The organism is Burkholderia sp. MSMB2157WGS (assembly GCF_001532755.1).
Lineage (GTDB): Bacteria > Pseudomonadota > Gammaproteobacteria > Burkholderiales > Burkholderiaceae > Burkholderia.
This window is the reverse complement of record NZ_LPJG01000030.1, coordinates 460,186-516,128: the sequence shown is the minus strand read 5'-3', so window position 1 is coordinate 516,128 and position 55,943 is coordinate 460,186. Positions and strand designations below refer to the sequence as shown.

The window sequence follows — 55,943 nt, the reverse complement described above, 5'->3', positions numbered from 1 at the left end:
CCGGCCGGCCTCGACTACGTGTTCTTCACGGGCTCGGGCTCGGAAGCGGCCGACACGTCGCTGAAGCTGGCCCGCGCGTACTGGCGCGCGAAGGGCAAGGGCACGAAAACACGCCTGATCGGCCGCGAGAAGGGTTACCACGGCGTGAATTTCGGCGGCATCTCGGTCGGCGGGATCGGGCCGAACCGCAAGCTGTTCGGTCAGGGCATCGACGCCGATTTCCTGCCGCACACGCAACTGGCCGAGAACAAGTTCTCGCGCGGCATGCCCGAACACGGCGCCGAGCTGGCCGACCGACTGCTCGAGCTGATCGCGCTGCACGACGCATCGAACATCGCGGCCGTGATCGTCGAGCCGTTCTCGGGTTCGGCGGGCGTGGTCGTGCCGCCGAAGGGCTATCTGAAGCGCCTGCGCGAGATCTGTACCGCGCACGACATCCTGCTGATCTTCGACGAGGTCATCACGGGCTTCGGCCGCGCCGGCGCGATGACGGGCGCCGACGCATTCGGCGTGGTGCCGGACATCATGAATTTCGCGAAGCAGGTGACGAACGGCGTGCAGCCGCTCGGCGGCGTGATCGCGACGAAGGAGATCTACGACACGTTCATGGCCGCGGGCGGCCCCGAGTACATGCTCGAGTTCCCGCACGGCTACACGTATTCGGCGCATCCGGTCGCCTGCGCGGCCGGCGTCGCGGCGCTCGACCTGCTGGTGAAGGAAGACGCGGTGGCGCGCGTGCGCGATCTCGCGCCACATTTCGAGGCGGCCGTGCACGGGCTGAAGGGGCAGCGCCACGTCGCGGACATCCGCAACTACGGGCTGGCCGCCGGCCTGACGATCGCCGCGCTGCCGGGCGAGCCGGCGCGGCGTCCGTACGAGATCGCGATGCGCTGCTGGGCGAAGGGCTTCTACGTGCGCTACGGCGGCGACACGATCCAGCTCGCGCCGCCGTTCATCGCCGAGAAGCGCGAGATCGACAACCTGGTCAACGCGCTGTCCGACGCACTGAACGAAGTGGACTGAGCTCGCGCGCGTTCCAAGCGACAACCGAATTCACGAAAGAGCCTGAACGATGAAACACGACAGCAATGTGACCTCCACCGTCGGCCACCTGATCGACGGCAAGCGCGTCGACGGCGGCAGCCGCGTCCAGCCGGTGTTCGACCCGGCGACCGGCGAATCGCACAAGAGCGTCGCGCTCGCCGACAAGCTGACCGTCGAAGCCGCGATCGCGTCCGCGCAGGCCGCGTTCCCGGCATGGCGCAACACGCCGCCGCTGAAGCGCGCCCGCGTGATGAGCCGCTTCAAGACGCTGCTCGAGGAGCACGCGGAAGAACTCTGCGCGCTGATCACGGCCGAGCACGGCAAGGTGCTCGCCGACGCGATGGGCGAGCTGCAGCGCGGGATCGAGAACGTCGAATACGCGACCTACGTGCCCGAACTGCTGAAGGGCGAGCATAGCAAGAACGTCGGCCCCGCGATCGATTCGTGGAGCGAGTTCCAGGCGCTCGGCGTCGCGGCCGGCATCACGCCGTTCAACTTCCCGGTGATGGTGCCGCTGTGGATGTGGCCGATGGCCGTCGCGTGCGGCAACACGTTCGTGCTGAAGCCGTCCGAGCGTACGCCGTCGTCGACGCTGCGCATGGCCGAACTCGCGCTCGAAGCCGGCCTGCCGCCGGGCGTGCTGAACGTCGTGAACGGCGACAAGGAAGCGGTCGACACGATCCTGGCCGATCCGCGCGTGAAGGCCGTGAGCTTCGTCGGCTCGACGCCGATCGCCGAATACATCTATTCGACCGGTTGCGCGCACGGCAAGCGCGTGCAGGCGCTCGGCGGCGCGAAGAATTTCGCGGTCGTGATGCCGGATGCCGACATCGGCAACGCGGTAAACGCGCTGATGGGCGCCGCGTACGGCTCGTGCGGCGAGCGCTGCATGGCGATTCCGCTGGTCGTCGCGATCGGCGACGAAACGGGCGACCAGGTCGTCGCGGGGCTGAAGGCCGAGATCGAGAAGATGAAGGTCGGGCCGGGCAACGGCGCGGGCGTCGACATGGGGCCGCTCGTCACGCAGCAGCATTTCGAGAAGGTGACGGGCTTCGTCGAAGCGGGCGTGGCGGCGGGCGCGACGCTCGTCGTCGACGGTCGCGGCGTGAAGGTCGACGGCCATGACGGCGGCTACTACCTCGGCCCGTGCCTGTTCGACGACGTGAAGCCCGGCATGCCGATCTACCAGCACGAGATCTTCGGGCCGGTGCTCGGCGTGATCCGGCTGAAGTCGCTCGACGAGGCCATGGCGCTGATCGACGCGCACGAATACGGCAACGGCACGTGCCTGTTCACGCGCGACGGCGAAGCGGCGCGCTACTTCAGCGACAACATCCAGATCGGCATGGTCGGCATCAACGTGCCGCTGCCGGTGCCGGTCGCGTACCACTCGTTCGGCGGCTGGAAGCGTTCGCTGTTCGGCGACCTGCATGCGTACGGCCCCGATGCCGTGCGGTTCTACACGAAGCGCAAGACGATCACGCAGCGCTGGCCGTCGGCCGGCGTGCGCGAAGGGACGGTGTTCAGCTTCCCGTCGAATCGCTGACGCGACGCGCGCCCGGTTGCATGCAGCCGGTGCGGCGTGCGAGGCCGCCGAGGCCCGCCTCGATCGACGATCGGGGCGGGCTTTTTCACGTCCGGGCGATATGCGCGGAACGCGGCGCAAGAAGGCTTACGGCGCGACCACGTGCCATACGTTCTTGAAGTTGTCGCCGTTGCGCTCGCCCTGTTTCATGTCCTTCGAGAAGAAGTACAGCGGCTTGCCCTTGTACGCCCATTGCGGGCTGCCGTCGTCGCGCTTGACGATCGTGTAGGGCCCGACCGGCACGTCGGTCGCGCTGGCCTTGTACGGCGGCCAGAGGGTTTCGCATGGGCCCGTGCAGGCGCTGGTGCCGGCGTTGGGCTTGTCCTTGTCGAACGTGTAGACGGTCATCCCGTTCGCGGCGACGAGCGCGCCGTTTTCTTCCTTCGTGATGGATCCCTGGGCCGTGGCCGAAGCTGACGCAATGGCGAGCAGGGCGGAGCTGACGAGCAGCGCGGCTTTCATGAGTGCCTCCTGATGGTCCGGTGGGCGGCCGCGATCGCGCACGGGCGAGCGTGCGCCGGAATCGCGATGAATGGTGCCGGAGCACGGCGCCGTCGCCGACCGCCCGTCCGCGCGAGCGATGCCGGGGGCGAATGGCGACAAACGGGGCGCCTTATTCACGATAGGCGGTTTTTGGCGGCGCTGCGAGAAGATCGGGGGGCATATCGGCGGCGTGCAGGCGTTGCGCAACGGCGCGACGATCGCCGATGTGCCCGGGTATTCGGCATCCGTCCCCGAGCCCCGAGCCCGCGCCGCGCGTGCGTTGCGGGGGCAACGACCGCGATACGGGTTTGCGTGGATGACATCGCGCGCGTTCCGCCGGAATATCTTCGTCGGCGCGAGCCGGGCGCGCGCCGAGCCTTCCGGGAGGTGACGACGATGCTTCAGGACCCAGGCGATGTTGCGCGCGCCAGCTATCGCGCGTATGTCGACAAGGACCGCGACGCGATCGAAGCGCTGATCGCGCCGGATTTCCATTTCACGAGCCCGCTCGACAACCGGCTCGACCGCGATGCGTATCTCGCACGGTGCTGGCCGAACAGCGCGATGCTCGCCGGTTTCGAATTCGTCGACGTCGCCGTGCACGGCGAATACGTGTTCGTCGTGTACGAAGCCGTCACGACTGTTGGACGGCGGTTTCGCAATGCCGAACGGCTGCGTATTCGCGATGGCCGGATCGTCGAGGCCGAAGTGTATTTCGGCTGGTACGTGCCGCATCCGGCGCCGGGTGGCGGGTTCATCGAATCGGGCAGGTGAACGCAGTCGCGCGGCGCCCGCGAAGGGCCGCCCGCCGGGGTGTGTCAACCGCGGCCATCCCGTTGCCGTTGTCGTGTCATCCGACCACGCAGGAGCGACCGATGCGCAAGTTGCTGACGGCGATGTTACTGGGGTGTGCCTCCGCGATCGCCGGTGCGCAGACCGTCGTCCACTTCCCGTCGACCGACAGCTCGACGACGATGCTCGACGGCTATCTGTTTCCTGCGCCCGGCGCCGGCCGCCATCCGGCGCTCGTGTTTCTGCACGGCTGCGGCGGGATGTTCGCCAAGTCCGGCAAGCTCTACGCGCGCGATCGCGACTGGGCCGAACGCTTCAACGCGGCTGGCGTCACCGTGCTCGAAGTCGACAGCTTCACGCCGCGCGGTCACGGCGAGATGTGCGCGCCCGCGCATTTCGTCGGCGACATCTATCGGGCACGGCCGTTCGACGCGTATGGCGCGCTGCGGTATCTGCAGACGCTCGATACCGTGCAACCCGACCGGATCGGCGTACTCGGCTGGTCGCAGGGCGGCGGCACGGTGCTGAACGCGATCCGGGCGTCCAGCCCGGCCCGGCCGGCATCGCTGCCGGACGGCGACTTCCGCGCGGCCGTCGCGTTCTATCCGGCCAGCTGCAACACGAACGCGCAGGGGCCCGCCTGGCAGAGCCCCGTGCCCCTGCTCGTGCTGATCGGCGAGGCCGACGTGTGGACGCCGTACGCCGCCTGCAAGACGCTGTTCGATTCGGTCGCGCCGGGCACGGACGCGACTTTCCACGCGTATCCGGGTGCGTATCACGATTTCGACTGGCCGAACATGCCGGTGCACGCGATCGCGTCGTTCACGACGCGCGCTGGCGTCGTGCCGATTACGGGCACGGAGCCGGCAGCACGCGCGGACGCACAGCAGCGCGTGGCCGATTTCGTCGGCGCCAAGCTGCTCGGCCACTAGGCCGTCGGCGGCGACGCAGGGCGTGTGCCGGCGTGCGTTCCGCTCAACCGGCTGCGTCGTCCTCGCCCAACGCCTGGATGAACCGCGAAAACAGTTCCGGCTGCGACGCGATCCCGAGCTTCGCGTAAAGGTGCCGCCGATGCACCTTCACCGTTTCGGGCGAAATCGCGAGCCGCTCGGCGATCGCCTTCGACGAATTGCCGCGCAGCACCATGCGTGCGATCGCCATCTCGCGATCGGTCAGCACGCCCGCGCCGAAGCGCGCGAGCGCCTGCTCGACGCGCGCGCCGAGGCCCGCGTCGGGCGTCGCGCGTGCGGCGTCGCCCACCAGCCGCCAATGCTGCCGGATCGTCGCGATCACCCACGGCATCGCGGCCGTCAGCTTGCCGAGCGGCTCGACGTCGAAGCGCGTCGATGCGCCGAGCGACAGCGACAGCAGCGTGTCGGCGTTCGGCCGCACGAGAATCTGGATCTCGTCGTCGCCGACCGCATCGCGGAAATAGCTCAGGAAATACTCGCTCTGCCGGAACAGGTCGGGTGCGACTTCCTCGAGCCGGTAGCAGCCGTCGGCGAGCCCGTCGTGCGCGGCCTGCAGGAACGGATCGAGCAGGTATAACCCATTCAGGTAAAGCGGCACCGGCGAAGCGGCGTCGGTGCCGCCCGTGTCGTATTCGTCGAGCACGAGCGGCACGCCGTCGCGGCCGATCGCGGTCGCGAGCGCGTTGTCGAACGGCGTCATTTCGTTGAGCAGCAGCACGAGGAACCGCCAGAAGCGCGGCTGGCCGAGATGATCGATTGCGCGGCCAAGCGCCTGGTGCATCGCGATTTCGGAAAAGAGACGATCCATACCACCACCGGAAGGGCGTAACACGAAGGGGGAATAGCGGTCCTGAAATTGGCTTCCTAGACTGCCACGCAATCAATCGGGCCCGAGTATGGGTGTTCAAAAATACGCAGGATAGGAGCGACAGGAGAACGAAATGGCGATGATGTCGGAATCGACGGGCAGCCTGCAAGCGGCGCCTGCAATGGAAGACGCGCCGCGCGCGTTGTCGCAGACGCTCAGCGTGCGCGATGCGGTGATGATCACCGTGTCGGGCGTGACGCCGGCCAGCTCGATCTTCGTGATCGCGCCGTTCGCGATCCAGCAGGCCGGCAGCGGCGCCGTGCTGTCGTTCGTGCTCGGCGGCGTGCTCGCGCTCGCGTTCGCGCTCTGCTATGCGGAACTCAGCGCCGCGCACCGAAGCGCGGGCGGCGAATATGTGATGGCCAAGCGCGTGTTCGGCACGCTGCCCGGCTACCTGACCTTCATCACGGTGCTGTCCGTCAGCGTGTTCATCCCGGCCGTGCTCGCGAGCGGCGCCGCGCCGTACCTGAACAACGCGCTCGGCACGCACTTCGGCAACCAGTCGGTCGCGCTGACGATCGTGCTGCTCAGCTATCTGCTCGGCATGCTGAACATCAAGACGAACGCATGGATCACCGGTGCGTTCCTGGTCGTCGAAATCGGCGTGCTGATGCTGATCGCGGGGCTCGGGTTCGGGTCGCCGCACCGCGGCGCCGACGTGCTGATCGCACCGGTCGTCGCGAGCGGCAATGCGCTCGTGCCGGCGACGCTCGCGGCCATCGTGCCCGCGATCGGCACCGCGATCTTCTGCTACAACGGCTTCGGCTCGGCAGCCTATCTCGCGGAAGACCTGCGCGGCGGCAATCGCAACGTCGCGAAGGCGGTGATTTATTCGCTGCTCGTGATCCTCGTCGTCGAACTGGTTCCGCTCACCGCGATCGTGCTGGGTGCGCCGTCGCTGAGCGACCTGACGAAGAGTGCCGATCCGATCGGCTACGTCGTGCGCTCGCTGAGCAATCCGGCCGTGTCGCGCGTGGTCAGCGGCGGGATCTTCCTGTCGGTGTTCAACGCGATCATCGCGATCGTGATCACGATGGGCCGCCTGCTGTACAGCAGCGGCCGGCATGCGCTCTGGTCGCGCACCTGCAACCGCGCGTTCTCGACGATTCATCCGCGCCTCGAATCGCCGTGGCTCGCGACGCTCGCGCTCGCGATACCGTCGGCCGGGCTCGTGTTCGTGTCGAGCCTCGACGAATTGACCGCGTTCACGGTCGACCTGTTGCTGCTGATCTATCTCGTCGTCGGGCTGGCCGCACTCGCGAGCCGGTTCGTGCGCCGCGACGTCGAGCATCACTACCGGATGCCGCTGTGGCCCGCGACGCCGCTCGTCGCGGTGGCGGGCGCCGCGTATACGCTGGTCACGACGTTGGCGACGGCGACGAAGTCGACCGACCTGATCATCATCGCGGGGCTGCTGGTCGCGGCACTCGTGATGTACGTGGCCTGGGCGCGCCACAGCGACGCGTTCCGCGCGCTCTGAGCACCGGGTCGACACCTTGTACCATCGACACACCGAACCATTGAAAGACGGGAGGAATCGCATCATGCGCACGAGGGGTCTCGGTATCCGTATCGGACTCGGCACGCCGGGCCGCTTCAACGCGATCACGGACGTGCCGGGCGTGCGGGTCGGACATTGCACGCTGAGCGTCGAGAACGGCGACGCGTCGGTCCGCACCGGCGTCACCGTCGTCGAGCCGCGCGCGGGCGCCGCGCACGATTCGCCGTGCTTCGCGGGCGTGCACGTGCTGAACGGCAACGGCGACGCGACCGGGCTCGAATGGATTCGCGAAGCCGGCCTGCTGACGACGCCGATCGCCTATACGAACACGCACAGCGTCGGCGCGGTGCGCGACGCGCTCGTCGCGAACGAACGCGAAGCGGCGGCCGGCCGCGTGTACTGGTGCATGCCGGTCGTGATGGAAACCTACGACGGACTGCTGAACGACATCTGGGGGCAGCACGTGAACGCCGCGCACGTCCGGCGCGCACTGGCTGCCGCCCAGTCGGGGCCGGTTGCCGAAGGCGGCGTGGGCGGCGGCACGGGCATGATTTGCCACGAGTTCAAGGGCGGCATCGGCACCGCGTCGCGCGTGCTGGCGAGCGACGCGGGCGGCTGGACCGTCGGCGCGCTCGTGCAGGCGAATTACGGCGTGCGCGAGATGCTGCGCGTGGCCGGCTACCCGGTCGGCGAAGTGCTGCGGCACGTGCATTCGCCGTTCCACGACGCAGAGGCGAAAGGCGAAGCCGGCATGGGCTCGATCGTCGTCACGATCGCGACCGACGCGCCGTTGCTGCCGCATCAATGCACGCGTCTCGCGCAGCGCGCGAGCGTCGGGCTCGCCCGCGTGGGCGGCGGCACCGAGGATTCGAGCGGCGACATCTTCGTTGCGTTCGCAACCGGTAACGACGGCTTGCCGGCAGCGAACTACGGCAACAAGGGCACGCCGACCGCCGACGTGCGGATGGTCAACAACGACCATATTTCCGCGCTGTTCGTCGCGGCGGCGGAAGCGGTGGAGGAGGCGATCGTGAATGCGCTGGTCGCGGGCGGCGACGTCGAGTCGCGCGGGGTGCGGGTCGAAGGGCTCGGGCAGGCGCGCTTGCTGGATGCGCTGCGCGAAGTAGGCTGGCGGCCGGGGCGCGGCGCCTGAAACGGCAAGCGCCGCTTCAATCGAAGCGGCGAGGAGCGGGACGGCGATGCGGCGATCGGCCGGGCCGCCGTCCGCCCGCGCACGTCATGCGTGCGGTGCGGGCGATGCGGGCCTGGCCGTGACGACGCGGCGTCATGCTCAGCTGCCGAAGTAGATGTTGCAGAAGCTGACGGGGCCGACGCAGGCGTTCGGGTCTTCCTGCTTCGATTGCGCGCGATCGACGCGGCCGGCGGCCTTGATCGCCTCGGCGCGGTTCGCCTGTTGCGGTGCGGCGTCTGCCGGCGCCGGCTGCGCGTGGGCGACGGCAGCGGTGAGCGACAGGGCAACGAGGGCGAGGTGCAGCGGCTTCATTTTGTTTCTCCTGGGTGAGTGCCAGTCTCGCTGGCAGTGAGGAAACTATAGGCTCGCACTGCTTGAAGATTAATCGCCGCGGGTGGAGAGCTTATTTCCATCCGGAACAACGATCCCGTTGTGCATGCACCCATTCATCAATGACGATGCCGATTGAACGGCGCATCCTTGTCGAGCAGCGCGCTGCGCATGAAGTGCAGGCAACCGACGATTCGCTGCATGTTGCGACGCGCGTCGGGCACCGCGTACCACGCCTGCAGCGCGTGCTGCGCCGCGCGGATCGCGAGATTCACGGATTTCAGCGTGCGCGCATGGCGAACGGGCGTCGGATCGTCGAAGAAGCGCGGCAGTTCGAGCAGCACCGCATCGATCGAACCGGTCCAGCGCAGCGTCTGCGGCGGTTTCGATGCACGAAATGCGTGCAGCTCGTCGCGCAGGTCGATGACCGCGTGGCCGACTTCGAGTGTCGACAGCATCCAGCGCAGCGCATCGCGATGCTGCCGCGTGCGGCGCACCAGCAGCGTCCGCAGTTGCGCCATCAGGTCGTGCGTGCTCGACTGGAAGCGCTGCGCGAGGCCGTCCGGCGCGCCTTCGCACGCCAGCGTGACCTGGCGGCGCAAGTCGTGCGCGATCCGGCCGGTGAGCCAGCGCATGTGCGTCGGGAACACGACGGCGAACACGAGCGCGCAAGCGAGCATCGCGACGACGATCGCCAGCCCATTGTTGATCAGCACTTCAGGCGTATACGCGATCGCGTTGTCGGGGCCTGCGAGCAGGCAGAAGAACACCGCGAAGCCGATTCCGTAGCCGGACAGCCCGGGCCGCATCGCGAGAAACGCGCCGAGGCCGAGCACCGGCGCAAGCGCCGCGCACAGCAGCGGAAAGCCGTCGATGTTCGGATAGACGTAGCACAGGAACAGGTAGCCGACCGCGGTCGCGCACGCTGCACCGACGCCCATCTGCGCGACGAACTTCGGCGCGCGCGGAGAGGTCGAGCTGAGCGCGCATGCGATCGCGGTGGCGATCACCGCGAGCGAGCCGCTCGGCCATTCGGACGCGATCCAGAACGCGCTCATCGCACCGACGGCGACCACCGTGCGCAGGAACGCGAAACCGACGAAGAACGCGTTGGTTTTCACCGCGTAATGGGTGACCGAGCGCTCGAACGCGTGATCGTCCTGGTCGAGCGACGCGTACGTGTCGACGTAGCCGAGATATTCGGCGATGAACCGGTACAGCAGCTCGATCGCGGTATCGAAGTCGAGCAGGCCGCCCGCCGCATGGTCCTCGATCGCCCGCCGCGACGCGCGCGCGGCCTTCGGCAACGCACCGTGAAAGCGGCGCAGTTCGAGCAGCGCGCCGGTCGCCGGTGCGAGGCCGCGCCGGCATTCGTCGCGCAACGCGGCGAAGCGCAATGCGAGCGCGTCGACGTGCGGCGCCAGCGCGTCGAGCACCGCGTCCGAGCGATTCGCGCGCAGCCGTTTGACGAGCTGGTGCAGCGCATGCAGCCGCGTGCAGGCGTTCATGAACTCGCTGTTCAGTCGCGCAAGCCGGCGGCTGCGCGCGCGAATGTGCGGATCCTCGAACGACGCGAACGCGCGGTTGGCTTCGAAGCCGACGATGTCGTCGACGAAATCGGCGAAACGTCGCTCGAAATCGCCGCGCGCGACGTCGCCCGACAGCGCACCGGCGGCGAACGCGGCAAACGTCGCGTGGCGCGCGCTCAACGAACGCATCAGCGCCTTCGCGGAACTCAGCGGCAGGATCAGCGCGCTGACCGCGCCCGAGCACGCGATGCCGAGCGCGACTTCCGCGGCGCGCGTGAGCGCGGACTGGAACAGCGTCTGCGGCGTCATCACGGCCGGCAGGCCGATCAGCGCGGCCGTGTAGCCGGCGAGCACGAAGCCGTACCAGCGGAAATGGCGGTTGCGCACCGCGAGTGCGATGCAGCCGCCGATCCACAGCGTGATGCCGGCCATGTACAACTCGGGCTGCTGTGCGAACAGCCCGCCGAGCGCGAGCGCGCCGACGAGGCCGGCCGCCGTGCCGAGCACGCGATAGAAACTCTTCGCGAACACCATGCCCGACAGCGGCTGCATCAGCACGAACACGGTGGTCATCGCGGTGCGCGGCTGCGACATCTCCAGACGCATCGCGATGCCCATCGCGAGCAGCGCCGCGAGCACGGTTTTCGCGAGGTGCAGCCAGATCAGCCCGTCGGTCGCGGCCCAGTCGCGCGCCGCGTTGCCGAGCGGGTCGAGCCAGGCGCTCCATCGTGCCGGTTCGATGGAAGGTCGCTCGATCGCAGGTGGTGGCTTCATGAAAAGAGGGGGCCGGCGCGGTGCCGCGGCGCGTCCGAACGGCCCGTTCGACTGGTGAGGCGCCGATTGTAGGAGCGCGGCGCACGTGCATTAACGCCGTTGCGGGGAAACGATAGTTGCAGCCGCAGCAACAATCTGTCGCATCCCGTGGAGGAAAATGGCGGCTCCGCTACAGGTCGTTCACAGGAATGGATACCCTACAAAACATGCGGGTGTTTTCGCGCGTCGTCGAGACGGGCAGCTTCACCGCCGCCGCGCAATCGCTGAATTCGACGACGGGCGCGATGTCGCGCGCGGTGTCGGAGCTCGAGGCGCGCCTGCGCACCCGTCTGATGAATCGCTCGACGCGCCGTCTCGCGCTCACGTCGGCCGGCGAAAGCTATCTGCGGCGCTGCCGCCAGATCCTCGCCGACGTGGACCGCGCGGAAGAAGAGGCGAGCTGCGCGCACGAACGCCCGGCCGGCGTGCTGCGCATGCACAGCTTCGCGAGCGTCGGTCACCACTACGTATTGCCGGCGCTCACGCGCTATCACGCGCAATTCCCGGACGTATCGATCGAGCTGTCGCTGTCGCAGCGCATGCCCGATCTGTTCGACGGCACGAGCGACATGGCCGTCGTCACCGCGTCGTCGCTGCCCGATTCGGAACTCGTGTCGCACCTGCTCGGCTCGACGTTCAGCATTCTGTGTGCATCGCCCGATTACGTGAAACGGCACGGCGTGCCGGCGCGCCCGCAGGATCTCGCCGCGCACGCGTGCCTGACGCTGTGCACGCCGGCATTCCCGACGCACGAATGGGTGCTCGAAGGCCCCGATGGCGTCGAGCAGATTCGCGTCGCCGGCCCGGTGCAGACCAATACCGCCGAATCGCTCGCACTCGCGATCCGCGACGGCATCGGCATCGGCATGCTGCCGCTGTATTCGGCGATCGATGCACTGCGGGACGGCACGCTCGTCCGTGTGCTGCCCGCGCATATCCTGCAGAAGATGAACGTGCATGCGCTGTACCCGTCGCGCCGCTTCGTCGATGCGAAGGTGCGGACCTGGGTCGAGATGCTGCGCGCCCAGGTGCCGGCGATGATCGCGCGCGACGTCGAGATGCTGAACGCGATCGACCGCGAACCGCAGGCCGCCTGAACGCCGTGCGCATCGGCGCGCGGCGGGTCGTTTCATTTCCATGCCGAATACGCGTCGCTCGCCATGCATGCGCGATGCGAGCGACGCGCGCCGTCACGGCGCGGGCCTGACCGCTGCGCCCGATTCGGTTGCCGGCTCGCCGGCCGGGCCGTACGCGGCCTGCGCCGCTTTGCGCTCGGCGAGACGCTTCGCCTGCAGTCGTTCCTGCGCCGCGAGGATGTCGTCCGGATAGTTGCCGACTTCGCCGCGCGCCGGGTTGTAGCCGACCGATTCGAGATCGATCAACTCCTGCAGCACCTGCGCGCGCGTGACCGGCGACGTCGCCTGCTGGGCGAACGACAGGGCCGGTGCGGCAAGCAGGACGGCGGCGGCCGCGGTAACGACGAGCGATTTCACGTGGTTCTCCTGAATACGGGGTGGGTGGCCAGATCGACACGCCGCACGCGATGCGGGGCTCCGACCTTCGACGTCAGTCTACGCAGCGCTTCCACGCGAAAACACCCCGATTCCAGGAGGGCTGCGTTCCAGAAGGAACAACATTGGCGGCGTCGCCCGCGGCGACCGAACCTGTGTGCGAACACGGGCGCCGTGTATACGGGCGCCGTGTACACGGACGCCGCGCAGAGGGCGGCGTCGCGCGACGCCGATCAGAACCGCGTGCGCATGCCGATCGTGCCGACCACCTGGTTCGCCGTGCCCGATGCGCCGCCCGACGTGTTGATGAACGCCTGATAGCCGCGGCCCGACGCATGCTGGAACATCGCTTCCGCGTACAGGTCGGTGCGGCGCGACAGCTTGTACACGGCCTGCAGGTCGACCTGATGCCATTTCGGGGCGGTCCCATGCTTGCTGTCGGGATTCGACACGCTGGCGTCCGTATAGACATAGGCTGCGCCGACGCTGACGGCCGGCGTGACCGCATAGCGCACGTTCACGTCGTAGTTGTTGAACGCGATCTGGCCGCTGGAGCCGAACGCGCCCGTGTTGTCGTACTGCGAGCGCGTGTAGACGAAGCCGGCGGTCACCGGGCCGAACACGTAGTCGACACCGCCGCCGTAGGTGCGCATGCGGTCCGAGCCGATCGACCAGCCGCCCTGGTTCAAGCTCTTCGCTTCGGCCGAATCGGTCGCGCCGGGGCTCGCGCTCGTCGAGCCCTTCGTGCCGTTCATTTGCAGGTACGCGCCGGCCAGCTTCAGCGGGCCGTTCGTGTAGCTCGCGGCCACGCTGTATGCGCGGTTCGCGCCGAAGTTCGCCGAGTTGGAGAACGCGTACAGCGCGCCGACCTTGAAGCCCGCGATCGTGTCGCTCGTGTACTTGACCGCGTTGTTGATGCGCAGCGAGTGGTTCAGGTTGTCGTTGTCGAACGGATGCGCGAAGCCCGTATCGCCGAAATCGCCCGACGTCGCGGACAACGGCGCGACGAAGTCGACCATCGTGTCGTACTGGCGGCCGAGCGTCAGCGTGCCGTAGCCGGCGCGGCTCAGGCCGACATACGCGTGCCGGCCGAACAGCTTGCCGTCCTGGCCGAGCCCGCCGTTGTTCGCGTTGAAGCCGTTTTCGAGCACGAACAATGCCTTCAGCCCGCCGCCGAGATCCTCGGCGCCGCGCACGCCGAAGCGGCTGCCGTTGATCGTGCCGGTCGTCATGCGCCACTGCGACGCGCCGTTCACGTTGTTGGTATAGGCGATGCCGGCGTCGATCAGGCCGTACAGCGTGACCGAGCTTTGCGCGTGGGCGAGCGGCGCGAACAGGGCGCCGGCGCACGCGCCGGCGATCAGGGTTTTTTTCATCGTGAAGCTCCTGCGTGTGGGACTGGAAACAAAGTTCGGCGCAAGTATAGGAATGCGCGGCGCGCGCAAGGACGCAGCGGCCGCGAGCGCACCGTTCCTGATCCCGCAAGAGTCGTTCACAAAACCGACACGACGACGCGCGTGCGCGCCGGGCCGGCGGTTCCTGCTTGCGGCCGGCACGCGGCTTCGGTCCGGCGCGGCCCGGCTGTCGTGTCGATGCAACATGCGCGGCACGTGTGCGCGTCGCCGCTTTCCTCCATACTGGTCGCCCGGACCGCACGGCCGCCAGCGCAGATCGCGCGGTCGTGTTCACGCATACGACAAGAGGCCTCCCCATGAACCTGTTCAACGTACGCTTGCGCGGCCGCGACGGCCTGTTCACGATCGGCATCGATGCCGGCAGGATCGCGCGCATCGATGCGCAAACGGCGCCGATCGCGTCGACGAACCCCGACCATATCGACGGCGGCGGCCGCCTCGCGATTCCGCCGCTCGTCGAACCGCATATCCACCTCGATGCCGTGCTGACGGCCGGCGAGCCCGCATGGAACATGAGCGGCACGCTGTTCGAGGGCATCGAGCGCTGGGCCGAGCGCAAGGCGACGATCACGCACGAGGACACGAAGGCGCGCGCGCATGCGGCGATCGGCATGCTGCGCGATCACGGGATCCAGCACGTGCGCACGCACGTCGACGTGACCGATCCGACGCTCGCCGCGCTGAAGGCGATGCTGGAGGTGAAGGACGAGGCGCGCGGGCTGATCGATCTGCAGATCGTCGCGTTCCCGCAGGAGGGCATCGAATCGTTCGACGGCGGCCGCGCGCTGATGGCGCAGGCGATCGAGCTCGGCGCGGACGTCGTCGGCGGCATTCCGCATTTCGAGAACACGCGGGAGCAGGGCGTCAGCTCGATCCGCTACCTGATGGATCTCGCCGAACGCACGGGCCGCCTCGTCGACGTGCACTGCGACGAGACCGACGATCCGCACTCGCGCTTTCTCGAAGTGCTCGCGGAAGAGGCGCGCGTGCGCGGCATGGGCGCACGCGTCACCGCGAGCCACACCACCGCGATGGGTTCGTACGACAACGCGTACTGCTCGAAGCTGTTCCGGCTGCTGAAGCGGGCGGGGCTGAATTTCATCTCGTGCCCGACCGAGAGCATCCATCTGCAGGGGCGCTTCGACACGTTCCCGAAGCGGCGCGGCGTCACACGCGTCGCGGAGCTCGACCGTGCCGGGCTCAACGTGTGCTTCGGGCAGGATTCGATCAAGGATCCGTGGTATCCGCTCGGCAACGGCAACATCCTGCGCGTGCTCGATGCGGGCCTTCATATCTGCCACATGATGGGTTACCAGGATCTGCAGCGCTGCCTCGACTTCGTGACCGACCATAGCGCGACGGCGATGCACCTCGGCGACGGGTACGGCATCGCGGTCGGGCGTCCGGCGAATCTCGTCGTGCTCGACGCGGACAGCGACTACGAAGCCGTGCGCAGGCAGGCGAAGGCCACGCTGTCGATGCGCCACGGGAAAGTCATCATGCGGCGCGAACCGGAGCGCCTGACCTATCCGGACTGACGCGGCAGGCGGGCCATCGCGGGCCGCCGGCGTTCGTGCATTCGGAAAATGCATGAGTTGATCAGAAAAATACGTTTGCCTCATGATTGGCGCGGGCCTACGATGCGGTCCTGACGACGGCGTGCACGGTGCGCGCCGTCTTTTCGATCCCGTTCGCCGACCCCATGCGCTTCGATCTTCCGTCCGCTCCCGCTGCTTCTTCGCCGCCCGCTAGCCCGTTCGCGCGCATGGCCGTCGTCACGGTCCTGACCGGCGTCGGCGCGGGTCTCGGCGGCATGCTGCTCGCGTTGCTGCTGCATGCGATCCAGCACGTCGCGTACGGCTACGACGTCGCGCACGTGATCGGGTCCGAGAGCTTCCTCAGCGGCGTGACCGGGGCCGAGCCGCTGCGTCGGCTCGCGGTGCTGATGGTCTGCGGGATCGTCGCGGGCGGCGGCTGGTGGGCGCTTTACCGATACGGCCGGCCACTCGTCGGCATCCGCCGCGCGGTGCGTGCGGCCGATCCGCGGATGCCGTTCGTCAGCACGACGGTCCACGCGCTGCTGCAGATCGTCACCGTCGCGCTCGGCTCGCCGCTCGGCCGCGAAGTCGCACCGCGCGAGATCGGTGCGCTGCTCGCCGGGCGGTTTGCCCATGCGGCGGGGCTCACGCCCGACGACTGCAGGCTGATGGTCGCGTGCGGCGCCGGCGCGGGGCTCGCGGCCGTCTACAACGTGCCGCTCGGCGGCGCGATCTTCGTGCTGGAGGTGCTGCTCGGCACGTTCGAGTGGCGTGCGCTGGTCGCGGCGGTCGTGACGTCCGCAATCGCGGCGATCGTCGCATGGATCGGTCTCGGCAACGAACACCAGTACGCGGTGCCGGCGTTCGTGTCGAGCACGCCGCTCGTCGCATGGTCGATCGTCTGCGGGCCGCTGTTCGGCGTCGCCGCGTACGGTTTCGTGCGGCTCACGACCCGCGCGCGGGCGAACGCGCCGAAGGACTGGCGGCTGCCGGTGTTCGCGCTGCTCAACTTCGCGGTGATCGGCGTGCTCGCGACGAAGTTTCCGCAACTGCTCGGCAACGGCAAGGGCCCGGCGTCGCTCGGTTTCGACGGCACGCTGACGATCGGTCTCGCGGCGGCGCTGCTCGTGCTGAAGGTGCTGATCGAGGCCGGCAGCCTGCGGGCCGGCGCGGAAGGCGGGCTGCTGACGCCGGGCCTCGCGAACGGCGCGCTGCTCGGTGTCGTGCTCGGCGGACTGTGGAGCATCGTGTGGCCCGGCGCATCGCTCGGCGGATGCGCGCTGATCGGCGCGACCGCGTTTCTTGCCGCGTCGATGCAGATGCCGGTCACGGCCGTCGTGCTGCTGCTCGAATTCACGCGCGCGAATCACGACAGCCTCGTGCCGATGCTGCTGGCCGTGGCGGGGGCGCTCGTCGCGTATCGGGGCGCGCAGCGGCTGGCGGAGCGGCGGGGGCGTAAGGTTGCGACCGCGAGTACGTCGGCGACGGTGGGGCGTTGATATGCATGAGCGGCCAGAAGGTGGGCGATCCGCTGAAAATTGACACTCTGTATCTGTTCAAATGCCTGTCGCCGCCGTGGCGCACTCGTGTGCAAGATGAGGCTGCGACAGCCCGAAGCGCAAGCCGCGCGGTACTTCACAGCATCTGCACGAGATCCGCCAATCACATCCGGGCAGACGCTTGTCGCGGCAATCTGCCGGTGAGTCCGTTGTTTCGCCTCCGCTACTCACGCTAGCCTTTTCCGCTCGTTCAAATTCAAACTATGAGAGAAAAAATGGCGAGCACGTACAGATACGGCATTCACGAGGGTTTGAGCCGCGAAGCACTGTTCTTCCTGATCTTTATCGAAGAGACTGGTAAGGCATTGGGGGTGGATGATGCGGTCGGCGTCGCGATGGTATTGTTGGGTCAGCGCTTTATCCCGACGCGAGGCAAGTTCGCGAACGCGGTCAAGGGCACGTCCATCGCGTCCGTCGTTTCGCGTCGGCTGCTGCCATACGAATTGAAGCACCGGATTTTGCCGACCGTTACCTCATTCAGGAGCCTGATCATGTTGCGCATCAAGTTGACGCAGAATATCGGCGCATTCGTCGGGCGGGCGATTCCCGGAGTCGGTTGGGTGATTCTGGCGACGGACGTCGCGTTGATCACTTGTCGTACGATCGGCGCGTACAACGGCATGGTGAAGCCCGAGGATCGCTTATATGGCTGACACGTGGAAACGCCTCGAAGCGTTCATCGCGACTGACGTCGCAAGGCTCCAGATCGATCGCATCGAACTGTCGCGGGACACGGATCTTTATCACGATCTCGATCTCGAACCGAACGACATCGACAGAATCATTCGGCAATGGGGTGCGACATTCGGCGTCGATTTGTCCGCGTTCGACCTCCATTATTACTATCCGTCCGCGAAGCTCGGCATCGGTTCGTTTCTCGCGACAGTCGTCAAATCCCCGTTCAGCCCAGAGGCGAGGGAGACGCTGGGGGGGCGGTCACTGACACTCGGGATGATGGAGGAAGCGATGGAGCGCGGACGTTGGGAGCCCTGATTCGCTGACCCGTCGAGATTCGCGAGACACACGACGAGACGAATATCGCCGCAGGAAGCGCCCGCCTGATCCGCAGTCAGGCGGGCGCTTTTGCATGCGCACATCCTTCATGAATTCCAGTCTGCAGCGATACACACCATTGGCTTCTTCCCTCGGTTGCCTCGCTTCGGAGCCGGTCGCGGTCATGTAACGGATTCGATAGCCTGCCGAAGTCGACCGACCCGATTCCCGACAGGGGCATCAACGCAAGCAATACGGTTCTGTGCAAGAATCCGCGCGTTTCCGCGCCTCAACCAACAACGATACGCGCGGATGTCCCTATCAGGAAACGAGGAGCTCAAGTTGATCCAGCGCATTTCCCGCTTCTTCACGCAGGTGGTCCACCGCGTGTTGCCCGACCCGTTGATTTTCGCGATCCTGCTGACGATCGTCACGTTCGCGCTTGCGTTCGGGCTCACGCCGAACACGCCCGTGCAACTCACGACGATGTGGGGTTCCGGCTTCTGGAACCTGCTCGCGTTCTCGATGCAGATGGTCATGATCCTCGTGACGGGCCACGCGCTCGCGAGTTCGCCGCCCGTGCGGCGCCTGCTCGTCGCGCTCGCGAGCGCCGCGCGCACGCCCGGGCAAGGCGTGATGCTCGTCGCGTTCGTCGGCGCGCTGGCCTGCGCGATCAACTGGGGCTTCGGCCTCGTGCTCGGCGCGATGCTGGCGCGCGAAGTGGCGCGCCGCGTGGCCGGCAGCGACTACCGGCTGCTCGTCGCGTCCGCCTACATGGGCTTCCTGAGCTGGCACGGCGGGCTGTCGGGTTCGGTCCCGCTCGTCGCGGCCACGAAAGGCAATCCGATGGAAAAGACCATCGGCTTGATTCCGGTGTCCGACACGATCTTCACCGGCTACAACGCGTTCATCACGATCGGGTTGATCGTGATGCTGCCGTTTCTCGCACGGATGATGATGCCGAAGCCGGGCGACGTCGTCAGCGTCGATCCGGCGCTGCTCGCCGAGCCGCCGAGCGTCGAGCGCAAGCTCGCGCCCGACGCGACGTTCGCGGAACGGATGGAGGAGAGCCGCGCGCTGTCGATCGTCGTCGCGGCGCTGTGCGCGGCGTTCCTCGTGTTGCGTTTCGCGCAGAAGGGCTTCGCGCTCGACATCGACACGGTGAACCTCGCGTTCCTCGCGGCCGGCATCCTGCTGCACCGGACGCCGATGGCCTATGCGCGCGCGGTGGCCGGCGCCGCGCGCGGCGCGTCCGGGATCATGATCCAGTTCCCGTTCTACGCGGGCATCCAGGCGCTGATGGATCACTCCGGGCTCGCGGGCGTGATCACGAAATGGTTCGTCGATATCGCGAACGTCCACACGTTCCCGCTGCTCGCGTTCCTGAGTTCGGCCGTGATCAATTTCGCGGTGCCGTCGGGCGGCGGCCACTGGGTCGTGCAGGGGCCGTTCGTGATGCCGGCCGCGCAGGCGCTCGGCGCCGATCTCGGCAAGGCGGCCATGGCGATCGCGTACGGCGAGGCGTGGACCAACATGGCGCAGCCGTTCTGGGCGCTGCCCGCGCTGGCGATCGCGGGCCTCGGCGTGCGCGACATCATGGGCTATTGCGTGACGACGCTGTTGTTCTCGGGCGTGGTGTTCGTCGCGGGGATGTATCTGTTCTGACGAAGCGGGGCGGGATGCCGGCGGCGACGTGCCCGCATCCCGCCGGCTCGAGTGTCGTCCGCCTTCAGTCGCGCGAGCGCACGTCGGCGCGCTCGTGTCCGTGACGCAACGCGAGGCTCGCACATGCCGCGACGGCGAGTGCGGCCGCCAGCAGCGTCAGCCCGTTCTTCGCATTGCCGGTCGCCTGTTCGATCGCGCCGATGACGGTCGGCCCGACGAAGCCGCCGAGCAACCCGCACGTATTCACGAGCCCGAGCCCGCCGGCCAGCGCGCTGCCGGCGAGCCGCGAAGCCGGAAACGTGAACACGATCGACTGCACGACGAAGAACATGGACGCGGCCACGCACACGCAGAGCAGTCCCGCCAACGGCGACGCATGCGCGGCGCCGATCATCCCGGCCGCCATGACCACCAGCCCCGCACACAGCATGCGGCGCGCGTGACGCGACTCGCGCGCGAAGCGCGGCAGCGTCGCTGCCCCGAGTGCGGCGGCGAGCCAGGGCAGCGACGTCAGCAACCCGACCGCGACCGGCGAGAGGCGTCCCGATGCGCCGATGATGCCGGGCAGGAAGAAGATCACCGTGTAGATGGTCAACTGGTGGCAGAAGTACACGAAAATCGCGAGCCAGATCTGCGGATCGCGCAGGGCGGCGCCGAACGCGTGGCCGCCGTGCGCGGCGACGCCCGCGTCCTGTTCGGCGGCCAGCTTGCGCTCGAGCGCGCGGCCGGTTTCCTGGGCGAGCCACGGCGCGGCGCTCGGTCGATCCGGCAAGCGCGTCCAGACGACGAACGCGAGCAGGATCGCCGGAATGCCTTCGACGACGAACAGCCATTGCCAGCCGTGGAAACCGAGCGTGCCGTCGAGCTCGATCAGCGCGCCGGCCAGCGGTCCGCCGACGATGTTGGCGATGCACACGCCGAGCAGGAAATAGCCGGTGGCGCGCGCACGCTCCTCGCGGCCGAACCAGTACGTCAAATACAACATCACGCCGGGAAACAGCCCGGCTTCGGCCGCGCCGAGCAGCAGGCGCATCACGTAGAACGACGTCTCCCCGCCGACGAACGCCATCGCGACCGACAGCGCGCCCCACGTGATCATGATCCGCGTGATCCAGAAGCGTGCGCCGACGCGATGCATGATCAGGTTGCTCGGGATTTCGAAGAGCGCGTAGGTGAGAAAGAACAGTCCCGCGCCAAGCCCATACGCGGCCGATGAAATGCCGAGATCGACGCCCATCGAATGTTTGGCGAACGCGATGTTGGTGCGGTCGAGAAAACTGATCACATACGCGGCGATCAGCAGCGGCATGAGTTTGCGGAACAGCAGCCGGTTCAGCGACGCGTTCGCGTCGCCGGCGGCGGACGACAGGGCCTGAGCGTGATGAGTGGACATGCGGACGACTCCGGTAAGGGCGAACCGGCGCGCACGGCAAGCACGGCGCGCCGCGTTCGGCAGATGCCGCTGCGGTGCAGGCAGCGGATGGGCAGACGACGGAGCCGCGCCGGCGGCGCTCGAACGGAGCGGGGCGATCAAGGGCGTCCTGGCGCCGGCCGGCTCGGGCCGGCGCCTCGTCACTGCGCTTGCGGATACGGGTGTTGCGGGCGCGAGCCGGCGCTCAGAAATTCACCGCGTCGCCGCCCTTGAGGGCGAGCATCGCGCGCGCCTCGGCCGGCGTCGCGATCTCGAGCGACAGGCCTTCGAGCACCTGACGCATTTTCAGGACTTGCGCGGCGCTCGATTCCGCGAGCTTGCCCGGCGCGATCCACAGCGAATCCTCGAGCCCGACGCGTACGTTCGCACCCTGCGCTGCGCCGATCGTCGCGAGCGGAATCTGGTTGCGTCCGGCGCCGAGGATCGACCACACGTAATCGCTGCCGAACAGACGGTCGGCCGTCCGGCGCATGTGCATCAGGTCCTCCGGATGCGCGCCGATCCCGCCCAGCAGGCCGAACACGCTTTGCACGAAGAAGGGCGGCTTCGCCAGCCCGCGATCGACGAAGTGCGCGAGGTTGTACAGATGCGAGATGTCGTAGCACTCGAATTCGAAACGCGTGCCGTTCGCGCCGCAGCGCGTGAGGATCGTCTCGATGTCGGCGAACGTGTTCTTGAACACGAGATCGCGGCTTTTCTCGAGATGTTCGCGCTCCCACGGATGCTTCAGCTCGCGGAAGCGCTCGAGCATCGGGTACAGCCCGAAGTTCATCGAACCCATGTTCAACGACGCGACCTCGGGCTGGAAATGCAGCGCGGGCTGCAGCCGTTCGTCGACCGTCATGTGCGGGCTGCCGCCCGACGTGAGATTGATCACCGCGTCGGTCCGGGCCTTGATGCGCGGCAGGAATTCGGCGAACACGGCCGGATCCTGCGTCGGTTTGCCGTCGGACGGGTTGCGTGCGTGCAAGTGGAGGATCGCCGCGCCGGCCTGCGCGGCCGCGACCGCGGCCGTTTCGATTTCGTGCGGCGTCACGGGCAGGTACGGCGACATCGACGGCGTGTGGATCGCGCCGGTCGGCGCGCACGTGATGATGACTTTGCGAGCGTTTGCCATGGATGGATTCCTTTCGATGAACGATGCAGGAGGCGTCAGAGCACTTCGACGTTGCCGCAGACGGAGATCGCCTGCCCGGTGATCCCGTGTCCGCCCGGCGAGCACAGGAACAGCGCGGTCGCGGCGATCTCGGCCGGATCGGTCATGCGCCGCAGCGAGATCTTCTCGAGATAGCGCTTCTCCATTTCGTCGTAGCCGATGCCGAGCTGCTGCGCACGCGCCTCGATCACGCGGCGCATCCGCGGGCCGCGCACGATGCCGGGCTGGATCGCGTTCACGCGGATGCCGAGCGGCCCGAGTTCGATCGCGAGGCTCTTCACGAGGCCGACCACCGCCCATTTGGTGGCCGCATACGGCGTGCGGAACGCGTAGCCGAGCCGGCCGGCGACCGACGACAGCGCGATGATCGCGCCGCCGTGTTTCGACTCGCGCAGCAGCGGCACCGCGCGGCGCGCGAACTGGAATTGCGCGTTCAGGTTGATCGCGACCGTTTGCTCCCATTGAACGGGGTCGATTTCGTCGATACCGCCGGTCGGGCCGGCGATGCCCGCGTTGTTGACCAGCACGTCGAGGCCGCCGAGCGTGGCCGATATGTCGGCGAACACGCGGTCGACGGCGGCCGGATCGGATACGTCGGCCAACGTTGCGCCGATCGCGCTCGTCGCGGCGTGCGGCGGCCGATCGGCGAGCGCCGCGATCGCGGCCTGCGACGCGTCGCACACGTGCACGCGCGCGCCGCATTCGGCGAACGCGCGGGCGATTTCGAGACCGATGCCCGACGCGCCGCCCGTCACGAGGACGCGCAGGCCGTCATAGGGTTTCAGCAGGTCGGAAGCTGTCATGCCGGGTTGTCTCCATCGTTGATCTAGTGGGGTGGCCGGCCGCTCGTGCAAAGGCCGGCCGTGGCCAGCGGCCGCTACGGCTTCGCGTTCGCGGTTCGCGGCGTCTGTTCGGCCCGCAGCGTTTCGGCGAGATCGTGCGCGGCTCCGCCGATGTCGAGCGCGATGCCGGCGCGCACGCCGGCGCCGTCGCGCCGTTCGAGCGCATCGACGATCGCGCGGTGCGCGTCCATCGAGCGCCGCATGTGCGGGATGTCGAGCGCGACCATGTTGAGGAACGGGCCGACGCGCATCCACAGGTTCTCGACGATCGCGAGCGTGTTTTCGCTGGCGCCGTGCGCGTAGATCGCGCTGTGGAACGCAAAATTGCTTTGCAGATAGGCGCGCGAGCGGCCGGCCTCGACGTGCGCCTGCATCGTCTCGCAGGTCTTGCGCACGGCCGCGATCTGCGCATCGGTCATCCGTGCGCACGCGCGCTCGGCGATGCAGCCTTCGAGTGCAATCCGCACGTCGCGCAGCTCGTCGAGCGTGTCGAGCGTCATCGGCGGGACGACGAGCGCGCGGTTCGGGCCGTCGACCAGTGCGCGTTCGGCGCGCAGCCGCGTGAGTGCGGCCCGCACGGGCATCGTCGACGAGCCGACCGCCTCCGCGACGCTGCGCAGACTCAGCGCCTGGCCAGGCGCGAAGCGGCCGCTCATCAGCGCTTCGCGCAGTTGCTGGTAGACCTTGTCGGCCATCGTTTCCTGTTCGATGGCTTTCAGTGCGGGCGGGACGATACGAGGCGGCAAGGCGGGGTTCTCCTGGGTTTGATCTGCGATCTGTGATCACACTGGCGATGGGCGAAGTTTTATCGATCGGTGCGCAGGAGTCAAGGCGAACGAGATCGGGGAAAACGAGGGGGCGGAGCAACTCGTATCCCGCCCGAACCGTACCTCCCGGGCCGAGCATCCGCCGAAGCCGCAGTAGCGATCGAACGCCGTTGCGCGATGCAACGGCGCGCCGCGTGCCGTTTCGCCGACGCTATTCGAGCGTCCGGATCGAATTGCTGATCCCGCGCGCGCAGTCGATTACCGCCGGCGCGAGCTTGCGGCGCGCGTCGTCGAACGTCCAGCGGCTCGTCGGCGCGACCACGTGCACGGCCGCGACCGGCTGCCCCTGGCTGCCGAGCACGGGCGCCGCGATCGACATGTCGCCGATGAACAGTTCTTCCTGGTTGGTCGCGTAGCCTTCGCGCCGCGCGCCGTCGAGCAACGCGACGAGATCGTCGAGCGCCGTGACCGTGCGCGGCGTATGCGGTGTGCGCGCCATGCCGTCGAGCCGCGCACGTGCTTCTTCCGGCGGCAACGCGCTCAGGAACGCGCGGCCGGAGCCGGTGCAGTACATCGGGATACGGCTGCCGATCGGCATGTGGATCGGCACGAACTTGGTCGACACGAAACGCGCGACGTACACCATTTCGTCCTCGTCCGGCTCGGTGAGGTTGGTGGTTTCGCCGGTCAGGTTCGTGAGCTCGGACAGGAACGGATTCGCGACGTCGATCAACGTATCGGCCGCGAGATAGTTGAAGCCGATCCGCATCACGTGCGGCGTGAGCTGGTAGCGCCGTGTGACCGGATGCTTGCGGATGTAGCCGAGCTTCTCGAGCGTATAGACCATCCGCTGCGCGGAGCTTTTCGTCATCCCCGCCGCGTCGGCCACTTCCGCCAGCGTCATCGTGCGCCGCTTCGCACTGAACGCGCGCAGCACGTTCAGCCCCTTTTCCAGCGACTGGTTGAACAGCAGATCGTTTGCTTGGTCGGGCGACGTTTCCATGGCGGCGGGGCGGGATCGATTCGATATCGCATCATATCGTATCGAATATCGATACGCAAAAATCTATTTTCGATGTTTTTGATTCGTTTTAAGATCGGACCATCGTCGCAGTGTCGATCAGCGACCGGCCGGCGCCCGGATTATTCGAGAAGGAGTCACCATGGTTCCGTTCATCAAGCGGTTCGGCGCATTGGCCGCCGGTTTCGCCACCTGCATCGCACTGTCCACCGCCTCGGCGAGCGCCGTGGCGGCCGAGCCCACGCTGAAGGTCGGCGCGACGGCCACCGGCGTGCCGTTCACGTTTCTCGACGTCAAGAGCAATTCGATCCAGGGGATGATGGTCGATGCGATCACCGCGGCCGGGAAGTCGGCCGGGTTTCGCGTCGACGTGCAGCAGACCGTGTTCTCGGCGCTGATCCCGTCGCTCACCACGCAGAAGATCGACATCATCTCGGCCGCGATGCTGAAGACGCCGGCGCGCCAGCAGGTCGTCGATTTCTCCGACACCGTCTACTCGTTCGGCGAAGGCCTGATCGTGAAGGCCGACGATCCGGGCCGCTATACGTCGATGGACGATTTCAAGGACCAGGTGGTCGGCGCGCAGGTCGGCACGGCGTTCGTCGATGCGCTCAACAAGAAGGGCATCTTCAAGGAAGTCCGGACCTACGATTCGATTGCCGACATCATGCGCGACGTCGCGCTCGGGCGCATCAAGGCCGGCTTCGCCGATCAGCCGATCGTCGCGTACCAGATCGAGCACGGCGTCAATCGCCAGGTGCGGCTCGTGCCCGAATACCAGAGCGTCGTGAAGGGGCAGGTCTGCTTCATCGTGCGCAAGGGCGACACCGCGACGCTCGAACAACTCAACGGCGCGATCCGCAAGATGAAGAGCGACGGCACGCTACAGCAGATCCTGCAGAAGTGGCACATGAGCTGAGCGTCGGCATTCGATTCCCGACCGGCATCGCCCGCACGTCGCGGGCATTCGCGGCGGCGGGCCGTCCGGCCATCGCATAGGAGACCTCATGTTTTTTCAGAACGCGATCGATTTCCTGCCGATCCTGTTGAAGGGCGCGGTGGTCACGATCGAGATCACCGCATGCGCGTTCGTGCTCAGCTCGGTGCTCGGGCTGATTCTCGCGCTGCTGAAGGTGTCGCGCCATCGCGCCGTCTCGACGGCCGGCAGCACGATCGTCAACGTGATCCGCGGGCTGCCCATCATCGTGCAGTTGTTCTACATGTACTTCGTGCTGCCCGATCTCGGCGTGCAGCTGTCGGCGTTCCAGGCCGGCGTGCTCGGCCTCGGCATCGCCTATTCGGCGTATCAGGCCGAGAATTTCCGCGCGGGCATCGAGGCGATCGACCGCGGCCAGATCGAAGCCGCGCACGCGATCGGCATGCGCGGCCCGATGATCATGCGGCGCGTGGTATTGCCGCAGGCGTTTCGCATCGCGCTGCCGCCGTACGGCAACACGCTGGTGATGCTGCTGAAGGATTCGTCGGTCGCGTCGACGATCACGGTCGCGGAAATCACGCGCGCCGGCCAGTTGATCGCGTCGTCGACGTTCCAGAACATGAGCGTCTACACGCTCGTCGCGCTGCTGTATCTCGCGCTCGGCCTGCCGCTGATGTTCGGCGTGAACCGGCTCGGCAAGCGGCTCGCACTGAGGAGAGGCGCATGATCCGGATCGATTCGATACACAAGCGGTTTCAGCAGCACGCGGTGCTGAAGGGCGTAAGCCTCGACGTGCAGCCGGGCGAAGTCGTGTGCCTGATCGGGCCGTCCGGGTCCGGCAAGTCGACCGTGCTGCGCTGTATCAACGGTTTCGAGACCTACGACGAAGGGTCGATCACGATCGACGGCGTGAAGGTCGACGCGCATTCGAAACGGATCCACGAATTGCGGATGCGGGTCGGCATGGTATTCCAGCGCTTCAATCTGTTTGCGCACCGGACGGCGCTCGAGAACGTGATGGAAGGGCCCGTGCACGTGCGACGGAGGCCGGTCGCGCAAGCGCGCGAGCAGGCCCGCGCGCTGCTCGACAAGGTCGGGCTGTCGCACCGGATGAACGCGTATCCGTCGGAACTGTCGGGCGGGCAGCAGCAGCGCGTCGCGATCGCACGCGCGCTCGCGATGGAGCCGCAGGCAATCCTGTTCGACGAACCGACGTCGGCGCTCGACCCCGAGCTCGTCGGCGAAGTGCTCGGCGTGATGCGCGGGCTTGCCCGCGACGGGATGACCATGGTGGTCGTCACGCACGAGATGGCATTCGCGCGCGAGGTGGCCGATCGCGTGTGTTTCCTGCACGACGGGACCATCTGCGAAAGCGGACCGGCGCGCGAGGTGCTCACGCAGCCGACCCATCCCCGCACGCAGGAATTCCTCCGTCGCCTGCTGGCGTCGGACGGCGCGGACAACCCGGATCGAACATGAGCGCAACGAACGCGACACCCGGATGGCCCGACGCACGGTGGCCGGATTCGCTGTGGGCGGCGACCGCCGCGCCGGCGCCCGATACGCCCGCGCTCGACGCGTCCGCGTCGTGCGACGTGGCGATCGTCGGCGCCGGATTCACGGGTTTGTCGACCGCACTTCACCTGGCCGAACGCGGCGTGAACGTCCGCGTGATCGACGGCGCGCAGCCGGGCTGGGGCGCATCGGGCCGTAACGGCGGGCAAGTGATTCCCGGGCTGAAATACGACCCGGACGAACTCGTTCGCCGGTTCGGCGACGAGGCCGGCGAGCAGCTTGCCGGCCTCGTCGGCGGCGCCGCCGATACCGTGTTCGACCTGATCGCGCGCCACGGAATCGACTGCGATGCGCGCCGTCACGGCTGGATCCAGCCGGCACCGACCGCCGCGATGCTCGACACGGTCGCACGCCGTGCGCAGCAGTGGGCCGCGCGCGGCGCGCCGGTCGACGTGCTCGGCCGCGACGACGTCGCGCGACGGCTCGGCACGCGGGCGTATGCGGGCGGCTGGATCGACCGGCGCGCGGGCAGCGTGCAGCCGCTCAGCTATACGCGCGGCCTCGTGCGCGCCGTGCAGGCGAGCGGGGCGGTCGTGCACGGCTCGACCCGCGCCGTCGGGCTGACACGCGCCGACGGCCGCTGGCGGATCGCGACGTCCGGCGGCGCGACGCTGTCGGCCGAGCGCGTGGTGATCGCGACCAACGGCTACACGGACGGGCTGTGGCCCGGCTTGCGCCAGTCGGTGATCGCCGCGAACAGCTTCATCGTCGCGACGGAACCGCTCGCGCCGGCGCTCGGCCGCGACATCCTCGCCGGTGGCGAAGTCGCATCCGATGCGCGGCGTCTGCTGCTGTACTTCCGCCGCGACGCGGCCGGGCGCTTGCTGATGGGCGGCCGCGGCCCGTTCGCCGACCCGCGCGCGCCGAGCGACTGGCGTCACCTCGAACGCGCGACGACGCTGTTGTATCCGCAACTGAAGGGCGTCCGGTTCGAATACCGCTGGGCTGGGCGCGTCGCGATCACCGCGGATTTCCTGCCGCACGTGCACGAGCCCGCGCCGGGCGTGACGATCGCGCTCGGCTACAACGGCCGCGGCATCGCGATGGCGACGACGCTCGGCAAGCATCTGGCCGCGCATCTGTCGGGCGATGCGCGACTGCCGCTGCCGTTCCGCGTCACGCCGATCCGGCCGATTCCGTTGCACGGGCTGCAGCGCTTCTATATCGCGGCCGGGGTCGCCTGGTATCGGTTGCTCGACAGCCTGTCCTGACGACGCCCGGCCGGCAATCAGTGCTGCGCTGGCGCGTCCGTCAGCGTGCCGAGAAACGCTTCGATGTCCTTGATGTCCTGAGCCGTCATCGCGGGCTTGTCGCCGGGCTTGCGATCGAACGGCGCATCGGTCACGTCGACGTTCGCGCGATATTTCGGCGGAATGTCGTCGTATTCGTCGACCTTGCCGTCCGCGCCGCGCGAATAGAACTTCTGCGGCGAGATGCTGCGCTCGTTGTAGAACGCCATCACCTGGTCGAGCGTGTGGAACACGCCGTTGTGGAAGAACACGTGGCGCGTCGCCGAATTGCGCAGCGTCGGCGTCAGGAACATCCCGCAGTACTGCGTCTGGTCCTTCAGGTCGTCGCGGAACGGCCCGCACACGCCGAGATCGTAGAACGCGGGGTTGCGGTTCTGCGCGAGCGCGCGGTTGCGCGGCGCGCCGAGCGCCTCGTACTGGTAGTCGGTGAACATCGGCGGCAGCCCGTCCTTGCCGGGTTTCGACAAGTGGCAGCCCGCGCAATTCGCCTTGTCCGGATCGTTGAACAGGCGCAGCCCGCGCAGTTCGGCCTGCGTGAGGCGCGCACGGCCTTCGAGCCAGCGGTCGTACTTGCTGTCGTACGGATGGAAGGACGGATCCTCGACCTGGTAGCGCGCGATCGCGAACATCGCCTCCGACACCGCGAGCTGCGGGCTGTCGAATACGCGTGCGCCGAACAATTGTTCCAGTTGCGCGCGATGCGACGACTGCGCGAGCTTGTGCGCGACGTCGTCGACGCTCGCGTTCGCCATCTCGACCGGATTCAGCAGCGGGCCGAACGCCTGTTGCTGCAGCGTGTCGGCGCGGCCGTCCCAGAACATCCCGCCCTGCGGCACGAGCTGCGGCGCGGCCGACGTGCCGGCCACCTTCTGCGCCTTGACGACGCCGGCCGCCGCCGTGGCCTGCTGCGCGACGCTCGGCGCGGCGTCGTTTTCCCCGGCATCGGGGCCGATGCTGAAATTCGGCTGGCGGTACAGATACATCAACGACGGCGGCGGACGATAGCCCTGCTGCGTCATCGCGAGGCCGCCCGGCTGCACGTCGAGCGCATTCGGCGGGCCGTACGCATGATCGGGGCTGTGGCACGACGCGCACGACTGCTTGCCCGACGCCGACAGCGACGGATCGTGGAACAGCGCGCGCCCGAGCTGCGCGACCGCCGACAGCGGCTGCGCGGCGGGCCGTTGCAGCACGACCGGATGCGGGTTCGCGCCGGTCCAGTCGGCGACCACGGTGCCGATCGCCGCGGGTACCCGCGCGGGAAACGCGATAGCGAACGCGCCATAGCCGATCGCGGCCGCGCCGAGCACGAATGCCGTGCGGCGCAGCAGGCGGGAAGGGGCACGCGGCGCGGGCGTGCCGGCGGCATCGGGAGACGGAAACGCGGGGCGAGCTGTCATGCTGTCGGTCGAAAAACGGGTGTCGCGCAAAGCGGCGCGTTGAAATGGAAACGGCCGGCGCATCGCCATGCGCCGGCCATGCGGTCAGGCCGCGACGGTCAGATCGACGGGGCGGCGCTCAATACGGTGCCGAGCGTCGGGTCGAGATAGAGCGGCGTCGTGTTCGGCTTCGACGTGAAGTCGAACAGGTTGCGCAGGTCGCCCGCCGTCGCATCGAACGAGCCGCCGCCGATACGCTGGCCGCCGAGCCAGTTGTCCTCGATGAAGCGCACGACGGACGACTGGTCGAGCATCGTGTGATCGACGTAGTTCTGCTTCGCATACGGCGAGATCACGACCAGCGGAATACGCACGCCCGGGCCGCAGCGGCCGTTCACGGTCGCGCCGTTCACGCCGGTGGTGCCGCCCGTGCCGCACTTGCCGGCGCCGTTGAGCTGATCGACCGGGTCCGACGACGCATGCGTCGGCGACGTGTACACATGGTCGTACCAGCCGTCCGAATCGTCATAGGTGACGATCACGGCCGTGTTCTGCCAGTCCGGTTGCTGCTGCAGGAAGTTGACGACCTTCGTCACGAACGCCTGCTCGTCGAGCGGATCCGAATAGCCGGCATGCCCGTCCTGTGCGGCCGGCGCCTTCAGGTAGCTGACCGACGGGAAGTTGCCGGCCTTCACGGCGGCGAAGAAGTCGTCCGTGTCGTACTGGTGGTTCGCCGGTTCGGCGGTCTTGCCGTCGGCCTCGACGCTCGAACCGATCGCCGCGATCGAGCTCGGGCGCGTGTGTTGCGGGTTCGCGGTCGACGCGTAGTACTGGAACCAGTTGTGGTGCGGGATGTAGTCGGCGGTCGCGGCGTTCACGGCGGTGGCGACCGTGCTGCGTGCGCAGCCCGTCGTGCCGTTGCCGTTCGTCGTCGACAGGTTGAAGCCGCCCATGAAGCCGCCCCACGTGATCTTCGCGGCGTTCAGCAGGTCGCCGATGTTCTTGCCGGACATCATCGCCTGGTCGGTCGTGCTCGAGCACACGTCGAAACCCGGATCGACGTCGTTGATCATGGTGAAGCCGCCCTGGCCGTCGTTGATGTAGTACGAGCTGGCGGCGAGCGTCGACGGCTGCTTCGACGTCTTGACGATCTGCATCCCGTTGGTCTGCCCCGCCACGACGTTCAGTGCGCCCGGCGTCGACGGGCCGTAGACCGTCGTGTACGTGTTGTCGCTCATCGCGAAGCGCTGCGCGTAGTTCCACAGCGCGGTCACCGTGTTGCCGTCGAAGTAGCCCATCACCTGGCCCTTCGTGCCGAACGCGCCGGCGCCGCCGGACGAGCCCTTGCCCGTGTACTTCGGGAACAGGTCCGCGAGGCCGTTGTCCTCGGCCTGCTGCTCGGCGGTGTAGGCGTGGTTCTGGTCGGCCGTCGCGGCCTGCGTGCGGTCGAGGCGGAACGGGTTCGCCGCGTCGGTGCCGTTGGCCGTGTTCGTGAAGTTCGGGTTCGCGGTGAGCAGCGTGCCCGTCAGGCCGTTCGGCGTCGGCGTGCCGGGTTTCGCGGTGAACGCCGGTTCGCCCGACGGGTTCGTCGCGTTCGGATAGGTGCCGAAGTAGTGGTCGAACGAGATGTTTTCGCCGTAGATCACGACGACGTGCTTGATCGGCGTGGCGGTCTGCAGCGCATCCTGCGACGACACGGCGGGCGCCGGCGTGGAATCGTCGCTGCCGCCGCAGGCGAACAGCGCCAGCGCTGCGGCTGCGCAGGCAGTGACGAGCAAGGCTTGACGGAACATCGGGAAACTCCAGGGTAAGGTCTTCGATGGTGGAGAACGGCCCCGTCGCCGTGTCGGTTCGGCGCGAAGCTCGTGAGGGAGCACGCGCATTGGAACAGTTGCGTATGAAGATATGGGGACGGAGTGTTTTCGCGACGGTTGCGCCGTGGTATCGATTCCATTACGCCGCAGTGCGAGGCGAAAGAGAACGGAAAGGGGTAGATCGCCAGCAACCTCCGTGTCACATGGGGCAGCGTGCAGGCCGCGCGCGGCGCACGCGTTGCGGGGCGGGCGACCGAGCACGCGCCCGAATCCTTTACGGCGGGCCGTCGGTCACTTTTTTGACAATCCGGTGACGCATTCATACGATGAACGCCTGCCGCGCATCGCGCAGCTTGACCGTCAAGGAGGTTTCAGCGTGCCGATTCCGGTTCTGTTCGCCGTTCTGTGCGCGGCGTTCCTGCACGCGTCATGGAATGCGCTGGTGCGCAGCAGCGGTGACCGGCTGCGTTCGGCTACGGTGCTGCAGATCGCGATCGGGCTGTTCGCGCTGCTGTTCCTGCCGGCTGCCGCACCGATCGCGCCGGCGAGCTGGCTGTGCGTCGTCGCGTCGGCCGTGATCCACGTCGTCTATACGCTGCTGCTCGTCCGCGCGTACGAACACGGCGACCTGAGCGTCGCATATCCGGTCGCGCGCGGCACGGCGCCGCTGCTCGTCACGCTCGGCGCGGCGGCGTTCGCGGGCGAGCGCCTGAACGTCGGTGCGCAATGCGGGCTCGTGCTGATCTGCGCGGGCATCATGGCGATCGGGCTGGAACGCCGGCGCGGCGCGAAACACCGGATGACGCAGGTGCTGCCGACCGCGTTCGCGACGGGCGTGTCGATCGCCGCGTACAGCGTGGTCGACGGAATCGGGGTGCGCGAGAGCGGCAGCACGGTCGGCTATACCGCGTGGATGTTCGTGCTGACGGGCGCGCTGATGGCCGCGTACTACAGGCTGCGGGCGGGACCGCTGCGGACGACGCAGGCGGTCGGCGAGACGGCGAAGGCCGCATGCGGCGGCGTGTTCGCGGCGCTCGCCTACGGCATCGTGATCTGGGCGATGGATCGCGCGCCAATGGGACCGGTGTCGGCGCTGCGGGAGACGAGCGTGGTGTTCGCGGCGCTGATTGCGCGCGTCTATCTCGGCGAGCGGCTGACGCCGCGCCGGGCGGCCGGTTGCGCGGTGATTGCGGCGGGAGCGTTGTTGATCGGTGCGTTCGAGGCGGCGAGCTGAACGCATCGGCCCTGCGCGCCGGGCGCGTCAGCTTTCCACCGGCATCGCGCTCGTGCACTTGATCTCGTCGAGGCACACGCTCGAATGCACGCCGCTCACGCCGGGAATGCGCATCAGCGTTTCGAGCAGGAACGTCGACAGCCCTTTCAGATCGTGCGCGACGACTTTCAGCACATAGTCGATGTCGCCCGTCACCGAGAAGCATTCCTGAATCTGCGCGAGATCCGACACGAGTTTCTGGAACTTCGACAAATCGCGGATATGCCCACGCTCCATCGTCACGTGCACGAACGCGGTGACGCCGAACCCGAGCGTATCGGGGCACAGCCGCGTTTCGTAACGGCGGATCGCGCCGATCTCCTCCAACCGCCGGTGGCGCCGCAAGGTCTGCGCGGGCGACAGGCCGACCGCCTTCGCCAGGTCGAGGTTCGACGCGCGGCCGTTCTCCTGCAACACCGACAGCAAATGGCGATCGATGCGATCGAGGACCGGTTCAGGCATTTTTGTTTCCTCATCTGTCTCCTGGATGCAATCTTATCTCATAATGTAGGGTTTGCATGAGCGGGTTACGCAACCCGATTTCGCCGTCGCAACGCTAAACTGACGCCGGATTTTCGTGTGCGGCCGCAGCAATGCGGCGTGGGCAACGAGTCGGCGGTCGATCTGGCCGCCCGCCGACGCGAATCGGACGCCCCGCGCGAGAATTGCAGTCCCCCAACTCGGCGGCTCCACGAACGGCCGCCGGCACAGCAAAACAGCGCCCGGCACACCGAGGCGCGCCGCACCGCGTCAGGCGGAGGCGGACAGAGTGGAGAAGACATGGTTTCTGGAAACGAGAGCGACGGCCTGAAGCGCGGGCTGAAGAACCGGCACATCCAGCTGATTGCGCTCGGCGGCGCGCTCGGCACGGGGCTGTTCCTCGGCATCGCGCAGACGATCAAGATGGCCGGCCCGTCCGTGCTGCTCGGCTATGCGGTGGCCGGCATCGTTGCGTTCTTCATCATGCGCCAGCTCGGCGAGATGGTCGTCGACGAGCCCGTCGCGGGGTCGTTCAGCTATTTCGCGAACAAGTACTTCGGCCACTTCACCGGCTTCCTGTCCGGCTGGAATTACTGGGTGCTGTACATCCTCGTCAGCATGGCCGAACTGTCCGCCGTCGGGATCTACGTGCAGTACTGGTGGCCGGGCGTGCCGACCTGGGTGTCGGCGCTCGTGTTCTTCGTCGCGATCAACCTGATCAACCTGACCAGCGTGAAGTCGTACGGCGAGACGGAATTCTGGTTCTCGATCGTCAAGGTTGCCGCGATCGTCGGGATGATCGGCTTCGGCGGCTGGCTGCTCGCGAGCGGTCACGCGGGGCCGGAAGCGACCGTGCGGAACCTGTGGCAGCACGGCGGCTTCTTCCCGAACGGCGTGTCGGGCCTCGTGATGTCGATGGCCGCGATCATGTTCTCGTTCGGCGGGCTCGAGCTGGTCGGCATCACCGCGGCCGAGGCGGACGATCCGAAGCGCAGCATCCCGCGCGCGACCAACCAGGTCATCTACCGTATCCTGATTTTCTACATCGGCGCACTGGCCGTGCTGCTGTCGCTGTATCCGTGGGAGAAGGTCGTCAGCGGCGGCAGCCCGTTCGTGCTGATTTTCCATGCACTGAGCAGCAACCTGGTCGCGAACGTGCTGAACGTCGTCGTGCTGACGGCCGCGCTGTCGGTCTACAACAGCGGCGTGTACTGCAATAGCCGGATGCTGTTCGGCCTCGCGCAGCAGGGCAACGCGCCGAAGGTCCTGTGCTCGGTGAACAAGCGCGGCATCCCGCTCGCGGCGCTCGGCGCATCGGCGCTCGCGACCGGCGTGTGCGTGCTGGTCAACTACTTCATGCCGGGCAAGGCGTTCGAGGTGCTGATGGGCCTCGTCGTGTCGGCGCTGATCATCAACTGGGCGATGATCAGCCTGATCCACCTGAAGTTCCGCCAGGCCAAGCAGGCTGCCGGGGAGAAGACTTCCTTCCGCAGTCTGGGCTATCCTTTCACGAATTACCTGTGCCTGGCATTCATGGCCGGCATTCTCGTCGTGATGTACCTGACGCCGGATCTCCGCCTGTCGGTGTACCTGATCCCGGTATGGCTCGCGGTGCTCGCGATCGGGTATCGCTTCCGTCAGAAGAATGCGGGCTTTGCGGTGCACGACGGCGTTTCCGCACGCTGACGCAGGCCACGACCGACCCTTCTTCCAAACGAGACCGACTCAAGCCATGTTCGAACACATCGACGCGTACCCGGGCGACCCGATCCTGACGCTCAACGAGAACTTCCAGAAAGATCCGCGCGATCGGAAGGTCAACCTGAGCATCGGCATCTATTTCGACGCCGAAGGCCGGATTCCGGTGATGGGCGCCGTGCGCGAAGCCGAAACCGCGCTGCAGCGCGACAGCGGCCCGAAGCCGTACCTGCCGATGGTCGGCCTGGCCGCGTACCGCGACGCCGTGCAATCGCTGGTGTTCGGCGCCGATCACCCGGCCCGCGCGGCCGGCCGCATCGCGACGCTGCAGACGCTCGGCGGCTCGGGCGCGCTGAAGGTCGGCGCCGATTTCCTGAAGCGCTATTTCCCGGATGCGCAGGTGTGGCTCAGCGACCCGAGTTGGGAAAACCATCGTTTCATCTTCGAGCGCGCCGGCTTCACGGTGAACACGTACCCGTACTACGACGAGGCGACGGGCGGCCTGAAGTTCGACGCGATGCTCGCGGCGATCGACGCGCTGCCGGCGCGCAGCATCGTGCTGTTGCACGCGTGCTGCCACAACCCGACCGGCGTCGATCTCGACGAAGGCCAGTGGGAGAAGCTGATCGACGTGATCGAGGCGCGCGGGCTGCTGCCGTTCGTCGACATGGCGTACCAGGGCTTCGGCGCGGGCCTCGACGCGGACGCGTTCGCGGTGCGCGAGCTGGCCCGCCGCGGCGTGCCGACGCTCGTCGCGAACTCGTTCTCGAAGAACTTCTCGCTGTACGGCGAGCGCGTGGGCGGCCTGAGCGTCGTCTGCGAAGACGCGGCCGCGGCCGACCGCGTGCTCGGCCAACTGGCCGGCGCCGTGCGCTCGAACTACAGCAACCCGCAAACCTACGGCGCGAAGGTCGTCGCGGCCGTCCTCGGCACGCCGGCGCTGCGCAAGCAGTGGGAAGAGGAACTGTCGGCGATGTGCCGCCGCATCGCGCGGATGCGCCAGTCGATCCACGACGGCCTGCGCGACCACGTGAGCGGCGAAGCGCTCACACGCTACGTGAAGCAGCGCGGGATGTTCACGTACACGGGCCTGACCGAATCGCAGGTCGACGCGCTGCGCGAGGTGCACGGCGTGTACATCCTGCGCTCGGGCCGGATGTGCGTCGCGGGCCTGAACGACTCGAACGTCGGCATCGTCGCGGACGCGATCGGCCAGGTGCTGAAGAGCGGCGTCTGAACGCGGCGCGGCGGCGCGCCGCGCACGATGCGGAACCGGCTGTATCCCGTCGCGGGAGCAGCCGGTTTTTTGTTGGGCAGCCGTCATGTGCGGTGCCCGGCTGACGTACGCGCAGGCGCGGCGGTACGATCACGGGAACGCATGCACGACAGAGGAGCGACATGGGCATCCGGATCATCCAGCTCGGCACGCCGCGTGCGGCCGGCGAAGGCCTGCGGATCGGCACGGTGCGGCGGCCGCCGCGCGGCGTACCGAAAGCGGAATTCGCGTCGCGCAACTACTATGATGTATGGTTGCCGACGCTGTCGCCGAGCCCCGAGCTCGTCGCGCTGGCGCAGGCCGCCGAAACCGACGCCGAATGGAAGGCGTTCAAGCGCCACTTCCGCGCGGAGATGGCGCACGGCGATCCGGCGAAGGTGCTGGACCTGCTGGCCGCGCTGTCGGCGACCACCGCGTTCTCGATCGGCTGCTACTGCGACGACGAGCGCCATTGCCACCGCAGCGTGCTGCGCGAGCTGCTCGCGGAGCGCGGCGCGGCGATCGAGCCCGACGCGGGCTGAAGCGGCGTCGGGCGGCCGCACCGCGATCGTGCGGTGCAGCGAACCGGTTGACGTGGGTCAAGCGCGCGGTCGCGCGCACCACTATGCTCTCGTCATGGAGCCATCGCGACGATGACAGGCCGACAGATGCACATCACTTTCCCACCCGAGCCGCCGGAATACTGCGCGCGCGACCTGGTCGTCGCGTTTTCCGCGCTGGTCGACGGGCGTTGCGTCCAGTGCGCGGTCACCGCCGAGGCGCTGGAAGACCATTTCGGCGCGCGCTCGCTGCTCGAACGCGATCTGCTGAGCGCATTCGACGCGCACCGGCCGGCCATCGAGGCCATGGCACGACGAATGCTGGAGGAAATCGGCGGCCGGCCGGTGCTGCTGCACAGCGGGCACTTCCGGCTCGAAGGCTGATACCGCAGGAGGGCGCATGACACTGCAGGGCAACATTCACGAACGCGACTGGTCGGTCGAAGTGGAGACTCGCCCGTGCGAATCGGGCGAGTTCCGCTGCCGCGTGTCGGTCGAGCACGGCGCCGGCGCCGCGCGGTTTCATCATACGTTCGAGCACAGCCACGCGTATCCGACCGAGCGCGAGGCGATGATCGAAGGGTTGCGGGCCGGCATGACATGGATCGAGATGAAGGCGTCGCAGACCTTCAACGTATGAACAGGACCGCGCGGCGAAGCGCGGGCAGACGACCGGCCGGCCGCGATCGAAACATGCGCGCCGCGCCGCGGGAAACACCCGTGCCGCCGCATCGCGAGGCGGCCGGCACATGCAAGGCGGTCGACGAGCGGGCGGCCCCGTCAGGAGAGACGACATGGGCGTGGGCATGCAGATCGCCTGCCTCGGATTCACGGGTTCGGCAGCGCTCGAGGCCGAAGCCGGCGCGCAACTGGTGCGGCTCGAACGGTTTCGCGCGTGGATCGACGGCTGCCAACTCGCGATCGAATCGCGCATGGTGGCCGATGGGGCGTGTCTGTACGACGTGCGGCTCGACCTGACGATGCACGGCGCGGTGCGCCGATCGCTGCCGCCGTGCGTCGGCGCCGACGTGGACGATGCGCTGCGCCGCGCGTTCGCGCAGGCGGAACAGGCGCTGATCGCGTGGCAGGCGGGCGCCGCAACGGCGGCGCTGCGCGACGCGGCGGCGGGCGACGCGATGCGGTAATGCCGCACCGGCCGTCGTGCCCCCGTACGTCAGACCTGCGCGAGCGCTTGCGCGTCGATGATGCGCACGCGCTTGCCGCGCGTTTCGACGAGCGCTTCGCGATGGAACCGCGAGAACATCCGGCTGACGGTTTCGAGCTTCATCCCGAGATAGCAGCCGATTTCCTCGCGCGTCATCCGCAGGTTGAATTCCGTCGCCGAATAGCCGCGCGCCTCGAACCGCGACGACAGGTTCAGCAGGAAATGCGCGACGCGCTGCTCGGCCGACATCGTGCCGAGCAGCAGCATCTGGCTCGATTCGCGCACGATTTCGCTGCTCAGCATCTGGTAGAGGAAGTGCTGCATCGGCTTCATTTCGCGGCACGCGGCTTCGAGCGCGCCGAACGGGATGATGCACACCACGCTGTCTTCCAGCGCGATCGCGTCGCAGCAGTGCTGGCCGCCGCCGATGCCGTCCATCCCGAGCGTTTCGCCGGCGATCTGGAAGCCCGTCACGTGCTCGCGGCCGTCGCGATGCATCATCACCGTCTTGAACGAACCCGCGCGCACCGCATAGATGCTCTGGAACGGATCGTCGGTGCGAAACAGCGCGTCGCCCTGGCGAATCTGTCGCGTCGTGCAGATGATCGCGTCGAGGCGGCCGTATTCGGCGGCCGTCAGGTGCGGCGGCAGGCACATCGAGCGCATCGCGCAGGCCGAGCAGCGGGCGGCCGGATGCTTGACGGCGTCGGCGCGCGCGGCCGGGCGCAGGGCAATCGGGGGCCGGGATACGACGGACACGTCGGCGGCGCAGGCGGTGGCGGTGGACATGAGTCGCTCCGGCTCGTCAGGGGCGGTGCACGCGCGCGTGCACCAGGGATTCGATGACACGGCACGCGGCGTCGAATTCGACGGTCTTGTCGAAGAAATAGTCGGCTCCCGCCGTCGCGCATGCCTCCCTGAATGCCGGCGCCGAGTGATTCGTCAGCACGATCGTGACGATGCGCGGCGCGGCCTTCGACAGCATCCCGATCAGGTCGAGGCCGCTGCCGTCCGCGAGCCGCACGTCGACGATCACCACGTCCGCGCGACTGCTGCGGATATGCGTCCACGCGTCGTGGCCGTCTTCGGCTTCGCCCACGACGACGACGCCGCGGATCGCGCCGACGAGCAGCGCGATCCGCTGGCGGACGGCGACGGCGTGATCGACGAGGAACACCCTGAGCGCGGCGGGTGACAGGCTGGCATTCATGCCGGCAGTATCGTGTTGCGCCGCCGAAATTGGAATCGGCCGAATTGGAACTTCGTGTAGGCCGCTTCGACACGGTGTAGGGCGTTTCCTACACCGCGTACGGGAAACCGCCGGCGTGGCCCGGCGACGCGATGCCGCGCGAACGATCGCGCGTCCGGGTCAGCCGGCGCGGCGCGCGGCCAGCGCGTCGCGCGCGGTGCGGCACGCGGCCAAGTCCCACGCGGCGCAGCCGACGCTCTTGAACAGCAGCGGGCCGCCGCCGGCGAACGTGCCGTTCAGCACGTCGGCGAGCGACGCGACGTGCCGCCAGTCGACCTGCGCAACGATCAGATCGCCGGCTTCGTGGCGCGCGCCGGCCGGATCGTCGACGACGAGCCGGCTGCCATGCACCGTGCTCGCGTCGATCTCGGCGGCATCCGCGGTGAACGCGCCGACGCCGACCACGAGCCGGCCTTCGCGCGCGGGTTCGCGGTAGACGGGCGTGCGGCTCGTCGTCAGCGTGACGACCACGTCGATCGCATCGGGAACCGCGTCGCCGTCGAGCGGCGCGAGTCGCGGCGCATGCGTGCGGTGAGCGGCGCAGAAGGCGGCCGCGCTGTCCGCTGTCGTGCCGCGCACGCGAAGGCGCGCTTCCGGAAAGATCGCCGCGAGCGCTTCCGCGTGATTGGCCGCCTGCTTGCCGGTGCCGATCAGCAGGATGTCTTGGGGCGCGGCGCCATGCAGCGCCTGGATGCCGAGCGCGGTGATCGCCGCCGTGCGGCGGCCGGTGACGGTCGGGCCGTCGAGCGCGAAGCGCATTGCGCCGGTGGCGGCGTCGTACGCGGTGACTTGGCCGAGGATCGTCGGCAGCCCGCGTGCGCCGTTGCCGGGACACACGTTCACGAGCTTGTGGCTCGCCAGGTCGTGGGCGCTCGACGGCATCGACAGCATCACGCCGCCGCCTTGCAGCGGCACGACCAGGCGTTCGGGGCTGACGATGTCGCCCGCCGCATACTCGACGACCGCTTGCCTGAGCGTGGCGAGGAGCGCCGGGTAGTCGAGCAGGGCGGCCGTGTCGGCTGCGTCGAAAACGGGAATCGGGGAAGAGGCGGTCATCGTGTACGTCGTGGGCGTCGGTGAGCGTGAACGGCGGACGCATGCCGCGCCCGCCACGGGTCTGCCGGATACCGCGACACCGGGCAGCGTGGATCGAATCTATACCACTTGCTGGCGCGCCGGCAACCCAGAAAATAAAGCGCGTCGTGGATTTTGGTTCTAATATCCGGCCAGAAGGCTCGCCGCTGCCGCACTGGCCGCGCCGCTCCGGTATAGTGCGAACCCATTCCAGATCCACGCCCCGAACGGGCAGGAGCCATACGATGATGTCCGCGCGTCCCGACTCACTCGAAGGCGGTTTCAGGCCGCTGCAGATCTACGAGCAGGTAGCCGAAAAGATCCGCGACGAGATCCGCGCGGGACGCTACGCGGCGGAATCGCGGCTGCCGTCCGAGCGCGAGCTCGCGGCGCTGTTCCAGGTCGGCCGGCCGGCCGTGCGCGAAGCGCTCGGTGCGCTGCAGAACGAAGGGCTCGTATTCACGAAGCGCAATTCGGGCACCTACGTCGTCGCGGCGCCGCTCGACGTGCTCGCGCAGCGCGGCGACGCGCACACAACGTCCGAGGCCGACTTCAGCCCGACGTCGACGCTCGACGTGCGGCTGATCCTGGAGCCCGCGATCGCGCGCCTCGCCGCCGCCCATGGCCGCGCCGACCCCGGCGCCGAGCGCTATCTCGCGCAGATGGAAACCATCACCGACGTCGACGATCCGCACCAGCGCGCGCTGTGGAACGAGAGCGACCGGCTGTTTCATCGACAGCTCGCGCTGATGACCGGCGATGCGCTGATCGTGAAGATCGCGGACGAAGTCGCGAAGACGATGGACCAGCCGCTGTGGAAGCGGCTGAAGGACGACGGCATCTACGACGCGGGCCGGATCCGGCTCTACGTGTCCGAACACCGGCTGATCTACGAGGCGATCGTGTCCGGCGACGCCGATGCGGCCGCGTTCTATGTCGAACAGCACATTCGCCGCGTGCGGCGCGATATCGCGCCGAAGTAGCACGTCCGAGTGCGGGCCGATCTGGTCTTTAAATTGACCAAAATATCCGAAATTATTTTGAAATTGCTTGCGGTGTGACCACGCATGTCCTACATTGGTTTCACACAAAACCAATCAGGAGACATCATGCGACACCTCACGACCGCGCTCTCGGTGGCTGCTGCCGTCGGCGCGCTGACTTCCGCGCACGCGCAGGAAGTCGTGACGATCGGCCATTCGGCGCCGCTGACGGGCCCGCAGGCCGCCAACGGCAAGGACAACGAAAACGGCGCGCGGCTCGCGGTGGACGAACTCAACAAGGCCGGCGTGAAGGTCGGCGGAAAGACCGTTACGTTCAAACTGGTTTCGGACGACGATCAGGCCGATCCCAAGGCCGGGGTTCAGGTCGCGCAGAACCTCGTCGACAAGGGCGTCGTCGCGGTACTCGGACCGTACAACTCGGGCGTCGCGATTCCGGCCTCGCGCGTGTATGCGAACGCCGGCGTGCCGATCCTGCCGGTCGCGTCGAACCCGGCGCTCACGCGACAGGGCTTCAAGAACATCTTCCGGATCGGCGCGAGCGACGAGCAGCTCGGCGGCACGATGGCCACGTTCGCCGCGAAGACGCTGAACGCGAAAACCGCCGCCGTGATCGACGATCGCACCGCATACGGGCAGGGCGTCGCCGAGCAGTTCATGAACGTCGCGAAGGCGAACGGCATCAAGATCGTCGACCAGGAATACACGAATTCGTCGGCCACCGATTTCCTCGGCATTCTCACCAAGATCAAGGCCGCCAACCCCGACGTGATCTTCCTCGGCGGCTATGCGGCGCAGGGCGCGCCGATGGCCAAGCAGATGAAGCAGCGGGGCTTGCGCGCGAAGCTGCTCGGCGGCGACGGCATCTGCTCGGCCGACATGGGCAAGGTCGCGGGCGAGGCGGCATCGATCGTCTATTGCGCGCAGGGCGGTGTCGCGCTCGAGAAGACACCGGCCGGCCGCGAATTCCTGAAGAAGTACCACGACGCCTATCACACGGATACGCAGGTCTACGGCGTCAATTACTACGACGGCGTGAAGCTGCTCGCCGACGCGATGGTCAAGGCCGGCACGACCACCGACAAGGCGAAGCTGATCGCGCAGCTCGCGAAGTCGAACTACGCGGGTGTTGCGGGCACCTATTCGTTCGACGCGAACGGCGACCTGAAAGGCGCGCCGACCACCGTCTACGTGATCCGCAACGGGCTGCCCGCACCGTACGCGAAGTAATCGCCGCACCGCCCGTCGCCGGACGGCGGTCCCGCCGCCGTCCTTCGTTTCAACGCATTCGATCGACTATGAAAATTTCCCGATCCCTTTCCACCGTCGAAGTGCACACCGGCGGCGAGGCGTTCCGCATCGTCACGAGCGGGCTGCCGCGGCTGCCCGGCGACACGATCGTCCAGCGCCGCGCGTGGCTCAAGGAGAACGCCGACGAGATCCGCCGCGCGCTGATGTTCGAGCCGCGCGGCCATGCCGACATGTACGGCGGTTACCTGACCGAGCCCGTGTCGCCGCATGCGGATTTCGGCGTGATCTTCGTGCACAACGAAGGCTACAGCGACCATTGCGGCCACGGCGTGATCGCATTATCGACGGCCGCGGTCGAACTCGGCTGGGTGCAGCGCACGGCGCCGGAGACGCGGGTCGGCATCGACGCGCCGTGCGGCTTCATCGAGGCTTTCGTCAAATGGGACGGCGAACATGCCGGGCCCGTGCACTTCGTCAACGTGCCGTCGTTCATCTGGCGGCGCGACGTGTCGGTCGACACGCCGTCGTTCGGCACCGTGACCGGCGACATCGCGTATGGCGGCGCGTTTTATTTCTATGTCGACGGCGCGCCATTCGACCTGCCGGTGCGCGAATCGGCCGTCGAAAGACTGATCCGCTTCGGCGCGGAAGTGAAGGCGGCCGCGAACGTGAAGTATCCGGTCGTGCATCCGGAGATCCCGGAAATCAACCACATTTACGGCACGATCATCGCGAACGCGCCGCGCCACGCGGGTTCGACGCAGGCGAACTGCTGCGTGTTCGCGGATCGCGAGGTCGACCGCTCGCCGACCGGTTCCGGCACCGGCGGGCGCGTCGCGCAGCTCTACCAGCGCGGGCTGCTCGCGGCGGGCGACACGCTCGTCAACGAATCGATCGTCGGGACGGTCTTCAAGGGGCGCGTGCTGCGCGAAACGACGGTCGGCGACATCCCGGCCGTGATCCCGGAAGTGGAAGGCAGCGCGCATATCTGCGGGTTCGCGAACTGGATCGTCGACGAGCGCGATCCGCTCACGTACGGATTTCTCGTGCGCTGAGCCGCAGCGCCGGTCGCGCCGCCGTCGCGTCCTCATCGCGACCTCGTTGCGCGGCGTTCAGGTTGTCGTACCAGGTTTGGCGCGTCGTTCCGGTCGCGGAGCGCGCGCCTTTTTTGCGTCGGCGCCGTCGCGAAGCGGCACCACGTGCGCCGGCCCGACGCCGCCGCAGGTCGGGCGGCCGCGCGAGTTTGGTACGATGCAGCCTTTTCAGCCGAGCTCCACCCGCGTGAATCGCCGAAACGTGTCGTCAGTGCGTGCCTTGTGTGCCAGATGGGTCGCGCGCGCCCAACCTGTCGCGGCCGCCGCCGTCGCGCGGGTCAAGCCCCTCGCCGCCACCGCGTGGCACCATGTCCGCCACCCGACGCGCCGCGGCGTGCTGCTCGCGGCCGCCGCCGTGCCGGCGCTGTTCGCGGCGTACGTGATCGTGCTCGTTCCGTTTACGCCGGGCATCGGCGACATCCGCAAGGCGCGCGTCGACCAGCCGGCGCAGGTGCTGTCGGCCGACGGCAAGCTGCTGGCCGAATTCAAGCCGTCGAACCGGGAATGGGTGCCGCTCAAGCAGATCTCGCCGCACATGGTCGACGCGCTGATCGCGACCGAGGATCACCGCTTCTATGAGCACCACGGCCTCGACTGGAAGCGCACGGCGTCGGCCGCGCTCCATACGTTCTCGGGCAGCCGCCAGGGCGGCTCGACGATCACGCAGCAGCTCGCGCGCAACCTGTATCCGGACGAGATCGGCCGCGCGCCGACGCTCACGCGCAAGGTGAAGGAGGCGATCACCGCGCTGAAGATCGAGGCCGTCTACAGCAAGGACCAGATCCTCGAGACCTACCTGAACACGGTGCCGTTCCTGTACAACGCGTACGGCGTCGAGATGGCCGCGCGCACCTATTTCGACAAGTCGGCCGACGAACTCGACGTGCTCGACAGCGCGACGCTCGTCGGGATGCTGAAGGGCAACAGCTACTACAACCCGGTGCTGAACCCCGAGCGCGCGCTGCAGCGGCGCAACACCGTGCTCGGCCAGATGGTGAAGTACGGCAAGCTGTCGCCGGCGCAGTTCGCGCAGTTGCAGCGCCGGCCGCTGCGCATCGACTTCGAACGCCAGAAGGAGCCGCCCGGGCCGGCGCCGCATTTCGCGCAGCAGTTGCGCAAATGGCTGATCGCGTGGGCCGACCGCAACGACTACAACATCTACTCGGACGGGCTGATCGTGCGCACGACGATCGACGCGCGCCTCCAGCAGATGGCGACGCAGGCGCTCACGCTGCAGGGCAATCAGCTGCAGGGCATCGCGAACAACGCATGGAGCGGCCGCGACGGCTGCGGCACCGACAACGAGGTGTTCCGCACCTTCATGCGCGAATCGCCCGAGTACAAGGCCGCGCAGGACGCCGGCAAGGACGACGCGGCGGCGATGAAGCTGCTCGCGGCCGACCGCGGCTTCCTGCGTGCGCTGTGCAAGTCGAAGACCGACGTGCAGGCCGGCTTCCTCGCGATCGATCCGCGCGACGGGCAGATCCGCGCGTGGGTCGGCAGCCGCGACTTCACCCGCGAGCCGTTCGACCACGTCGCGCAGGCGCGGCGCCAGCCGGGCTCGACGTTCAAGCCGTTCGTCTATGGCGCCGCGTTTGCGAGCGGGATGAAGCCGGACGACACGTTCATCGACCAGCCGGTCGAGATCCCGTTGAAAGGCGGCGAGATCTGGCGGCCGAACGACGACGTGCCGCCGACGGGCAAACCGATGACCTTGCGCGACGCGGTCGCGCTGTCGCGCAACCGGATCACCGCGCAGGTGATGGAGAAGGTCGGCCCGGCCGCCGTCGCGCGGCTGGCGCGCGACATGGGCGTGCGCGAAAGCCCGCTCGAACGCGTGCCGTCGCTCGCGCTCGGCACGAGCCCGGTCACGCTGAAGGAAATGGTCGCGTCGTACGCGACGATCGCGAACGGCGGGCTGTACGTCGAGCCGCAGATGGTCACGCGCATCGAGAATCGCCAGGGCGACGTGCTCGCCGAATACGCACCGGCGCCGCCCGAGCGCGCGCTCGATGCCGAAACCGACAAGATGCTGCTCGACGTGATGCGCGATGTCGTCACGCGCGGCACGGGCGGCAGCATCCGCACGCGCTTCGGCATCCGCGGCGACGTGGCCGGCAAGACCGGCACGACGCAGGACAACGCGGACGGCTGGTTCATCCTGATGCAGCCGGGCCTCGTCGCCGGTGCGTGGGTCGGATTCGACGACGGCCGCGTGACGCTGCGCAGCGACTACTGGGGGCAGGGCGCGCACAGCGCGCTGCCGATCGTCGGCGATTTCTTCCAGCGCGCGCAGCGCGCCCGGATCGTCGATACGAAGGCGAAATTCGATACCGAGCCGTCGCCGGGCTGGTTCGCGTCGCTGCGCGAGCGCGCGACCGACCTGTTCGACACGTGGTTCCCGCCCGAGCCGAAGAAGGCGCCCGCGCCGGTCAGGACGCAGCGTATCGAGCGTCCGGCCGAGGCCGACGAGGGGGCGGCGTCGGCGGCATCCGCCGCATCGGCGCTGGATGCCGCATCCGGCGGTATCGTCGAGGAATGGGTGCCGGCGTCCGAAGTGGCCGCGTCGGCCGCCGCGCTGTCGGCGGGCGCCTCGCAACTGCAGCCGCAGCTTGCGCCGCCGCCGGCAGGCACCAGTGCGACGAGTGGAGGCAGCGCCGGTATCGGCGTCGCCCCTTCGGCCGTCCCGGCTCCGTCGGCGCCGGCCGCGCCCGATGCGCCCGGCGCTTCGCAGTAATGAAGCCGTGTCGCGGCATTCGGTGCGCAGGCGGCGATAATCGTCTGACGAAACGACTTATTCCCGCTCGATTGTACGGTTTCGGTCAACAGTGAATTTGCGATTTAAGTATTTACCCTGATAGTCGAGCCTCCTAGACTTCTACTCATGCGCAACGACCTCGAGTCGGAAGCGCCTGACAAAACAATCCCGGAGGTAACGCATCATGAAATCGCTGATCAAGGCAGTTGCACTGGCCGCCCTGGTGGCCGCACCGGTCGTCTCGTTTGCCCAATCGAACCAGCAGCCGCTGACCCGCGCGCAAGTGCGCGCCGAGCTGGTCCAGCTCGAAAAGGCCGGCTACAACCCGAACGACTGGATGAACTATCCGGAAAACATCCAGGCCGCCCAGGCCAAGATCGCCGCCGCGCAGAACGCCGGCGCGCAAGCTGACGCAACCGGCTACGGTTCGAACCCGGTCGCGACGTCGCAGTCGGGCCAGCGCGCGGTCGTGCCGGCCGTGAGCGACCGCTCGTCGGTGTACTTCGGCCACTAAGCCAGCTGCTGTTTCGCGGCCCTGAAGGCCGCGGCTGACGTCGTATCGAAAAAGCCCGCACTCGGTTCGGTTCCGAGTGCGGGCTTTTTCCATGATGCGAAGCTCAGCGATCCGGCGCGGACGACGAGCGAAATCGTCGGCGGGGCAATTCGATATTGGCCGACGCGGGGAGGTCTCTTCCCATGGGTTCGTTCTAGCAAGATCCGCGGGCAATCGACCCCGACCACCCGCAGCACCCGAGTCCGTGATCGCGGTGCATGCGCAATCGTTCCCGAGCGAGTCTCCGGCTGCAGCCCCGCACCCCGCTGACAATCCGCCGCGCGTGCGCTAGCATCGCGGTCGGTGTCGCCGCGCGTAGCGCGGCCCATCCACACGGGGCGCTGCACGGCACCGGGTTCCCAACTTCAACGAACAACAAGGAGCATCCATGCGTGTCTTGACCGGTCTGCTGGGCTCGCTGGCGCTGGTGACGAGCGTCGCCCATGCGCAGGCGAATTGTGCGGACGCGACGGATCAGGCGGCGATGACGGCGTGTGCCGATCGCGCGTACAAGCAATCCGACGGGGAACTGAACCGGACTTACCAGGCCGTCACCGCGCGCCTGCGCGACGCGCGGCCGCTTGCCGACAAGCTCGTGAATGCACAGCGCGCGTGGATCGCGTACCGCGATGCCGAATGCCATTTCTCGAGCGCGAATGCCGAGGGCGGCAGTGCGTATCCGATGGTCGTATCGACCTGTCTCGACGATTTGACGAAAGCGCGCACCGAAACGCTGAAGGGCTATCTGTCCTGCGAGGAGGGCGACCTCGCGTGCCCGGTGCCCGCGAAGTAACGATCACGCGCGGGCCGACCGGGCCCGCCCGACGCCGGCTGGACGTCGTCCGTTACACGTCGCCGTTACACGTCGTCCGTTACACGTCGTCCGTTACACGTCGTCCGTTTCGTCGAGCAGCTTGTGCCGCATCGCGTAACGCACGAGCGCCGCTTCGTGCGGCATCTGCATCTTTTCGAGAATCCGGGTCTTGTAGGTGCTGACCGTCTTCGCGCTCACGCACAGCGCATTCGCGATCTCGGTCAGCGTCTGGCCGGCGGCGATCCGCCGGAACACGTCGAATTCGCGGTCGGACAGCCGCTGGTGCGGCAGCGTTTCGGCCGGCTCGTTCAGGCTTTGCGCGAACTGCTCGGCCATCGCGAGGCTCACGTAGACGCCGCCCGACGCCACTTTCGCGACCGCGCCGACCAGCTCCGCACTCGCGCTTTCCTTCGTCAGATAGCCGGACGCGCCCGCGCGGAACGCGCGCACCGCGTATTGCTGCTCCGCGTGCATCGTCAGCACCAGCACGCGCAGCGCGGGCTTTTCGTCCTTGATCTGCTTGATCAGCTCGACGCCGTTGCGGCCCGGCATCGACAGGTCGAGCACGAGCACCTGCGCGGGCGTCGCACGCACCAGCGCGATCGTCGACGGGCCGTCGCAGGCTTCGCCGGCCACCTCGAAACCGGTGGCGTTCTGGAGGATGTGCCGCAGACCGTCGCGTACGAGCGTATGGTCGTCGGCGATGAGCACCTTGATCATGTGATGAGCGTGTCCTGTTGAACGGTGCCGAGCGGAAACGCGACGGTAATCGAGAAGCCGCGCGCGAGCGCGGTGTCGATCGTCACGGTGCCGCCCAGCATGTGTGCGCGTTCGCGAATGCCGATCAGGCCGAACGACTTGTCCTCGTGGGCCGGACCGCCGGGCGCCGCGCCGCGGCCGTTGTCGGCGACGCGCAGCACGCAAAAGCCTTCCTCGATGTCGAGCCGCAACGTCACGCGCGTCGCATCCGCATGACGCGCGACGTTCGTCAGCGCTTCCTGGACGATGCGGAACAGCGTGGTCGCGCCCGTACTGGTGAACGTGAGGCCGCCCGTTTCGATGTGACGCTCGACATCGATCCCGTAGCGGTTCGTGAAATCGTTCGCGAGCCATTCGATCGCGGGCACGAGGCCGAGATCGTCGAGCATCACCGGCCGCAGGTCGGCCGCGATGCGCCGCACCGACGCGACCGTCGCGTCGATCAGCCGCCGCATGCCTTGCAGATGCATCTGCACGCCTTCGTCGGGCTGCGCGCGGCCGGGTATGCGCAATTGCTGCTCGACGACCGACAGGTCCATCTTCAACGCGGTGAGCTGCTGCCCGAGATCGTCGTGCAGCTCGCGCGCGATGCGGGTTTTTTCCTCTTCGCGCACGTTCTGCAGGTTCGCGGACAATTCGCGCAATTCCTCGCGCGATTGCTTCAGTGCGTTCTCGGCCCGCTGCCGCTCGGTGATGTCGCGCAGCATCACCGTATAAAGCTTGCCCGACGCGTCGCGGATCTGCGAGATCGATGCTTCGATCGGGAATTCCTCGCCGTTGGCCCGCAGCCCGAACAGCACGCGCTGGCGGCCCATCTGTCGCTCCGACACGCCCGTCACGCCGAACTGGTCGACGTGCTTCGCATGGGCGGCGCGGAACCGCTCGGGAATGAAGCGCGACAGCGGCGCGCCGATCGCCTCCATCGCGGACACGCCGAACACCTGTTCGGCCATCGGATTGAAGATCACGACCGTCTGCGTTTCGTCGATCGTGATGATCGCTTCCATCGACGAACGGATGATGCCCATCATCCGCGCCTCGTTGAGGATACCGCGGCTGCTCGCGCCGGCGTCGGCGCGCCCGCGCAGCAGCGCATGGACGAGCGCCGCGAACCCGAACGACGCGATCAGCCCGGCGGCGAGCACGGTGCCGGCCGCCCGCTGCGCGCCGGTCGCGCTCGGCCGGCCGTCCGCGGAATAGGCGAGCGTCAGCGGGGTGCCGCCGAAATTCAGCACGTCGGTGCGCCGCATCAGGTCGGGCGACGCCGACGCTTCGTCGGTCGTCGTCTCGACGCTGACGATCGCGCGCGAATCGCCGCCGGCGGTCATCCGCAGATCGATCCCGCGTTCCGCGTCGAGCGCACGCTCGACCAGGCGCCGCGGGCTCAGCGCCGCGAACAGCATTCCGTCGGCGCCGGCTTCGCGCGTGCCGGACGGCGTGACGGCGGCCAGCGGCGAGGTCGTCACGGGCAGGAACAGCGTCAGGGTGCGCGCGTCGCGGGAGGTGTCGTCGTCGGCGGGGTGGACGCCGAGCGCGATATCGCCGGTCCGCAGCGCACGCGTGAGCGGCGCCGCGTCGAACGCGCCGAAGCGCACGACCGGCGCGTTCGACGCGGGGGCGCTGAGCGTCGCTGCCGCGAGCGCATCGGCCGGCAGCGGCTTCGTGCCGGCCAGCGCGCCGCGCGCCGCGGGCGTCAGCGGCGCATAGCCGAGCTGCCGGACCGGCGAGCGGCCGCTGTCGAGATCGAGCGTCTCCGCATACCGGCGCCATTGGCCGGGCGTCATGTCCGGCACGAGGCCGAACGCGCCGCGCGCGCCTTCGAGCACGGCGGCGCCGGCCTGCAGTTCATGCCGCAGCATCGCGGTCACGTGCGTCGTGCGGCGTTCGAAACGCGTGCGAACGGCGCCTTGCCACTGCTCGCGTACTAGCAGCGCGACACCGAGCGACAGCACCGCGCCCGCGCACAGCGTGACGACGCCGGCCGCGAGTGGCTGGCGTAACATGATCTGAAGGCGCGTGGGCCCTCGGGCGTCCCGCGTCGGGGTTCCACTGGCGGTCATTCGATGGCCATTCTGTTGTTCGGACTACCCGGGGCACTCGGGCAGCGCGGCAAAACCGGGGGAAACTCGCACCGGCTGCATGCAACGATTATTTTCAAGATGAAATTGTGCGCGTTTTACACGTTTTTTGTAATGGGGTCGGTTGAAATTGCGGCAAAGGCGTGAACCAGCGGCGCGCCGGCCGCGGTTGACGCGCGTCAACGCGCGCGCCAGCACGTGGGGCAGACTGTTCGACAGGCAAGCCGGCGCCGGGCCGGCTTGCGATAACGGGCCGTCGTTGCGCAACGCGCGACGCCCGCCCGGTCGGAGGGACGGACCATGTACAAGCGGATTTTCGTCGGGCTCGACGGCAGCCCGAGCGCACGTCTCGCGCTGAACGAGGCGATCCGGATCGCGACGGCGTCCGGCGGCGAAGTGACGTGTGCGTACGTCGTCGAACATCGGCCGCAGCTCGTCGACGTCGACGCCGGCTTCGCCGCCGAGCGCGACGGCGATGTCGCCGCGACCGATGCGGCCACGCCGGTACTCGACGCAGCGAAAGCGATGCTCGCACAGCAGCATGTGCGAGGCACGGTGCGCGCGCTCGACGCGTACGGCGAGGACATCGCGACGGTGCTGATGCGTACCGCGGCCGAAGCCGACGCCGACCTGATCGTGATGGGTACGAGCGGGCGGCACGGCCTGCGCAGGCTGTTGCTCGGCAGCGTGGCGGAATCGCTGCTGCGTGCGGCCGATCGGCCGGTGCTGTTGGTTCGGCACGACGAGGCGGGCACGTCGGCGGCCGCATAACCGGCGCGGCACGGCGGCCCGATGTGGCGCCGGCCCGCGCAGTTGGCGGGCTGCCGCGCGGCATTCCGGACGTCTTGCGTGAGCGGGCGTACTGCGCCGTTACGTCGCCCGACACGACGCGGCGAGCGCCGCCGATGCGAATCGCCGATGCGCGATTGCCCGTCCGCAGTTGCATCACGGCATGCAGTTCTGGCAGCATCGGCCGGTGTCCGCTCGATCGCCGCGCGCATGGCCGCGACGATCGACGCAGGAGCATCCGGCGGCACCCGGGCGCATGAATCGAATCGCGATCGGACGGTCGGCCGGATGCCGGTTTTCTCCCTTACCGACGTCATCTGCCATGCCGATTTCCGCGACCGACCTGATTCGCCAGTTCGACCTCCAGCCGCATCCCGAAGGCGGCTATTTCCGTGAAACCTACCGCGCGACCGAGTCGGTCGTGCGCCCGGCCGACGGCGCGCCGCGTGCCGCGTCGACCGCGATCTACTACCTGCTGTGCGACGGCGCGTATTCGTCGTGGCATCGCATCCGCTCCGACGAAGTCTGGCATTTCTACGCGGGCGATCCGATCGAAGTGTGGGTGCTCGACGCGCGCGACGGGCTGACGATCCACCGGCTCGGCAACCCGCTCACCCATCCGGGCACCGTGTTCCAGACGGTCGTGCCGGCCGGAAGCTGGTTCGGCGCGCGCTGCGCGTCGCCGCAGCACGTCGCGCTCGTCGGCTGCACGGTTGCGCCCGGATTCGAGTTCGCGGAATTCGAGCTGGCGGATGCGGCCGCGCTGGCGGCCGAGTTTCCCGACTACGCGGAACATGTCGCACAACTCGCGCCGCGCTCCGACGTGTGACCGTCACGGTCGCGTCACGCCGCGCGCAAAGCCCGCGCCGCCGGCCGGTGTTCCGCGCGAGCGAGGACAAACCCGTTTAGAATGCGCATGATGCATCGGTCGATCGCGGACGTGCCGCGGCGGCCGTTGCGCCGCCGTACCGACGGCCCTGTCGCGCGGCCCGCATGTCTTCCAGGAGCGCCGCCGTGTGGCACTTTCCCATCGCTATTCCATCGTCGCTCGGCCCGTGGGCCGTGTTCGCGAGCGTGTTGATCACGCAGCTCGGCGTGCCGGTGCCGGCCGTGCCGATGCTGATTCTCGGCGGCACGATGGCGGCGATGGGGCAGGCGTCCTGGGTCAGCATGTTCGCGGCGGCGATCGGCGCGACGATGCTGGCCGATTCCCTTTGGTTCTTCATGGGCCGCACGCGCGGCCGGCGCCTGCTGAACGGCCTCGTACGCTTCTCGCTGTCGCTCGACACGACGCTGCGTTTCGCGCGTAACGTGTTCGAAAGGTACGGCGCGCCGCTGCTCGTGTTGTCGAAATTCCTGCCGGGCCTCGGCCTCGTGTCGGCGCCGCTGCTCGGCACGACCGCGATCGGCATCGGCGTATTCCTGTTCTGGGATCTGGCGGGCGCGTCGCTGTGGGCGGCGTTCTGGCTGATCGGCGGCGCGGCCATTCACGACCAGATCGTCCAGTTCGTGCTGTGGGTGCGCGCGAGCGGCGGCACGATTCTCGACGCGTTTCTCGCGATCTTCATCACGTTCCTGTTGTACCGCTGGGTGCGTCGCGTGCAGTTCCGCCGCTACCTCGCGCAGGTGCGCATCTCGCCACCGCAGCTCGTGGAGATGATGACGTCCGACGAACCGCCGCTGATCTTCGATGCACGTCCGAAGGCGATTCGCGAACGCGAGCCGTACCGGATTGCCGGCGCGGTGCCGGTCGATCTCGATTCGCCGGACTTGCTCGATCCGGAAGTGCTGAAACGGCCGATCGTCGTCTATTGCGTGTGCCCGAACGAGGCGACCGCGAAGCGGCTGATCGCGAAGATGCAGCGCAAGAAGATGATCCACAACATCCGGGCGCTGAAGGGCGGCCTCGATGCGTGGGAAAAGCACGGTTATCCGGTCGAGCCGCTGCCGGCTGATCTGGATTCGTCGCGGTATTTCGTGCGGCCGGAGCAGGGTGGGCTCGACGGCGAGTATACGGTGCGGGCGACGTTGTCGAAGTGATGCAGCCAGCGTTGCCGGTATCGCTGAGCGTGTGAGCGGCATCTCGGCCTTTTCGATCGCGTCATCGCTACCAGTGGCGACATGAATCTCAAGGGGGCGGTGAAACTGGCCTGCATTCGCGAACAGATCGGCGACGATTTCGTGTATGCCGGTGATAGCAAAGCCCTCAGCGACGACCTCAGTCGATGCGCATCTCCGACGCCGCCGAAGCCGTTGGCGTCGCCGTCGGTCTCGTATATCGAGGTCTGAACTCAAGAATGCGCGTCCGCCTCGCGCATTCGAATTCAATCACTGCTTTCACCCACCGCGATTTTCCCCAAAATCGCCTGGCATGAAACCGCCGATCCTCCCTATAATCCCGCCTGCATATTGCGTGCGCTCGATTGCGCACCTTCGACGCGCGTTCGTTCGCGCCGAAAGCGATGAATCCCGTTGCCGCCCGTCACGCGCACAGCCGCGTCGCGCGGGTCGGCCGGGTGTATTCCGTGAAAGGCCCTGTCCGTATATCCGGATTGTTCCGGGAAATACGGATAATCCGCGGCAATTCCAACCGAATTGACGCGGCATCCGTGTCGTTTCTCATTCGGAAATCGACAACGGGGATTATTTCGTTTTCGGCTGCCGAAATCGGCATGAGCGGTCGCGCATTGTCATCGACACAATGACGGCGGTTCGCTCGCGGCCGCCAGGAGACGAATTTGAAACAACCAGAAGACCAACTGCACCGCGGGCTGGAAGAACGGCACATCAACCTGATGGCGCTCGGCGCGACGATCGGCGTCGGCCTGTTCCTCGGCTCGGCCACCGCGATCCGCACGGCCGGCCCGGCCATCCTGCTGACCTACCTGCTGGGCGGCCTCGCGATCTTCCTGATCATGCGCGCGCTCGGCGAGATGGCGATCACCAACCCGGTCGCCGGCGCCTTCAGCCGCTATGCGCGCGACTACCTCGGCCCGCTCGCGGGTTACCTGACCGGCTGGACCTACTGGTTCGTCTGGATCGTTACCTGCATGGCGGAAATCACGGCGGTCGGCGTCTACATGCACATGTGGTTCCCCGGCGTGCCGAACTGGATCTGGGCGCTCGCGGCGCTCCTGGCAATGGGCTCGGTGAACTTCATCGCGGTCAAGCTGTATGGCGAATTCGAATTCTGGTTCGCGCTGATCAAGATCGTCACGATCGTGCTGATGATCGTCGGCGGCGGCCTGATGATCGCGTTCGGCATCGGCAACGGCGGCATCGCGACCGGCATCTCGAACCTGTGGTCGCACGGCGGCTTCATGCCGAACGGGATCGACGGCGTGATCGCCGCGCTGCCGATCGTGATGTTCGCGTATCTCGGCGTCGAGATGCTCGGCCTCACGGCCGGCGAAGCGCGCAACCCGGAAAAGTCGCTGACGAAGGCCGTGAATTCGGTGTTCTGGCGCGTGCTGATCTTCTACATCGGTGCACTGTTCGTGATCATGTCGCTCTATCCGTGGGACCAGATCGGCACGCAGGGTAGCCCGTTCGTGATGACGTTCTCGCGGCTCGGCATTCCGGCCGCCGCCGGCATCATCAACTTCGTCGTGCTGACCGCGGCGCTGTCGTCGTGCAACAGCGGCCTGTTCAGCACCGCGCGGATGCTCTACAACCTCGCGCAGCAGGGTCAGGCGCCGGCCGCGCTCGGTCGCGTGAACCGCAGCGGGGTGCCCGTGTACGGCGTGGCCGTGTCGGTCGCGCTGCTGCTGATCGGCGTGTTGCTCAACTATCTCGCACCGCAGCACGTGTTCACGTGGCTCACGTCGGTATCGACGTTCGGCGCGATCTGGACGTGGTGCGTGATCCTGATCGCGCAGATGCGCTTTCGCCGCACGCTGTCGGCCGACAAGATCGCGCGCCTGCCGATCCGCGTGCCGTTCTATCCGCTCGGTTCGTTCGTCGCGCTCGGCTTTCTCGTGCTGGTCGTCGTGTTGATGGCGTTCACGCCCGATACGCGCGTCGCGCTCGTGATCGGACCGGTGTGGATCGTGCTGCTCGGCATCGCGTACGCGCTGTTCTACGCAAACCGTCCGGCCGCGTCGATGCCGACGAAGTCGTAAGCGGCGCAG

53 protein-coding genes (1 of these 53 running past the window's edge) are annotated in these 55,943 nt (G+C 67.7%); 34 read left to right on the top strand and 19 right to left on the bottom strand.

Going from position 1 to position 55,943, the window contains the following annotated elements:
- Nucleotides 1-1,023, top strand: partial view of an aspartate aminotransferase family protein gene (locus tag WT53_RS20895; protein ID WP_034204895.1) — the 3' portion only. Its footprint begins 333 nt before the window's first position; the window shows 1,023 of its 1,356 coding nt (coding positions 334-1,356); its start codon lies beyond the left edge, outside the window; its stop codon occupies nt 1,021-1,023.
- A 49-nt stretch (nt 1,024-1,072) separates the two neighbouring features.
- Entirely contained in the window at nt 1,073-2,590 is a 1,518-nt protein-coding gene (locus tag WT53_RS20890) for a CoA-acylating methylmalonate-semialdehyde dehydrogenase (protein WP_034204894.1), read from the top strand.
- Nucleotides 2,591-2,716: 126 nt separating this feature from the next.
- Here the strand turns inward: WT53_RS20890 and WT53_RS20885 are convergent, their stop codons facing one another.
- On the bottom strand, nt 2,717-3,091 hold the full coding sequence (locus tag WT53_RS20885; protein ID WP_027782957.1) for a hypothetical protein: 375 nt from the start codon (nt 3,089-3,091) through the stop codon (nt 2,717-2,719).
- Nucleotides 3,092-3,508: 417 nt separating this feature from the next.
- Here WT53_RS20885 and WT53_RS20875 point away from each other — a divergent pair, with 417 nt between their 5' ends.
- Nucleotides 3,509-3,886, top strand: a complete 378-nt coding sequence (locus WT53_RS20875) for a nuclear transport factor 2 family protein (protein WP_034206191.1) — start codon at nt 3,509-3,511, stop codon at nt 3,884-3,886.
- Between the two features lie 101 nt (nt 3,887-3,987).
- Nucleotides 3,988-4,836, top strand: a complete 849-nt coding sequence (locus WT53_RS20870; protein WP_034204892.1) for a dienelactone hydrolase family protein — start codon at nt 3,988-3,990, stop codon at nt 4,834-4,836.
- A 43-nt stretch (nt 4,837-4,879) separates the two neighbouring features.
- On the opposite strand, the gene WT53_RS20865 is transcribed toward WT53_RS20870, so the two are convergent.
- Nucleotides 4,880-5,683: a helix-turn-helix transcriptional regulator gene (locus WT53_RS20865; protein ID WP_034204891.1), complete on the bottom strand. Its 804-nt coding sequence runs from the start codon at nt 5,681-5,683 to the stop codon at nt 4,880-4,882.
- Between the two features lie 133 nt (nt 5,684-5,816).
- Between WT53_RS20865 and WT53_RS20860 the strand changes: the two genes are divergently transcribed.
- Nucleotides 5,817-7,223, top strand: coding sequence for an APC family permease (locus tag WT53_RS20860; RefSeq protein ID WP_034204890.1), 1,407 nt, complete (start codon nt 5,817-5,819; stop codon nt 7,221-7,223).
- A 64-nt stretch (nt 7,224-7,287) separates the two neighbouring features.
- Nucleotides 7,288-8,397: a P1 family peptidase gene (locus WT53_RS20855; protein WP_034204889.1), complete on the top strand. Its 1,110-nt coding sequence runs from the start codon at nt 7,288-7,290 to the stop codon at nt 8,395-8,397.
- A gap of 138 nt (nt 8,398-8,535) precedes the next feature.
- On the opposite strand, the gene WT53_RS20850 is transcribed toward WT53_RS20855, so the two are convergent.
- Entirely contained in the window at nt 8,536-8,748 is a 213-nt protein-coding gene (locus WT53_RS20850) for a hypothetical protein (protein ID WP_034204888.1), read from the bottom strand.
- A 137-nt stretch (nt 8,749-8,885) separates the two neighbouring features.
- Nucleotides 8,886-11,069 carry an FUSC family protein gene (locus WT53_RS20845; protein WP_060261227.1) on the bottom strand — a complete coding sequence of 728 codons (2,184 nt, stop codon included), beginning with the start codon at nt 11,067-11,069 and terminating at the stop codon, nt 8,886-8,888.
- Between the two features lie 188 nt (nt 11,070-11,257).
- On the opposite strand from WT53_RS20845, the gene WT53_RS20840 reads away from it, so the two are divergent.
- Nucleotides 11,258-12,205 (top strand): LysR family transcriptional regulator, encoded by a 948-nt coding sequence (locus WT53_RS20840; protein WP_034204886.1) that lies wholly within the window; start codon nt 11,258-11,260, stop codon nt 12,203-12,205.
- Between the two features lie 93 nt (nt 12,206-12,298).
- Here the strand turns inward: WT53_RS20840 and WT53_RS20835 are convergent, their stop codons facing one another.
- Nucleotides 12,299-12,601, bottom strand: coding sequence for a DUF4148 domain-containing protein (locus WT53_RS20835; protein WP_034204885.1), 303 nt, complete (start codon nt 12,599-12,601; stop codon nt 12,299-12,301).
- 251 nt (nt 12,602-12,852) lie between these two features.
- Nucleotides 12,853-13,995 carry a porin gene (locus tag WT53_RS20830; RefSeq protein WP_034204884.1) on the bottom strand — a complete coding sequence of 381 codons (1,143 nt, stop codon included), beginning with the start codon at nt 13,993-13,995 and terminating at the stop codon, nt 12,853-12,855.
- A 335-nt stretch (nt 13,996-14,330) separates the two neighbouring features.
- Between WT53_RS20830 and codA the strand changes: the two genes are divergently transcribed.
- The 5 genes from codA to WT53_RS20805 all read left to right on the top strand — a co-directional run bounded on the left by codA (nt 14,331) and on the right by WT53_RS20805 (nt 19,789).
- The gene (gene codA, locus WT53_RS20825; RefSeq protein WP_034204883.1) at nt 14,331-15,572 is read left to right on the top strand and encodes a cytosine deaminase; all 1,242 of its coding nucleotides are present in this window, start codon (nt 14,331-14,333) and stop codon (nt 15,570-15,572) included.
- Nucleotides 15,573-15,736: 164 nt separating this feature from the next.
- Complete coding sequence (locus WT53_RS20820; RefSeq protein WP_034206190.1) at nt 15,737-17,071, top strand: chloride channel protein; 1,335 nt, start codon at nt 15,737-15,739, stop codon at nt 17,069-17,071.
- A gap of 275 nt (nt 17,072-17,346) precedes the next feature.
- Nucleotides 17,347-17,784, top strand: a complete 438-nt coding sequence (locus WT53_RS20815) for an STM2901 family protein (RefSeq protein WP_034204882.1) — start codon at nt 17,347-17,349, stop codon at nt 17,782-17,784.
- The gene (locus WT53_RS20810) at nt 17,777-18,124 is read left to right on the top strand and encodes a DUF1493 family protein (protein WP_034204881.1); all 348 of its coding nucleotides are present in this window, start codon (nt 17,777-17,779) and stop codon (nt 18,122-18,124) included. The genes WT53_RS20815 and WT53_RS20810 overlap by 8 nt, the downstream gene beginning before the upstream one ends.
- Nucleotides 18,125-18,466: 342 nt before the next feature.
- Complete coding sequence (locus WT53_RS20805; RefSeq protein ID WP_034204880.1) at nt 18,467-19,789, top strand: TIGR00366 family protein; 1,323 nt, start codon at nt 18,467-18,469, stop codon at nt 19,787-19,789.
- A 64-nt stretch (nt 19,790-19,853) separates the two neighbouring features.
- On the opposite strand, the gene WT53_RS20800 is transcribed toward WT53_RS20805, so the two are convergent.
- From WT53_RS20800 to WT53_RS20780, 5 genes are all read right to left on the bottom strand, one after another.
- Entirely contained in the window at nt 19,854-21,182 is a 1,329-nt protein-coding gene (locus WT53_RS20800) for an MFS transporter (protein ID WP_034204879.1), read from the bottom strand.
- A gap of 223 nt (nt 21,183-21,405) precedes the next feature.
- Nucleotides 21,406-22,338, bottom strand: coding sequence for a 3-keto-5-aminohexanoate cleavage protein (locus tag WT53_RS20795; protein WP_006479084.1), 933 nt, complete (start codon nt 22,336-22,338; stop codon nt 21,406-21,408).
- Between the two features lie 35 nt (nt 22,339-22,373).
- The gene (locus tag WT53_RS20790) at nt 22,374-23,180 is read right to left on the bottom strand and encodes an SDR family oxidoreductase (protein WP_034204878.1); all 807 of its coding nucleotides are present in this window, start codon (nt 23,178-23,180) and stop codon (nt 22,374-22,376) included.
- A 74-nt stretch (nt 23,181-23,254) separates the two neighbouring features.
- Complete coding sequence (locus WT53_RS20785) at nt 23,255-23,965, bottom strand: GntR family transcriptional regulator (protein WP_034204877.1); 711 nt, start codon at nt 23,963-23,965, stop codon at nt 23,255-23,257.
- 232 nt (nt 23,966-24,197) lie between these two features.
- Entirely contained in the window at nt 24,198-24,989 is a 792-nt protein-coding gene (locus WT53_RS20780; protein WP_034204876.1) for an IclR family transcriptional regulator, read from the bottom strand.
- A gap of 160 nt (nt 24,990-25,149) precedes the next feature.
- Between WT53_RS20780 and WT53_RS20775 the strand changes: the two genes are divergently transcribed.
- From WT53_RS20775 to WT53_RS20760, 4 genes are all read left to right on the top strand, one after another.
- Nucleotides 25,150-25,926: an ABC transporter substrate-binding protein gene (locus tag WT53_RS20775; RefSeq protein WP_034204875.1), complete on the top strand. Its 777-nt coding sequence runs from the start codon at nt 25,150-25,152 to the stop codon at nt 25,924-25,926.
- An 88-nt stretch (nt 25,927-26,014) separates the two neighbouring features.
- On the top strand, nt 26,015-26,671 hold the full coding sequence (locus WT53_RS20770; RefSeq protein WP_034204874.1) for an amino acid ABC transporter permease: 657 nt from the start codon (nt 26,015-26,017) through the stop codon (nt 26,669-26,671).
- A complete protein-coding gene (locus WT53_RS20765) occupies nt 26,668-27,423 on the top strand; it encodes an amino acid ABC transporter ATP-binding protein (protein WP_034204873.1) in 756 nt (251 codons plus the stop codon). The genes WT53_RS20770 and WT53_RS20765 overlap by 4 nt, the downstream gene beginning before the upstream one ends.
- Nucleotides 27,420-28,730 (top strand): FAD-binding oxidoreductase, encoded by a 1,311-nt coding sequence (locus WT53_RS20760; protein WP_034204872.1) that lies wholly within the window; start codon nt 27,420-27,422, stop codon nt 28,728-28,730. Before WT53_RS20765 ends, WT53_RS20760 begins: the two co-directional genes overlap by 4 nt.
- A gap of 17 nt (nt 28,731-28,747) precedes the next feature.
- Here the strand turns inward: WT53_RS20760 and WT53_RS20755 are convergent, their stop codons facing one another.
- Both WT53_RS20755 and WT53_RS20750 read right to left on the bottom strand, forming a co-directional pair.
- The gene (locus WT53_RS20755) at nt 28,748-30,169 is read right to left on the bottom strand and encodes a cytochrome-c peroxidase (RefSeq protein ID WP_059785021.1); all 1,422 of its coding nucleotides are present in this window, start codon (nt 30,167-30,169) and stop codon (nt 28,748-28,750) included.
- Nucleotides 30,170-30,267: 98 nt separating this feature from the next.
- Nucleotides 30,268-31,941 carry a phospholipase C gene (locus WT53_RS20750; protein WP_034204871.1) on the bottom strand — a complete coding sequence of 558 codons (1,674 nt, stop codon included), beginning with the start codon at nt 31,939-31,941 and terminating at the stop codon, nt 30,268-30,270.
- 397 nt (nt 31,942-32,338) lie between these two features.
- On the opposite strand from WT53_RS20750, the gene WT53_RS20745 reads away from it, so the two are divergent.
- Nucleotides 32,339-33,196 carry an EamA family transporter gene (locus WT53_RS20745; RefSeq protein ID WP_034204870.1) on the top strand — a complete coding sequence of 286 codons (858 nt, stop codon included), beginning with the start codon at nt 32,339-32,341 and terminating at the stop codon, nt 33,194-33,196.
- A gap of 27 nt (nt 33,197-33,223) precedes the next feature.
- Here the strand turns inward: WT53_RS20745 and WT53_RS20740 are convergent, their stop codons facing one another.
- Nucleotides 33,224-33,697 (bottom strand): Lrp/AsnC family transcriptional regulator, encoded by a 474-nt coding sequence (locus tag WT53_RS20740; protein WP_006479071.1) that lies wholly within the window; start codon nt 33,695-33,697, stop codon nt 33,224-33,226.
- Between the two features lie 318 nt (nt 33,698-34,015).
- Between WT53_RS20740 and WT53_RS20735 the strand changes: the two genes are divergently transcribed.
- From WT53_RS20735 to WT53_RS20710, 6 genes are all read left to right on the top strand, one after another.
- The gene (locus tag WT53_RS20735; RefSeq protein ID WP_034204869.1) at nt 34,016-35,401 is read left to right on the top strand and encodes an amino acid permease; all 1,386 of its coding nucleotides are present in this window, start codon (nt 34,016-34,018) and stop codon (nt 35,399-35,401) included.
- Between the two features lie 46 nt (nt 35,402-35,447).
- Entirely contained in the window at nt 35,448-36,650 is a 1,203-nt protein-coding gene (locus tag WT53_RS20730) for an amino acid aminotransferase (protein ID WP_034204868.1), read from the top strand.
- 161 nt (nt 36,651-36,811) lie between these two features.
- The gene (locus WT53_RS20725) at nt 36,812-37,210 is read left to right on the top strand and encodes a DUF488 domain-containing protein (RefSeq protein WP_034204867.1); all 399 of its coding nucleotides are present in this window, start codon (nt 36,812-36,814) and stop codon (nt 37,208-37,210) included.
- A gap of 111 nt (nt 37,211-37,321) precedes the next feature.
- Entirely contained in the window at nt 37,322-37,612 is a 291-nt protein-coding gene (locus WT53_RS20720) for a DUF1488 domain-containing protein (RefSeq protein ID WP_034204866.1), read from the top strand.
- A gap of 16 nt (nt 37,613-37,628) precedes the next feature.
- Entirely contained in the window at nt 37,629-37,868 is a 240-nt protein-coding gene (locus tag WT53_RS20715) for a hypothetical protein (RefSeq protein ID WP_006479066.1), read from the top strand.
- Between the two features lie 154 nt (nt 37,869-38,022).
- A complete protein-coding gene (locus WT53_RS20710; RefSeq protein ID WP_034204865.1) occupies nt 38,023-38,373 on the top strand; it encodes a hypothetical protein in 351 nt (116 codons plus the stop codon).
- A gap of 29 nt (nt 38,374-38,402) precedes the next feature.
- Here WT53_RS20710 and WT53_RS20705 read toward each other — a convergent pair whose 3' ends face one another.
- From WT53_RS20705 to lhpI, 3 genes are all read right to left on the bottom strand, one after another.
- Complete coding sequence (locus tag WT53_RS20705; RefSeq protein WP_034204864.1) at nt 38,403-39,182, bottom strand: helix-turn-helix domain-containing protein; 780 nt, start codon at nt 39,180-39,182, stop codon at nt 38,403-38,405.
- A 16-nt stretch (nt 39,183-39,198) separates the two neighbouring features.
- Complete coding sequence (locus tag WT53_RS20700; protein WP_034204863.1) at nt 39,199-39,603, bottom strand: response regulator transcription factor; 405 nt, start codon at nt 39,601-39,603, stop codon at nt 39,199-39,201.
- A gap of 159 nt (nt 39,604-39,762) precedes the next feature.
- On the bottom strand, nt 39,763-40,698 hold the full coding sequence (gene lhpI, locus WT53_RS20695; RefSeq protein WP_034204862.1) for a bifunctional Delta(1)-pyrroline-2-carboxylate/Delta(1)-piperideine-2-carboxylate reductase: 936 nt from the start codon (nt 40,696-40,698) through the stop codon (nt 39,763-39,765).
- Between the two features lie 263 nt (nt 40,699-40,961).
- Between lhpI and WT53_RS20690 the strand changes: the two genes are divergently transcribed.
- The 6 genes from WT53_RS20690 to WT53_RS20665 all read left to right on the top strand — a co-directional run bounded on the left by WT53_RS20690 (nt 40,962) and on the right by WT53_RS20665 (nt 48,166).
- Nucleotides 40,962-41,699, top strand: coding sequence for a FadR/GntR family transcriptional regulator (locus WT53_RS20690; protein ID WP_034204861.1), 738 nt, complete (start codon nt 40,962-40,964; stop codon nt 41,697-41,699).
- A gap of 126 nt (nt 41,700-41,825) precedes the next feature.
- Nucleotides 41,826-42,947 carry a branched-chain amino acid ABC transporter substrate-binding protein gene (locus tag WT53_RS20685; protein ID WP_034204860.1) on the top strand — a complete coding sequence of 374 codons (1,122 nt, stop codon included), beginning with the start codon at nt 41,826-41,828 and terminating at the stop codon, nt 42,945-42,947.
- A gap of 68 nt (nt 42,948-43,015) precedes the next feature.
- Nucleotides 43,016-44,023, top strand: a complete 1,008-nt coding sequence (gene lhpH / locus WT53_RS20680) for a trans-3-hydroxy-L-proline dehydratase (protein ID WP_034204859.1) — start codon at nt 43,016-43,018, stop codon at nt 44,021-44,023.
- A gap of 196 nt (nt 44,024-44,219) precedes the next feature.
- On the top strand, nt 44,220-46,799 hold the full coding sequence (locus WT53_RS20675; protein ID WP_034204858.1) for a penicillin-binding protein 1A: 2,580 nt from the start codon (nt 44,220-44,222) through the stop codon (nt 46,797-46,799).
- A 205-nt stretch (nt 46,800-47,004) separates the two neighbouring features.
- Entirely contained in the window at nt 47,005-47,334 is a 330-nt protein-coding gene (locus tag WT53_RS20670) for a DUF4148 domain-containing protein (protein WP_034204857.1), read from the top strand.
- A 427-nt stretch (nt 47,335-47,761) separates the two neighbouring features.
- On the top strand, nt 47,762-48,166 hold the full coding sequence (locus WT53_RS20665) for a lysozyme inhibitor LprI family protein (RefSeq protein WP_034204856.1): 405 nt from the start codon (nt 47,762-47,764) through the stop codon (nt 48,164-48,166).
- A 93-nt stretch (nt 48,167-48,259) separates the two neighbouring features.
- Here WT53_RS20665 and WT53_RS20660 read toward each other — a convergent pair whose 3' ends face one another.
- On the bottom strand, nt 48,260-48,907 hold the full coding sequence (locus WT53_RS20660) for a response regulator transcription factor (RefSeq protein ID WP_034204855.1): 648 nt from the start codon (nt 48,905-48,907) through the stop codon (nt 48,260-48,262).
- Nucleotides 48,904-51,006, bottom strand: a complete 2,103-nt coding sequence (locus WT53_RS20655; protein ID WP_034204854.1) for a PAS domain S-box protein — start codon at nt 51,004-51,006, stop codon at nt 48,904-48,906. The genes WT53_RS20660 and WT53_RS20655 overlap by 4 nt, the downstream gene beginning before the upstream one ends.
- 318 nt (nt 51,007-51,324) lie before the next feature.
- Between WT53_RS20655 and WT53_RS20650 the strand changes: the two genes are divergently transcribed.
- The 5 genes from WT53_RS20650 to WT53_RS20635 all read left to right on the top strand — a co-directional run bounded on the left by WT53_RS20650 (nt 51,325) and on the right by WT53_RS20635 (nt 55,934).
- Nucleotides 51,325-51,795, top strand: coding sequence for a universal stress protein (locus tag WT53_RS20650; protein WP_034204853.1), 471 nt, complete (start codon nt 51,325-51,327; stop codon nt 51,793-51,795).
- Nucleotides 51,796-52,135: 340 nt separating this feature from the next.
- Entirely contained in the window at nt 52,136-52,642 is a 507-nt protein-coding gene (locus tag WT53_RS20645) for a cupin domain-containing protein (RefSeq protein ID WP_034204852.1), read from the top strand.
- Between the two features lie 185 nt (nt 52,643-52,827).
- Nucleotides 52,828-53,853, top strand: coding sequence for a DedA family protein/thiosulfate sulfurtransferase GlpE (locus WT53_RS20640; protein WP_034204851.1), 1,026 nt, complete (start codon nt 52,828-52,830; stop codon nt 53,851-53,853).
- A gap of 81 nt (nt 53,854-53,934) precedes the next feature.
- Entirely contained in the window at nt 53,935-54,102 is a 168-nt protein-coding gene (locus tag WT53_RS34180) for a hypothetical protein (protein WP_230624781.1), read from the top strand.
- Nucleotides 54,103-54,551: 449 nt separating this feature from the next.
- Nucleotides 54,552-55,934, top strand: coding sequence for an amino acid permease (locus tag WT53_RS20635; RefSeq protein WP_034204850.1), 1,383 nt, complete (start codon nt 54,552-54,554; stop codon nt 55,932-55,934).
- The last annotated feature ends 9 nt before the right edge of the window (nt 55,935-55,943 follow it).

What these genes read in the sequence shown, in the direction of transcription:
- WT53_RS20890 (WP_034204894.1), top strand. Translation starts at nt 1,073, where the DNA reads ATGAAACACGACAGCAATGTGACCTCCACCGTCGGCCACCTGATCGAC.
- WT53_RS20885 (WP_027782957.1), bottom strand. Translation starts at nt 3,091, where the DNA reads ATGAAAGCCGCGCTGCTCGTCAGCTCCGCCCTGCTCGCCATTGCGTCA.
- WT53_RS20875 (WP_034206191.1), top strand. Translation starts at nt 3,509, where the DNA reads ATGCTTCAGGACCCAGGCGATGTTGCGCGCGCCAGCTATCGCGCGTAT.
- WT53_RS20870 (WP_034204892.1), top strand. Translation starts at nt 3,988, where the DNA reads ATGCGCAAGTTGCTGACGGCGATGTTACTGGGGTGTGCCTCCGCGATC.
- WT53_RS20865 (WP_034204891.1), bottom strand. Translation starts at nt 5,683, where the DNA reads ATGGATCGTCTCTTTTCCGAAATCGCGATGCACCAGGCGCTTGGCCGC.
- WT53_RS20860 (WP_034204890.1), top strand. Translation starts at nt 5,817, where the DNA reads ATGGCGATGATGTCGGAATCGACGGGCAGCCTGCAAGCGGCGCCTGCA.
- WT53_RS20855 (WP_034204889.1), top strand. Translation starts at nt 7,288, where the DNA reads ATGCGCACGAGGGGTCTCGGTATCCGTATCGGACTCGGCACGCCGGGC.
- WT53_RS20850 (WP_034204888.1), bottom strand. Translation starts at nt 8,748, where the DNA reads ATGAAGCCGCTGCACCTCGCCCTCGTTGCCCTGTCGCTCACCGCTGCC.
- WT53_RS20845 (WP_060261227.1), bottom strand. Translation starts at nt 11,069, where the DNA reads ATGAAGCCACCACCTGCGATCGAGCGACCTTCCATCGAACCGGCACGA.
- WT53_RS20840 (WP_034204886.1), top strand. Translation starts at nt 11,258, where the DNA reads ATGGATACCCTACAAAACATGCGGGTGTTTTCGCGCGTCGTCGAGACG.
- WT53_RS20830 (WP_034204884.1), bottom strand. Translation starts at nt 13,995, where the DNA reads ATGAAAAAAACCCTGATCGCCGGCGCGTGCGCCGGCGCCCTGTTCGCG.
- codA (WP_034204883.1), top strand. Translation starts at nt 14,331, where the DNA reads ATGAACCTGTTCAACGTACGCTTGCGCGGCCGCGACGGCCTGTTCACG.
- WT53_RS20820 (WP_034206190.1), top strand. Translation starts at nt 15,737, where the DNA reads ATGCGCTTCGATCTTCCGTCCGCTCCCGCTGCTTCTTCGCCGCCCGCT.
- WT53_RS20815 (WP_034204882.1), top strand. Translation starts at nt 17,347, where the DNA reads ATGGCGAGCACGTACAGATACGGCATTCACGAGGGTTTGAGCCGCGAA.
- WT53_RS20810 (WP_034204881.1), top strand. Translation starts at nt 17,777, where the DNA reads ATGGCTGACACGTGGAAACGCCTCGAAGCGTTCATCGCGACTGACGTC.
- WT53_RS20800 (WP_034204879.1), bottom strand. Translation starts at nt 21,182, where the DNA reads ATGTCCACTCATCACGCTCAGGCCCTGTCGTCCGCCGCCGGCGACGCG.
- WT53_RS20795 (WP_006479084.1), bottom strand. Translation starts at nt 22,338, where the DNA reads ATGGCAAACGCTCGCAAAGTCATCATCACGTGCGCGCCGACCGGCGCG.
- WT53_RS20790 (WP_034204878.1), bottom strand. Translation starts at nt 23,180, where the DNA reads ATGACAGCTTCCGACCTGCTGAAACCCTATGACGGCCTGCGCGTCCTC.
- WT53_RS20780 (WP_034204876.1), bottom strand. Translation starts at nt 24,989, where the DNA reads ATGGAAACGTCGCCCGACCAAGCAAACGATCTGCTGTTCAACCAGTCG.
- WT53_RS20775 (WP_034204875.1), top strand. Translation starts at nt 25,150, where the DNA reads ATGGTTCCGTTCATCAAGCGGTTCGGCGCATTGGCCGCCGGTTTCGCC.
- WT53_RS20770 (WP_034204874.1), top strand. Translation starts at nt 26,015, where the DNA reads ATGTTTTTTCAGAACGCGATCGATTTCCTGCCGATCCTGTTGAAGGGC.
- WT53_RS20765 (WP_034204873.1), top strand. Translation starts at nt 26,668, where the DNA reads ATGATCCGGATCGATTCGATACACAAGCGGTTTCAGCAGCACGCGGTG.
- WT53_RS20760 (WP_034204872.1), top strand. Translation starts at nt 27,420, where the DNA reads ATGAGCGCAACGAACGCGACACCCGGATGGCCCGACGCACGGTGGCCG.
- WT53_RS20755 (WP_059785021.1), bottom strand. Translation starts at nt 30,169, where the DNA reads ATGACAGCTCGCCCCGCGTTTCCGTCTCCCGATGCCGCCGGCACGCCC.
- WT53_RS20750 (WP_034204871.1), bottom strand. Translation starts at nt 31,941, where the DNA reads ATGTTCCGTCAAGCCTTGCTCGTCACTGCCTGCGCAGCCGCAGCGCTG.
- WT53_RS20740 (WP_006479071.1), bottom strand. Translation starts at nt 33,697, where the DNA reads ATGCCTGAACCGGTCCTCGATCGCATCGATCGCCATTTGCTGTCGGTG.
- WT53_RS20735 (WP_034204869.1), top strand. Translation starts at nt 34,016, where the DNA reads ATGGTTTCTGGAAACGAGAGCGACGGCCTGAAGCGCGGGCTGAAGAAC.
- WT53_RS20730 (WP_034204868.1), top strand. Translation starts at nt 35,448, where the DNA reads ATGTTCGAACACATCGACGCGTACCCGGGCGACCCGATCCTGACGCTC.
- WT53_RS20725 (WP_034204867.1), top strand. Translation starts at nt 36,812, where the DNA reads ATGGGCATCCGGATCATCCAGCTCGGCACGCCGCGTGCGGCCGGCGAA.
- WT53_RS20720 (WP_034204866.1), top strand. Translation starts at nt 37,322, where the DNA reads ATGACAGGCCGACAGATGCACATCACTTTCCCACCCGAGCCGCCGGAA.
- WT53_RS20715 (WP_006479066.1), top strand. Translation starts at nt 37,629, where the DNA reads ATGACACTGCAGGGCAACATTCACGAACGCGACTGGTCGGTCGAAGTG.
- WT53_RS20710 (WP_034204865.1), top strand. Translation starts at nt 38,023, where the DNA reads ATGGGCGTGGGCATGCAGATCGCCTGCCTCGGATTCACGGGTTCGGCA.
- WT53_RS20705 (WP_034204864.1), bottom strand. Translation starts at nt 39,182, where the DNA reads ATGTCCACCGCCACCGCCTGCGCCGCCGACGTGTCCGTCGTATCCCGG.
- WT53_RS20700 (WP_034204863.1), bottom strand. Translation starts at nt 39,603, where the DNA reads ATGAATGCCAGCCTGTCACCCGCCGCGCTCAGGGTGTTCCTCGTCGAT.
- lhpI (WP_034204862.1), bottom strand. Translation starts at nt 40,698, where the DNA reads ATGACCGCCTCTTCCCCGATTCCCGTTTTCGACGCAGCCGACACGGCC.
- WT53_RS20690 (WP_034204861.1), top strand. Translation starts at nt 40,962, where the DNA reads ATGATGTCCGCGCGTCCCGACTCACTCGAAGGCGGTTTCAGGCCGCTG.
- WT53_RS20685 (WP_034204860.1), top strand. Translation starts at nt 41,826, where the DNA reads ATGCGACACCTCACGACCGCGCTCTCGGTGGCTGCTGCCGTCGGCGCG.
- lhpH (WP_034204859.1), top strand. Translation starts at nt 43,016, where the DNA reads ATGAAAATTTCCCGATCCCTTTCCACCGTCGAAGTGCACACCGGCGGC.
- WT53_RS20675 (WP_034204858.1), top strand. Translation starts at nt 44,220, where the DNA reads ATGCAGCCTTTTCAGCCGAGCTCCACCCGCGTGAATCGCCGAAACGTG.
- WT53_RS20670 (WP_034204857.1), top strand. Translation starts at nt 47,005, where the DNA reads ATGAAATCGCTGATCAAGGCAGTTGCACTGGCCGCCCTGGTGGCCGCA.
- WT53_RS20665 (WP_034204856.1), top strand. Translation starts at nt 47,762, where the DNA reads ATGCGTGTCTTGACCGGTCTGCTGGGCTCGCTGGCGCTGGTGACGAGC.
- WT53_RS20660 (WP_034204855.1), bottom strand. Translation starts at nt 48,907, where the DNA reads ATGATCAAGGTGCTCATCGCCGACGACCATACGCTCGTACGCGACGGT.
- WT53_RS20655 (WP_034204854.1), bottom strand. Translation starts at nt 51,006, where the DNA reads ATGACCGCCAGTGGAACCCCGACGCGGGACGCCCGAGGGCCCACGCGC.
- WT53_RS20650 (WP_034204853.1), top strand. Translation starts at nt 51,325, where the DNA reads ATGTACAAGCGGATTTTCGTCGGGCTCGACGGCAGCCCGAGCGCACGT.
- WT53_RS20645 (WP_034204852.1), top strand. Translation starts at nt 52,136, where the DNA reads ATGCCGATTTCCGCGACCGACCTGATTCGCCAGTTCGACCTCCAGCCG.
- WT53_RS34180 (WP_230624781.1), top strand. Translation starts at nt 53,935, where the DNA reads ATGAATCTCAAGGGGGCGGTGAAACTGGCCTGCATTCGCGAACAGATC.